At 62.0% G+C, this 55,076-nt stretch carries 61 protein-coding genes and 1 tRNA gene (2 of these 62 running past the window's edge); 35 read left to right on the top strand and 27 right to left on the bottom strand.

All coding sequences use genetic code 11. The features are described 5' to 3' along the window. The 5 genes from NKF26_RS08275 to NKF26_RS08255 form a co-directional block, all read left to right on the top strand. A protein-coding gene (locus tag NKF26_RS08275; protein WP_253226716.1) for a DNA-directed RNA polymerase subunit A' crosses the window boundary here: on the top strand, nt 1-2,781 show its 3' portion. 150 nt of this gene lie to the left of the window's left edge; the window shows 2,781 of its 2,931 coding nt (coding positions 151-2,931); the start codon falls outside the window, past its left edge; it ends in the stop codon at nt 2,779-2,781. Continuing rightward, nucleotides 2,774-3,955 (top strand): DNA-directed RNA polymerase subunit A'', encoded by a 1,182-nt coding sequence (rpoA2, locus tag NKF26_RS08270; protein WP_253226717.1) that lies wholly within the window; start codon nt 2,774-2,776, stop codon nt 3,953-3,955. The genes NKF26_RS08275 and rpoA2 overlap by 8 nt, the downstream gene beginning before the upstream one ends. Further along, nucleotides 3,955-4,398, top strand: a complete 444-nt coding sequence (locus NKF26_RS08265; RefSeq protein WP_253226718.1) for a NusA-like transcription termination signal-binding factor — start codon at nt 3,955-3,957, stop codon at nt 4,396-4,398. Before rpoA2 ends, NKF26_RS08265 begins: the two co-directional genes overlap by 1 nt. 310 nt (nt 4,399-4,708) lie before the next feature. Then, nucleotides 4,709-5,137: a 30S ribosomal protein S12 gene (locus tag NKF26_RS08260; protein WP_007979666.1), complete on the top strand. Its 429-nt coding sequence runs from the start codon at nt 4,709-4,711 to the stop codon at nt 5,135-5,137. Nucleotides 5,138-5,139: 2 nt separating this feature from the next. Beyond that, entirely contained in the window at nt 5,140-5,769 is a 630-nt protein-coding gene (locus tag NKF26_RS08255; protein ID WP_253234173.1) for a 30S ribosomal protein S7, read from the top strand. A gap of 198 nt (nt 5,770-5,967) precedes the next feature. Here NKF26_RS08255 and NKF26_RS08250 read toward each other — a convergent pair whose 3' ends face one another. Continuing rightward, complete coding sequence (locus NKF26_RS08250) at nt 5,968-6,729, bottom strand: DUF5781 family protein (protein WP_253226720.1); 762 nt, start codon at nt 6,727-6,729, stop codon at nt 5,968-5,970. 141 nt (nt 6,730-6,870) lie between these two features. On the opposite strand from NKF26_RS08250, the gene NKF26_RS08245 reads away from it, so the two are divergent. The 8 genes from NKF26_RS08245 (at nt 6,871) to NKF26_RS08210 (ending at nt 14,537) form a co-directional block, all read left to right on the top strand. Then, nucleotides 6,871-9,057 carry an elongation factor EF-2 gene (locus NKF26_RS08245; RefSeq protein WP_253226721.1) on the top strand — a complete coding sequence of 729 codons (2,187 nt, stop codon included), beginning with the start codon at nt 6,871-6,873 and terminating at the stop codon, nt 9,055-9,057. 534 nt (nt 9,058-9,591) lie between these two features. Continuing rightward, nucleotides 9,592-10,131, top strand: coding sequence for an amino acid-binding protein (locus tag NKF26_RS08240; protein ID WP_066144434.1), 540 nt, complete (start codon nt 9,592-9,594; stop codon nt 10,129-10,131). Then, the gene (locus NKF26_RS08235; RefSeq protein ID WP_253226722.1) at nt 10,128-11,078 is read left to right on the top strand and encodes a homoserine dehydrogenase; all 951 of its coding nucleotides are present in this window, start codon (nt 10,128-10,130) and stop codon (nt 11,076-11,078) included. The genes NKF26_RS08240 and NKF26_RS08235 overlap by 4 nt, the downstream gene beginning before the upstream one ends. Nucleotides 11,079-11,221: 143 nt before the next feature. Next, entirely contained in the window at nt 11,222-12,487 is a 1,266-nt protein-coding gene (gene tuf / locus NKF26_RS08230) for a translation elongation factor EF-1 subunit alpha (protein WP_253226723.1), read from the top strand. Nucleotides 12,488-12,490: 3 nt separating this feature from the next. Continuing rightward, the gene (gene rpsJ / locus NKF26_RS08225; protein WP_007979652.1) at nt 12,491-12,799 is read left to right on the top strand and encodes a 30S ribosomal protein S10; all 309 of its coding nucleotides are present in this window, start codon (nt 12,491-12,493) and stop codon (nt 12,797-12,799) included. Between the two features lie 155 nt (nt 12,800-12,954). Then, nucleotides 12,955-13,572, top strand: a complete 618-nt coding sequence (locus NKF26_RS08220) for a rhomboid family intramembrane serine protease (protein ID WP_253226724.1) — start codon at nt 12,955-12,957, stop codon at nt 13,570-13,572. Nucleotides 13,573-13,577: 5 nt separating this feature from the next. Further along, nucleotides 13,578-13,649: transfer RNA gene (locus NKF26_RS08215), tRNA-Ala, on the top strand. Nucleotides 13,650-14,132: 483 nt separating this feature from the next. Next, nucleotides 14,133-14,537, top strand: a complete 405-nt coding sequence (locus NKF26_RS08210; protein ID WP_253226725.1) for a hypothetical protein — start codon at nt 14,133-14,135, stop codon at nt 14,535-14,537. A gap of 114 nt (nt 14,538-14,651) precedes the next feature. Here NKF26_RS08210 and NKF26_RS08205 read toward each other — a convergent pair whose 3' ends face one another. Continuing rightward, nucleotides 14,652-15,233: a hypothetical protein gene (locus NKF26_RS08205; protein WP_253226726.1), complete on the bottom strand. Its 582-nt coding sequence runs from the start codon at nt 15,231-15,233 to the stop codon at nt 14,652-14,654. 601 nt (nt 15,234-15,834) lie between these two features. Between NKF26_RS08205 and NKF26_RS08200 the strand changes: the two genes are divergently transcribed. Both NKF26_RS08200 and NKF26_RS08195 read left to right on the top strand, forming a co-directional pair. Further along, nucleotides 15,835-16,311 (top strand): Lrp/AsnC family transcriptional regulator, encoded by a 477-nt coding sequence (locus NKF26_RS08200; RefSeq protein ID WP_253226727.1) that lies wholly within the window; start codon nt 15,835-15,837, stop codon nt 16,309-16,311. A gap of 105 nt (nt 16,312-16,416) precedes the next feature. Further along, the gene (locus NKF26_RS08195; RefSeq protein WP_253226728.1) at nt 16,417-16,722 is read left to right on the top strand and encodes a HalOD1 output domain-containing protein; all 306 of its coding nucleotides are present in this window, start codon (nt 16,417-16,419) and stop codon (nt 16,720-16,722) included. Here NKF26_RS08195 and NKF26_RS08190 read toward each other — a convergent pair whose 3' ends face one another. The 5 genes from NKF26_RS08190 to NKF26_RS08170 form a co-directional block, all read right to left on the bottom strand. Then, the gene (locus tag NKF26_RS08190) at nt 16,723-17,331 is read right to left on the bottom strand and encodes a uracil-DNA glycosylase family protein (protein ID WP_253234172.1); all 609 of its coding nucleotides are present in this window, start codon (nt 17,329-17,331) and stop codon (nt 16,723-16,725) included. Between the two features lie 9 nt (nt 17,332-17,340). Then, nucleotides 17,341-18,624 (bottom strand): ribonuclease catalytic domain-containing protein, encoded by a 1,284-nt coding sequence (locus NKF26_RS08185; protein ID WP_253226730.1) that lies wholly within the window; start codon nt 18,622-18,624, stop codon nt 17,341-17,343. 42 nt (nt 18,625-18,666) lie between these two features. After that, complete coding sequence (locus NKF26_RS08180) at nt 18,667-18,969, bottom strand: hypothetical protein (RefSeq protein WP_253234171.1); 303 nt, start codon at nt 18,967-18,969, stop codon at nt 18,667-18,669. Nucleotides 18,970-19,027: 58 nt separating this feature from the next. Then, the gene (locus NKF26_RS08175; protein ID WP_253226732.1) at nt 19,028-19,507 is read right to left on the bottom strand and encodes an RNA-binding protein; all 480 of its coding nucleotides are present in this window, start codon (nt 19,505-19,507) and stop codon (nt 19,028-19,030) included. 75 nt (nt 19,508-19,582) lie between these two features. Next, nucleotides 19,583-20,287, bottom strand: a complete 705-nt coding sequence (locus NKF26_RS08170; protein ID WP_253234170.1) for a DUF1028 domain-containing protein — start codon at nt 20,285-20,287, stop codon at nt 19,583-19,585. A 114-nt stretch (nt 20,288-20,401) separates the two neighbouring features. Between NKF26_RS08170 and sepF the strand changes: the two genes are divergently transcribed. Then, nucleotides 20,402-20,761 carry a cell division protein SepF gene (gene sepF, locus NKF26_RS08165; RefSeq protein WP_066144483.1) on the top strand — a complete coding sequence of 120 codons (360 nt, stop codon included), beginning with the start codon at nt 20,402-20,404 and terminating at the stop codon, nt 20,759-20,761. Here sepF and NKF26_RS08160 read toward each other — a convergent pair. The 3 genes from NKF26_RS08160 to NKF26_RS08150 are packed head-to-tail and all read right to left on the bottom strand — an operon-like array spanning nt 20,758 to nt 22,776. Continuing rightward, entirely contained in the window at nt 20,758-21,150 is a 393-nt protein-coding gene (locus tag NKF26_RS08160) for a DUF5611 family protein (protein WP_253226734.1), read from the bottom strand. The two genes, sepF and NKF26_RS08160, sit on opposite strands and share 4 nt — an antisense overlap. Before the next feature lie 50 nt (nt 21,151-21,200). After that, nucleotides 21,201-22,085: an oxidoreductase gene (locus NKF26_RS08155; RefSeq protein ID WP_253234169.1), complete on the bottom strand. Its 885-nt coding sequence runs from the start codon at nt 22,083-22,085 to the stop codon at nt 21,201-21,203. Nucleotides 22,086-22,137: 52 nt separating this feature from the next. Next, nucleotides 22,138-22,776, bottom strand: a complete 639-nt coding sequence (locus NKF26_RS08150) for an FAD-dependent oxidoreductase (protein ID WP_253226736.1) — start codon at nt 22,774-22,776, stop codon at nt 22,138-22,140. Between the two features lie 107 nt (nt 22,777-22,883). Here NKF26_RS08150 and NKF26_RS08145 point away from each other — a divergent pair, with 107 nt between their 5' ends. The 3 genes from NKF26_RS08145 to NKF26_RS08135 all read left to right on the top strand — a co-directional run bounded on the left by NKF26_RS08145 (nt 22,884) and on the right by NKF26_RS08135 (nt 27,079). Then, nucleotides 22,884-24,623, top strand: coding sequence for a 2-oxoacid:acceptor oxidoreductase subunit alpha (locus NKF26_RS08145; protein WP_369682134.1), 1,740 nt, complete (start codon nt 22,884-22,886; stop codon nt 24,621-24,623). Then, nucleotides 24,620-25,483, top strand: coding sequence for a 2-oxoacid:ferredoxin oxidoreductase subunit beta (locus NKF26_RS08140; RefSeq protein ID WP_253226737.1), 864 nt, complete (start codon nt 24,620-24,622; stop codon nt 25,481-25,483). The genes NKF26_RS08145 and NKF26_RS08140 overlap by 4 nt, the downstream gene beginning before the upstream one ends. 363 nt (nt 25,484-25,846) lie before the next feature. Continuing rightward, the gene (locus tag NKF26_RS08135) at nt 25,847-27,079 is read left to right on the top strand and encodes a digeranylgeranylglycerophospholipid reductase (RefSeq protein WP_253226800.1); all 1,233 of its coding nucleotides are present in this window, start codon (nt 25,847-25,849) and stop codon (nt 27,077-27,079) included. Between the two features lie 47 nt (nt 27,080-27,126). Here NKF26_RS08135 and NKF26_RS08130 read toward each other — a convergent pair whose 3' ends face one another. Beyond that, nucleotides 27,127-27,450, bottom strand: coding sequence for a MazG-like family protein (locus tag NKF26_RS08130; protein WP_253234168.1), 324 nt, complete (start codon nt 27,448-27,450; stop codon nt 27,127-27,129). A gap of 175 nt (nt 27,451-27,625) precedes the next feature. Here NKF26_RS08130 and NKF26_RS08125 point away from each other — a divergent pair, with 175 nt between their 5' ends. After that, nucleotides 27,626-28,927, top strand: a complete 1,302-nt coding sequence (locus NKF26_RS08125; RefSeq protein ID WP_253234167.1) for an NUDIX domain-containing protein — start codon at nt 27,626-27,628, stop codon at nt 28,925-28,927. A gap of 290 nt (nt 28,928-29,217) precedes the next feature. Then, nucleotides 29,218-30,153, top strand: a complete 936-nt coding sequence (gene ddh, locus NKF26_RS08120; RefSeq protein WP_253226740.1) for a D-2-hydroxyacid dehydrogenase — start codon at nt 29,218-29,220, stop codon at nt 30,151-30,153. Nucleotides 30,154-30,252: 99 nt separating this feature from the next. Here ddh and NKF26_RS08115 read toward each other — a convergent pair whose 3' ends face one another. The 3 genes from NKF26_RS08115 to NKF26_RS08105 all read right to left on the bottom strand — a co-directional run bounded on the left by NKF26_RS08115 (nt 30,253) and on the right by NKF26_RS08105 (nt 32,025). Then, complete coding sequence (locus tag NKF26_RS08115) at nt 30,253-31,380, bottom strand: M20 family metallopeptidase (protein WP_253234166.1); 1,128 nt, start codon at nt 31,378-31,380, stop codon at nt 30,253-30,255. A gap of 81 nt (nt 31,381-31,461) precedes the next feature. Next, complete coding sequence (locus NKF26_RS08110; RefSeq protein ID WP_253226742.1) at nt 31,462-31,764, bottom strand: hypothetical protein; 303 nt, start codon at nt 31,762-31,764, stop codon at nt 31,462-31,464. Nucleotides 31,765-31,863: 99 nt separating this feature from the next. Then, the gene (locus NKF26_RS08105; RefSeq protein WP_253226743.1) at nt 31,864-32,025 is read right to left on the bottom strand and encodes a hypothetical protein; all 162 of its coding nucleotides are present in this window, start codon (nt 32,023-32,025) and stop codon (nt 31,864-31,866) included. Nucleotides 32,026-32,106: 81 nt separating this feature from the next. Between NKF26_RS08105 and NKF26_RS08100 the strand changes: the two genes are divergently transcribed. Then, nucleotides 32,107-33,939 carry a PINc/VapC family ATPase gene (locus NKF26_RS08100; RefSeq protein ID WP_253226744.1) on the top strand — a complete coding sequence of 611 codons (1,833 nt, stop codon included), beginning with the start codon at nt 32,107-32,109 and terminating at the stop codon, nt 33,937-33,939. Between the two features lie 179 nt (nt 33,940-34,118). Then, the gene (locus tag NKF26_RS08095; protein ID WP_150123107.1) at nt 34,119-34,367 is read left to right on the top strand and encodes a DUF4242 domain-containing protein; all 249 of its coding nucleotides are present in this window, start codon (nt 34,119-34,121) and stop codon (nt 34,365-34,367) included. A 63-nt stretch (nt 34,368-34,430) separates the two neighbouring features. Here NKF26_RS08095 and NKF26_RS08090 read toward each other — a convergent pair whose 3' ends face one another. After that, nucleotides 34,431-35,450 carry an NAD-dependent epimerase/dehydratase family protein gene (locus tag NKF26_RS08090; protein WP_253234165.1) on the bottom strand — a complete coding sequence of 340 codons (1,020 nt, stop codon included), beginning with the start codon at nt 35,448-35,450 and terminating at the stop codon, nt 34,431-34,433. Nucleotides 35,451-35,556: 106 nt separating this feature from the next. Then, a complete protein-coding gene (locus tag NKF26_RS08085; protein ID WP_253226801.1) occupies nt 35,557-35,835 on the bottom strand; it encodes a helix-turn-helix domain-containing protein in 279 nt (92 codons plus the stop codon). A 335-nt stretch (nt 35,836-36,170) separates the two neighbouring features. On the opposite strand from NKF26_RS08085, the gene NKF26_RS08080 reads away from it, so the two are divergent. The 4 genes from NKF26_RS08080 to NKF26_RS08065 all read left to right on the top strand — a co-directional run bounded on the left by NKF26_RS08080 (nt 36,171) and on the right by NKF26_RS08065 (nt 40,440). Next, nucleotides 36,171-36,482 (top strand): hypothetical protein, encoded by a 312-nt coding sequence (locus NKF26_RS08080; RefSeq protein WP_253226746.1) that lies wholly within the window; start codon nt 36,171-36,173, stop codon nt 36,480-36,482. A 2-nt stretch (nt 36,483-36,484) separates the two neighbouring features. After that, nucleotides 36,485-38,296 carry a ribosome biogenesis/translation initiation ATPase RLI gene (locus tag NKF26_RS08075; protein ID WP_066144531.1) on the top strand — a complete coding sequence of 604 codons (1,812 nt, stop codon included), beginning with the start codon at nt 36,485-36,487 and terminating at the stop codon, nt 38,294-38,296. A gap of 152 nt (nt 38,297-38,448) precedes the next feature. Beyond that, nucleotides 38,449-39,135, top strand: a complete 687-nt coding sequence (locus tag NKF26_RS08070; protein ID WP_253226748.1) for a thioredoxin domain-containing protein — start codon at nt 38,449-38,451, stop codon at nt 39,133-39,135. A 45-nt stretch (nt 39,136-39,180) separates the two neighbouring features. After that, nucleotides 39,181-40,440, top strand: a complete 1,260-nt coding sequence (locus tag NKF26_RS08065; protein WP_253234164.1) for a hypothetical protein — start codon at nt 39,181-39,183, stop codon at nt 40,438-40,440. Nucleotides 40,441-40,493: 53 nt separating this feature from the next. Here the strand turns inward: NKF26_RS08065 and NKF26_RS08060 are convergent, their stop codons facing one another. Next, on the bottom strand, nt 40,494-41,030 hold the full coding sequence (locus NKF26_RS08060) for an archaemetzincin family Zn-dependent metalloprotease (RefSeq protein WP_066144548.1): 537 nt from the start codon (nt 41,028-41,030) through the stop codon (nt 40,494-40,496). A 21-nt stretch (nt 41,031-41,051) separates the two neighbouring features. On the opposite strand from NKF26_RS08060, the gene NKF26_RS08055 reads away from it, so the two are divergent. Next, complete coding sequence (locus NKF26_RS08055) at nt 41,052-41,459, top strand: UPF0146 family protein (RefSeq protein ID WP_253226750.1); 408 nt, start codon at nt 41,052-41,054, stop codon at nt 41,457-41,459. Nucleotides 41,460-41,825: 366 nt separating this feature from the next. Here the strand turns inward: NKF26_RS08055 and NKF26_RS08050 are convergent, their stop codons facing one another. Beyond that, a complete protein-coding gene (locus NKF26_RS08050; RefSeq protein ID WP_253226751.1) occupies nt 41,826-42,437 on the bottom strand; it encodes a methyltransferase domain-containing protein in 612 nt (203 codons plus the stop codon). A 124-nt stretch (nt 42,438-42,561) separates the two neighbouring features. Here NKF26_RS08050 and NKF26_RS08045 point away from each other — a divergent pair, with 124 nt between their 5' ends. The 5 genes from NKF26_RS08045 to NKF26_RS08025 all read left to right on the top strand — a co-directional run bounded on the left by NKF26_RS08045 (nt 42,562) and on the right by NKF26_RS08025 (nt 49,094). Further along, nucleotides 42,562-43,434 (top strand): TIGR01548 family HAD-type hydrolase, encoded by an 873-nt coding sequence (locus NKF26_RS08045; protein ID WP_253234271.1) that lies wholly within the window; start codon nt 42,562-42,564, stop codon nt 43,432-43,434. 240 nt (nt 43,435-43,674) lie between these two features. Further along, a complete protein-coding gene (locus tag NKF26_RS08040; RefSeq protein ID WP_253226752.1) occupies nt 43,675-45,123 on the top strand; it encodes a PKD domain-containing protein in 1,449 nt (482 codons plus the stop codon). Nucleotides 45,124-45,193: 70 nt separating this feature from the next. After that, complete coding sequence (locus tag NKF26_RS08035; protein WP_253234163.1) at nt 45,194-45,742, top strand: GMP synthase subunit A; 549 nt, start codon at nt 45,194-45,196, stop codon at nt 45,740-45,742. A gap of 35 nt (nt 45,743-45,777) precedes the next feature. Then, nucleotides 45,778-47,631: a DUF2070 family protein gene (locus NKF26_RS08030; RefSeq protein WP_253226754.1), complete on the top strand. Its 1,854-nt coding sequence runs from the start codon at nt 45,778-45,780 to the stop codon at nt 47,629-47,631. 65 nt (nt 47,632-47,696) lie between these two features. Then, nucleotides 47,697-49,094, top strand: a complete 1,398-nt coding sequence (locus tag NKF26_RS08025) for an FAD-binding oxidoreductase (protein ID WP_253234162.1) — start codon at nt 47,697-47,699, stop codon at nt 49,092-49,094. A 472-nt stretch (nt 49,095-49,566) separates the two neighbouring features. On the opposite strand, the gene NKF26_RS08020 is transcribed toward NKF26_RS08025, so the two are convergent. After that, nucleotides 49,567-49,824 carry a DUF3194 domain-containing protein gene (locus NKF26_RS08020; RefSeq protein WP_253226756.1) on the bottom strand — a complete coding sequence of 86 codons (258 nt, stop codon included), beginning with the start codon at nt 49,822-49,824 and terminating at the stop codon, nt 49,567-49,569. 3 nt (nt 49,825-49,827) lie between these two features. After that, complete coding sequence (locus NKF26_RS08015; protein ID WP_066144567.1) at nt 49,828-50,223, bottom strand: prefoldin subunit beta; 396 nt, start codon at nt 50,221-50,223, stop codon at nt 49,828-49,830. Between the two features lie 220 nt (nt 50,224-50,443). On the opposite strand from NKF26_RS08015, the gene NKF26_RS08010 reads away from it, so the two are divergent. Next, the gene (locus NKF26_RS08010) at nt 50,444-51,430 is read left to right on the top strand and encodes an NAD(P)-dependent oxidoreductase (protein WP_253234161.1); all 987 of its coding nucleotides are present in this window, start codon (nt 50,444-50,446) and stop codon (nt 51,428-51,430) included. Nucleotides 51,431-51,454: 24 nt separating this feature from the next. On the opposite strand, the gene NKF26_RS08005 is transcribed toward NKF26_RS08010, so the two are convergent. The 6 genes from NKF26_RS08005 to NKF26_RS07980 all read right to left on the bottom strand — a co-directional run bounded on the left by NKF26_RS08005 (nt 51,455) and on the right by NKF26_RS07980 (nt 53,892). After that, on the bottom strand, nt 51,455-51,646 hold the full coding sequence (locus NKF26_RS08005) for a hypothetical protein (RefSeq protein ID WP_253226758.1): 192 nt from the start codon (nt 51,644-51,646) through the stop codon (nt 51,455-51,457). A 251-nt stretch (nt 51,647-51,897) separates the two neighbouring features. Beyond that, nucleotides 51,898-52,176: a KEOPS complex subunit Pcc1 gene (locus NKF26_RS08000; RefSeq protein ID WP_253234160.1), complete on the bottom strand. Its 279-nt coding sequence runs from the start codon at nt 52,174-52,176 to the stop codon at nt 51,898-51,900. Between the two features lie 5 nt (nt 52,177-52,181). Further along, nucleotides 52,182-52,316: a DNA-directed RNA polymerase subunit P gene (locus tag NKF26_RS07995; RefSeq protein WP_066144577.1), complete on the bottom strand. Its 135-nt coding sequence runs from the start codon at nt 52,314-52,316 to the stop codon at nt 52,182-52,184. After that, nucleotides 52,316-52,594 (bottom strand): 50S ribosomal protein L37ae, encoded by a 279-nt coding sequence (locus NKF26_RS07990; RefSeq protein ID WP_253226760.1) that lies wholly within the window; start codon nt 52,592-52,594, stop codon nt 52,316-52,318. Before NKF26_RS07990 ends, NKF26_RS07995 begins: the two co-directional genes overlap by 1 nt. 43 nt (nt 52,595-52,637) lie before the next feature. Then, complete coding sequence (locus NKF26_RS07985; RefSeq protein ID WP_190303757.1) at nt 52,638-52,793, bottom strand: hypothetical protein; 156 nt, start codon at nt 52,791-52,793, stop codon at nt 52,638-52,640. Nucleotides 52,794-53,175: 382 nt separating this feature from the next. Further along, a complete protein-coding gene (locus NKF26_RS07980; protein ID WP_253226761.1) occupies nt 53,176-53,892 on the bottom strand; it encodes a DUF2103 domain-containing protein in 717 nt (238 codons plus the stop codon). 120 nt (nt 53,893-54,012) lie between these two features. Here NKF26_RS07980 and NKF26_RS07975 point away from each other — a divergent pair, with 120 nt between their 5' ends. Beyond that, nucleotides 54,013-54,219, top strand: coding sequence for a hypothetical protein (locus NKF26_RS07975; RefSeq protein ID WP_253234159.1), 207 nt, complete (start codon nt 54,013-54,015; stop codon nt 54,217-54,219). A 2-nt stretch (nt 54,220-54,221) separates the two neighbouring features. Here NKF26_RS07975 and NKF26_RS07970 read toward each other — a convergent pair whose 3' ends face one another. Continuing rightward, on the bottom strand, nt 54,222-55,076 hold the 3' portion of the coding sequence (locus NKF26_RS07970) for a sodium:calcium antiporter (RefSeq protein ID WP_369682133.1). The gene runs 204 nt beyond the window's last position; the window shows 855 of its 1,059 coding nt (coding positions 205-1,059); its start codon lies beyond the right edge, outside the window — the gene reads right to left on this strand; the stop codon is at nt 54,222-54,224.

The raw sequence follows: 55,076 nt of genomic DNA, 5'->3' as shown, positions 1-55,076 counted from the left end.
CCGCGATTGGGCGTCATCGACCCCGGTCTGGAATGCAAGACCTGCGGGCAACACTCCGGGTCGTGCAACGGCCACTTCGGTCACATCGAACTGGCCGCGCCGGTCATCCACGTCGGCTTCACGAAACTCATCCGCCGACTGCTTCGCGGGACGTGCCGTGACTGCTCCCGACTCCTGCTCACCGAGGAAGAACAGGAGAAGTACCACAGCATGCTCACGCGGACGAAGGAACTCGGCAACGACATCACCGACGTGACGAAGGCGGCCATCCGCGAGGCGCGGAAGAAGGACCGCTGTCCGCACTGTGGTGAGGTCCAGTACGACATCAACCACGAGAAGCCGACGACCTACTACGAGGTCCAACAGGTGCTCACGAGCGAGTACTCCGAGCGAATCGCCTCCCGGATGCAGGGCCGTGACGAGAACGGTGAGGAGGACGAGGACCTCGAACCCATGGCGCCACAGGAGTTGGCGGACAAAACGGGCATCGAGATATCGCGCATCAACCAGATCATTTCCGGCGAGTTCCGCCCGCGCGAGGCCGACCGGAAATCCATCGAGAAGGCGCTCGGTATCGACCTGACGACCGAGGACATGAACAAGCTGATGCCCTCGGACATCCGCGACTGGTTCGAGGACATCCCGGACTCGGACATCGAGGCGCTCGGTATCAACTCCGACCGCTCGCGTCCCGAGTGGATGATCCTGACCGTCCTGCCGGTCCCGCCGGTGACTGCTCGGCCGTCGATCACGCTGGACAACGGCCAGCGGTCCGAGGACGACTTGACCCACAAGCTGGTGGACATCATCCGCATCAACCAGCGGTTCATGGAGAACCGCGAGGCCGGTGCGCCACAGCTCATCATCGAGGACCTGTGGGAACTGCTGCAGTACCACGTCACGACGTTCATGGACAACGAGATTTCGGGCACGCCGCCCGCTCGTCACCGTTCCGGGCGTCCGCTGAAGACGCTGAGCCAGCGCCTGAAGGGCAAGGAAGGTCGCTTCCGTGGCTCGCTGTCCGGAAAGCGTGTGAACTTCTCGGCACGGACCGTCATCTCGCCGGACCCGACGCTCTCGCTGAACGAAGTCGGTGTCCCGCGAAGGGTCGCCCGCGAGATGACCCAGACGATGAACGTCACGCCGCGAACCATCGAGGACGCGCGACGCTACGTTCGAAACGGACCGGAGGGTCACCCCGGCGCGAACTACGTCAAGCGACCCGACGGCCGACGCCTGAAGGTCACCGAGAAGAACTGCGAGGAACTCGCGGAGAAGGTCGAGCCGGGATGGGAGGTCAACCGACACCTCATCGACGGGGACATCGTCATCTTCAACCGACAGCCGTCCCTGCACCGGATGTCCATCATGGCCCACGAAGTGGTCGTGATGCCGTACAAGACGTTCCGACTGAACACCGTCGTCTGTCCGCCGTACAACGCCGACTTCGACGGGGACGAGATGAACATGCACGCACTCCAGAACGAGGAGGCACGCGCGGAAGCGCGCGTGCTCATGCGTGTGCAGGAACAGATCCTCTCCCCGCGCTTCGGTGAGAACATCATCGGCGCGATTCAGGACCACATTTCCGGAACGTACCTGCTCACCCACCATAACCCGCACTTCAACGAGACGCAGGCACTCGACCTGCTCCGTGCGACGCGGATCGACGAACTGCCGGAGGAGGACGGCACGGAAGAGAACGGAACCCCATACTGGACGGGTCAGACGCTGTTCTCGGAACTCCTGCCCGACGAACTCGAACTGGAGTTCATGAGTTCGACCGGCGACACGGTCGTCATCGAGGAGGGTCAACTCATCGAAGGGACGATCGACGAGGACGCGGTCGGCGCGTTCGGCGGGGAGATCGTCGACACCATCTGTAAGGTGTACGGCGAGACCCGCGCCCGTCACTTCATCAACGAAGTCGCGACGTTGGCGATGCGCGCCATCATGCACTTCGGTTTCTCTATCGGTATCGACGACGAGACGATTCCGCTGGATGCACAGGACCAGATCGACGAGGCCATCGAGAACGCATACGACCGCGTGCAGGACCTCATCGGCACGTACGAGAACGGCGAACTGGAATCGCTTCCGGGTCGAACCGTGGACGAGACGTTGGAGATGAAGATCATGCAGACGCTCGGCAAGGCGCGTGACTCGGCCGGTGACATCGCGGAGGATCACTTCGCGAGCGACAACCCGGCAGTCATCATGGCCGACTCCGGTGCACGTGGGTCGCTGCTCAACCTGACCCAGATGGCCGGCTGTGTGGGACAGCAGGCAGTTCGGGGCGAGCGCATCAACCGCGGGTACGAGGACCGTACGCTCTCGCACTACCAAGCCGACGACCTGTCCGCGGACGCCCACGGCTTCGTGGAGCACTCCTACACCGGCGGTCTGACCCCGCTGGAGTTCTTCTTCCACGCGATGGGTGGACGCGAAGGGCTGGTGGACACGGCAGTTCGTACCTCCAAGTCCGGGTACCTCCAGCGCCGTCTCATCAACGCCCTGTCCGAACTCGAAACGCAGTACGACGGAACGGTGCGCGACACCAGCGACACCATCGTCCAGTTCGAGTTCGGTGAGGACGGTACCTCGCCGGTTCAGGTCTCCTCGTCCGAGGAGAACCCGATAGACGTGGACAGCATCGCAGACCAGATTCTCGACGAGGAGTTCGACAGCGAGACCCGCAAGCTCGAATTCCTCGGCGACCGACAGCCGCCGACGAATCTGTCCGAACACGCGGACGCACGGCAGGTGGAGTCAGATGACTAACGTAACAAACGATATGGAAGCCATCGTCGAGGACACGGAACTTCCGCGACGACTCAAGGACGAAGTGTACGAGACCATCGAATCCCGCGATGGCGTCTCGCTCGAACAGGTAACGGACATCGCCAAAGCGGTCGAACACCGCTACCTCGACACCCGTGTCGACCCGCTCGACCCCGTGGGGACGGTGAGTGCCCAATCCATCGGGGAACCGGGAACGCAGATGACGATGAACACGTTCCACTACGCGGGTGTGGCGGAGATGGACGTGACACAGGGGCTGCCGCGCCTCATCGAACTAGTGGACGCGCGGAAGACGCCCGACACGCCCATCATGACGGTGTACCTCGAAGACGAGTACGCCGAAAACCGCGAGAATGCTCACGAAGTCGTCTGGAACATCGAGGCGACGAAAATCCTCGCGCTCGGTGACATCTCGACGAACGTCGCCGACATGATCGTGTCCATCAACCTGAACGAGGACACGCTCGAAGAGCGGATGATCACCCCGGACGAGGTCGCATCCATCATCGAGGACAGCCTGGGCGTGCAGACGACCCAGCAGGGAACGGTCATCGAGTTCGGTCCCGACCAGCCGAGTTACCGCAAGCTACTCCAGTTGGTCGAAGAACTCCGTGAAATCGTGTTCAAGGGAATCGAGGAGATCACCCGCGTCGTCATCCGCCGCGAATCGCTCGACGACGGCGAGGAGTTCGTCCTCTACACGGAGGGGTCGGCGTTCGCCGACGCCCTCGAGATCGAGGGCGTCGATGCCTCCCGAACGACGTGTAACAACATCCACGAGATCTATCGGACGCTCGGCGTCGAGGCGGCCCGCGAGTCCATCATCGAGGAGACGATGGACACGCTGGAAGAACAGGGTCTCGACGACGTGAACGTTCGCCACCTGATGCTCGTGGCCGACATCATGACCAACCGTGGAACGATCGAATCCATCGGTCGCCACGGTATCTCCGGCAGCAAGGAGTCCGTCCTCGCGCGTGCAGCGTTCGAGGTGACGGTGAACCACCTGCTCGACGCCGCCATCCACGGCGAAATCGATGACTTGAACGGCGTCATCGAGAACGTCATCGTCGGCAAGCCGATCAAACTCGGAACCGGTGACGTGGACCTCCGGATGGGCTCGGTTAGTCGCGGCGCGGAACCCTCCGACTGATGACGGTCACACTCACCGATACGGCACGGCAGTACATCGCCCTCTTCGAGGACGAGACGGGTGCGACCGCCCGCGACTGTGTCGTACTCGGTGACGATGGAGACGACGACGAGGAGAAACGCGTCATCTTCGTCGTCAAACCGGGGGAGATGGGACAAGCCATCGGCCCGGGAGGCGCGAACGTCCGCACGGTCGAGGAGGAACTCGACGCGGACGTGGAACTCGTCGAGGACGCCGAGGACCCGGCGCGGTTCGTCATCAACGCGCTCGCCCCGGCGGAAGTTCACCACGTCACGATCAGCGAGAACAACGATACGGTCGCCTACGCCGAGGTGGCACAGCAGGACACCGGCGTCGCCATCGGAACGAACGGTCGCAACATCGAAGCCGCGAAACTGCTCGCGGCGCGCCACTTCGACGTGGACGACATCCAGCTGACCTAAACCACCTTTTACGACGGTCACAAGCAGGAGCGATGATTGTTGTCATCGCTCCTGCTCGCGGCGAGTGTTCGACTCCTGCGATGGGTGGACATCCTGTTTGGGTAGTTTGCGGACGCCATTTCACGCTCGTTACGGACGAATTCCTTGACCGGTCAATGACACAGTTCGGTTCGAACGAACCATTTGACTCGGCTTAGAATCATTGAAACGCGCTCAGATCGCTTTATCGACCCCTTTCGAGCGACCTGCGGGCGTCTCTTCGCTTCCAAAAGGGGACGCTTAAGTACCTTCGTCGGATAGTCCACAGCATATGGCGAACGGCAAGTACGCAGCTCGTAAGCTGAAGAAGGACCGCCAGAAGCATCGGTGGTCTGACTCCGATTACGCCCGACGTGAGCGTGGTCTCGGGGAGAAATCCGATCCCCTCGAAGGCGCGCCGCAGGGCCGAGGTATCGTGCTGGAGAAAGTGGGCATCGAAGCGAAGCAGCCCAACTCCGCGATCCGAAAGTGTGTTCGTGTCCAGCTCATCAAGAACGGAAAGCAAGTCTCCGCGTTCTGTCCCGGTGACGGCGCGATTTCGTTCATCGACGAGCACGACGAGGTCACCATCGCCGGTATCGGTGGTGCGAAAGGTCGTGCGATGGGTGACATCTCCGGTGTCAACTACAAGGTCGAGAAGGTCAACGGCGTGAGCCTGAAAGAACTGGTTCGCGGAAACGCGGAGAAACCGGTCCGATAACCATGAGTGCAGAAGAAGAAGAAGAACAACCGGAAGCGGAAGCGGAAGAGGAAGTCGACACCGAAGGCGACGAGATGGCGGCGAAGCTGTTCGGTACGTGGGACGTCTCGAACATCGAGTTCAACGACCCCAGCACCGAGCGCTACATCAACATCACGCCCGTCGCGCACACGATGGGCCGCCACGCATCGAAGCAGTTCCAGAAGAGCGAGGTCAGCATCGTCGAGCGCCTCATCAACCGTCTCATGCAGACGGAGGAGAACACGGGCAAGAAACAGCAGACGATGAAAATCGTCCGCTCCGCGTTCGACATCGTTCACGACCGTACCGAGGAGAACCCCGTTCAGGTTCTCGTCCGTGCAGTCGAGAACGCCGCCCCGCGTGAGGAGACCGTCCGCCTGAAGTACGGTGGTATCTCGGTCCCGAAGGCAGTCGACGTCGCGCCCCAGCGCCGTGTCGACCAGTCCCTGAAATTCATCGCGGAAGGCGCACTCGGCGCGTCCTTCAAGACGTCCACCGACGCTGAAGAGGCACTCGCCTCCCAGCTTATCGGCGCTGCGGACTACGACGTCCAGACCTACGCGGTCAACCAGAAAGAAGAGAAAGAGCGCGTCGCCGCCGCGGCCCGCTAAATTTCTCCCGGATATTCTCTCGTTTATCGCTCCTTGAGTGACGACTTCGGAGAGTTGGTCTTCGCCCTTGCAGTTGTAACTACCGAGAAGTAGATTTGGAAAGCCCTCGTCCGTTCCGAGAAAATGCCGGTTCCGTCGTGGCTGCAAGTATCGAGCGGCAATGAAACCGCTACGCAGAGCAACCGAGACCGGATCTGCTTAGTCCGCCGCTTGTTCGGAACCACCTTCTTCGCCACCGAGGACGTATTCACGGGCGGCGTCGACCAGCGCTTTTCGGTACTCGCTTTCGGTGGGGTCGTCGCCGAGTGAGAGGAAGCGGTATTTGAACCCCTGTACGTCAACGGACGGGGCGTCACGGGAGGCGGTGCGGGCGAGGTCGTAGAGGCGGTGGTCCCGCGCGACGAGGTCGTGGCGCTCGACCATGGCGAGCGCGAACGCGGCGTTGACGGCCGTCATCTCGGGGTCGGAGGTCGCGGTCAGTCGGCGGCCCGGAAGTCGTTGTGGGCGGTCGGCAACCGCGGCCGCGAGTTGCGATTCGAGGAAAGTGACGAGTTTGTCGCTCGGGCCGAGGTCGAGCGTGATGTCGTCGGCGTAGATGTCCTTCATGTGATTGGCGATCTGATAGCAGTGAGTGAGTTTCCGACGCTCGACTGACCGACCCGCGAACGCGAGGAACAGCGCCTCGGCGGTCGATTGGGTGTGCGAGGGGTGGGACTGCTCGTTGCGGGCCATGTGCGAGTACTCGTGGAGCGCGAGTTCACGGGCCATTACGCTGGTCGCGGCCTGCCGGGAGATGTTGAGGACGTGGTGGTCGTCGGGGTGTGCAGTCCACGTTCGTTCGTCCGGATCGTCACGCACACGTACGTGAACGGGTCGTTCGAGGTCGAGTTCGGTTTCGAAGAGGTCGGAAGCACTGAGGAATGGGTTGGGGGACGTAGAACCGTGTACTCGAATATCCATGCGTGTTGTTGTCACGCTCTGAATGGCCATTACTCTTGTGCCATATGTGACTGTTTGGCAGGGTAATGGGCCGTTTCCAGCCGTTTTGCGGGCGGGAAAACACTACGCTTTTCAACCTCGTACAGGTAGAGACACCCATATATGGGTAGACGAAAGAAGATCGTCGAACAGTGTGAGCGGCTCATGGACAAGCCGGAGCAGATTCGGAACATCGCCATCGCCGCCCACGTCGACCACGGTAAAACGACACTGACGGACAACCTTCTCGCTGGTGCGGGCATGATCGCCGACCAAGGCGAAGCCACCCAGTTGATGATGGACACGGAGGAGGACGAACAGGAACGCGGTATCACCATCGACGCGGCGAACGTCTCGATGACCCACGAGTACGAGGACAAAGACCACCTCATCAACCTCATCGACACGCCGGGCCACGTCGACTTCGGTGGCGACGTGACCCGTGCGATGCGTGCCGTCGACGGTGCGCTCGTCGTCGTGGACGCTGTCGAAGGCGCAATGCCGCAGACGGAGACCGTCGTCCGACAGGCGCTCCGTGAGGGCGTTAAGCCAGCCCTGTTCATCAACAAAGTGGACCGACTCATCTCGGAACTCCAAGAGGGTCCCGAGGAGATGCAACGCCGCCTGCTCAACGTCATCGACGACGTGAACGAGCTGATCCGCGGCATGACCGAGGACATGGACGACGTGGACGACTGGACCGTCTCCGTCGAAGAGGGAACCGTCGGATTCGGGTCGGCACTCTACAAGTGGGGTGTCTCCATGCCGTCGATGCAAGCGACGGGCATGGACTTCGGGGACATCATGGACCTCGAACGCAGCGACAAGCGTCAAGAACTCCACGAGCGAACGCCGCTGTCGGACGTCATCCTCGACATGGTCTGTGAACACTTCCCGGACCCCATCGAGGCGCAACCGCGACGTATCCCGCGCGTCTGGCGTGGTGACGACGAGTCGGAACTCGCCGAGCAGATGCGACTCGTGGACCCGGACGGCGAAGTCGTCCTGATGGCCACCGACATCGGTATCGACCCGCACGCTGGCGAAATCGCCGCCGGTCGTGTCTTCTCCGGAACACTGGAGAAAGGTCAAGACCTCTACGTCTCGGGAACCGCCGGAATGAACCGCGTCCAAAGCGTCGGTATCTACATGGGTGGCGAACGCGAGGAAGTGGAGCGCGTCCCTGCCGGGAACATCGCGGCCGTCACCGGTCTGAAAGACGCTATCGCCGGTTCGACGGTATCGAGCGTGGAGATGACGCCGTTCGAGTCCATCGAACACATCAGCGAACCCGTCATCACGAAGTCCGTCGAGGCAAAGAGCATGGACGACCTGCCGAAACTCATCGAGACGCTTCGACAGGTCTCCAAAGAGGACCCGACCATCCAGATCGACATCAACGAGGACACGGGTGAACACCTCATCAGCGGACAGGGTGAACTCCACCTCGAAGTCATCACCCAGCGTATCGAGCGCAACCAGGGAATTCCGGTGACGACTGGTGAGCCTATCGTCGTCTTCCGCGAGAAGGTCCAGGGAGCGACCACCGAAGTCGAAGGTATCTCCCCGAACCGCCACAACCGGTTCTACCTCACGGTTGAACCGCTGTCGGACGATATCGTCGAGAAGCTGAAACTCGGGGAGGTCTCGATGGACATGCCCGAACAGGAGCGCCGTGAAGCGCTCCAAGAGGCTGGCATGGACAAGGATAGCAGCCAGAATGTCGAGGAGATTCACGGGTCGAACATCCTCATCGACAACACGAAAGGTATCCAGCACCTGAACGAGACGATGGAACTCGTCATCGAAGGACTGGAAGAGGCGCTCGACAACGGTCCGCTCGCTGGCGAACCCGTCGAAGGAACGCTCATCAAACTCAACGACGCACGTCTCCACGAGGACACCATCCACCGTGGTCCGGCACAGGTCATCCCTGCGGTCCGGCAAGCAGTGCACAATGCACTCATCCACGGTCACGTCAAACTCCTCGAACCGATTCAGAACGTCCGTATCGACGTTCCGAACGACCACATGGGTGCCGCGTCCGGCGAGATTCAGGGTCGCCGTGGCCGCGTGGACGACATGTACCAAGAGGGTGACCTCATGGTCGTCGAGGGTATCGCGCCCGTCGACGAGATGATCGGGTTCTCCTCGGACATCCGCAGTGCGACGGAAGGTCGTGCGTCGTGGAACACGGAGAACGCCGGGTTCCGCTTTATGGCGGACAACCTCCAGCGAGAGACCATCATGGAGATCCGAGAGCGCAAAGGCATGAAGTTGGAACTCCCGCAGGCCGTCGATTACTTCTAATCGAGGAATCCCCTCGAACGTCCTTTCTTTCGTGCAGTCACGAACCGAGGAGCCGACGCTCTGCTCTGTTGTTCGATGGATATCGCGCCACGTAGAATCACTGTCGTCTCACTGCACTGGCTTAGAATCGCTAGCATCGCTCGCCGAGCGTTTTCAGGTCGGTGAGAAGGTGTCGTCAGTTACAGTCGCGAACAGCTATCGGTCCCCCCGGAAAACGATCTCCGCGTCGCACATGGGGCACACCCGGTTCTGGCTGTCGAACGCCGTCTGGCAGAATGCACAAACGTGATCCTGCTTCCGACTCGTACCGGAACTACTCGCACGGACCGCATCAGTAAATCTCATTTCCTATCACCGATTCATCGGTTCACGCTCCATCGATATTACTACGACCCCGTTAACGTGTAGCATAGGCAATGACTAACTGCGGTTTCGCACCGTTTTTCTCCGTTGCATCCCGTTCCCCGCTTGCGATTGGATAATTTTGCGACCGTCTGAAGGCTTATACTCCTCCATCACCCCACTCCAGTCATCATGGCGGATCACGACGAGGGGCGCGTCCAAGCATACACGGTTCGACTGGAACTATCGGACGAACCGGGTCAACTGCTCCGTGCCCTGAAACCTATCGCCGACCACGGTGGCAACTTGCTCAGTGTCTTTCACGAACGCGGGTCGCTCACACCACGCGGCAACATTCCGGTCGAAGTGGATTTCGAATGTCATCCGAACCGATTCGAGACCATCGTTGCGGCGCTTCGAACCGCGAGTATCAACGTCATTCGCGCGGGTGCGGAACGATACGACGAGGAGATCACCGTCATCCTCACGGGGCATATCATCGACACCGACGTTTCGGACACGCTCTCCAGAATCACGACGGAATCGAACGCTTCCGTCGTCGATATCTCGCTGTCCGCCCCCGAGGGGACGAGCGACGTGTCGAGCGCTCGGCTACGCCTCGCCACGGATTCCACCGAGACGAACGACGTTCTCGACACGGTGGCCACTATCGCCGGTGAGAAGGAATTACGCGTCATCCAACCGCTGACGGACGGGGAGGCGGTAGCATGAAACTCGCGGTGTTCGGAGCCGGTGCCGTCGGTCGGTCCGTAGCCGAACTGGCGGCCGAGTACGGCCACACGGTGACGGCGCTCGCGGATTCGTCGGGTGCCGTCGTGGATGCGGACGGTATCGACGTGGAGTCGGTGCTCGCGCGCAAGCAGAGCGACGGAACCGTCGGGGACGCCGACCCGGAAACGGCGCTCGAAAGCGAGTACGACGTGCTCGTCGAGGCGACGCCGACCACGCTCGGCGATGCACAGCCCGGTTTCGGTCACGCACGCGAAGCGTTCGCCAGGGACCGTCATGTCGTGCTGGCGAACAAGGGACCGGTGGCTGAACGATACGACGAACTGCGCGCACTCTCCCGCGACAGCGAAGGAAGTCTCCTGTTCGAGGCGACCGTCGGCGGCGCGATTCCCGTGCTCTCGACCATCGAGGACGTTGGCGCGGACAACGTCACTGCCGTTCGCGGCGTACTCAACGGGACGGCCAACTTCGTGCTCTCGCGGATGGCCACCGAGCGACTGAGCTACGAACACGTCCTCGCCGAAGCACAGGATTTGGGAGTGGCGGAAGCCGACCCATCGTTCGACGTGGACGGGACGGACGCCGCACTGAAATGCGCCATCCTCGCCAACGTACTGTTCGACGGTGGACACACGCTTTCGGACGCGGACGTCGATGGAATCCGCGATTTGCCGGGGAGTGCGCTCGAACTGGCGGCCGAGGACGGGTGGACCATTCGGCTGGTCGGCGAAGTCGCCCGGGACGGTGTCAGCGTCGGCCCGCGTCTCGTCCCCGAAAACGGGACGCTCGCGGTGTCCGGAACCCGGAATATCGTCCAATTCGAGACGAGATACGCCGGACGACTCAACATCAGTGGACGCGGTGCGGGCGGTCCCGAAACGGCGACGGCAGTGCTGGCCGACGTGACGCGGCTCGAACGCGAATCATAAACCCCCCGTGTTCATTTTCACCATGACATCTGTTGCCATTAACCGCCAGACGGCGGCGAGATGGCTCGCATAGCGTATCGAAATGGTTTTAACCGCTTCTGCCAAATAATTCCTCCAGAGCGCATCTGCGCGTGAGATATACAATGAGCGACAAACCACACCAGAACTTGGCCGTCATCGGCCACGTCGACCACGGTAAAAGCACGATGGTCGGGCGACTCCTCTTCGAGACAGGGAGCGTCCCGGAGCACGTTATCGAACAGCACCGCGAAGAAGCGGAAGAGAAGGGTAAAGGCGGCTTCGAGTTCGCCTACGTGATGGACAACCTCGCAGAGGAGCGAGAGCGTGGTGTCACGATCGACATCGCCCACCAAGAGTTCGACACCGACGAGTACTACTTCACCATCGTCGACTGTCCGGGCCACCGTGACTTCGTGAAGAACATGATCACGGGCGCATCGCAGGCAGACAACGCTGTCCTCGTCGTCGCCGCAGACGACGGTGTCGCGCCCCAGACCCAGGAGCACGTCTTCCTCTCGAAGACGCTCGGTATCAACGAGCTCATCATCGCGGTCAACAAGATGGACGTCGTCGACTACAAGGAAGACACCTACGACGACGTCAAAGAGCAGGTTTCGAAGCTCCTGAAGCAGGTCAACTTCAAGTCCGACGACGCGACGTTCGTCCCGACCTCCGCGTTCGAGGGTGACAACGTCTCCGAATCCTCGGACAATACGCCTTGGTACGACGGCCCGACCCTGCTCGAGGCCCTCAACAACCTCGACGCACCCGAGCCGCCAACGGACGCAGACCTCCGTCTGCCCATCCAGGACGTGTACACGATTTCCGGTATCGGTACGGTGCCGGTCGGACGTGTCGAGACGGGTACGCTCAACGTGGGCGACAACGTCTCGTTCCAGCCGAGCGACGTCGGTGGCGAAGTGAAGACCGTCGAGATGCACCACGAGGAAGTTCCGAAAGCGGAACCCGGCGACAACGTCGGTTTCAACGTGCGTGGCATCGGCAAGGACGACATCCGTCGCGGTGACGTGTGTGGCCCAGCCGACAACCCGCCGAAAGTGGCCGACACGTTCCAGGCTCGCATCGTCGTGATGCAGCACCCGAGCGTCATCACGGCCGGTTACACGCCGGTCTTCCACGCCCACACGGCGCAGGTCGCGTGTACCATCGAGTCCATCGACGCGAAGATCAACCCGTCCACCGGTGAAATCGCGGAGGAGAACCCCGACTTCATCAAGTCCGGTGACGCAGCAACCGTCACGGTCCGACCGCAAAAGCCACTCAGCATCGAGCCTGCGGGCGAGATTCCGGAACTCGGTTCGTTCGCAATCCGTGACATGGGTCAGACCGTGGCAGCAGGTCAGGTCCTCGAAGTCAACGAGAAGTAAACGATGCAGCAAGCACGTGTCCGACTCGCAGGAGCCAACCCCTCGGACCTCGACGACATCTGCGACGATGTCCGTGAGATCGCTGAGAAGACCGGCGTCTCCCTGAGCGGTCCGATTCCGCTCCCGACGAAGACGCTGGAGATCCCGACGCGCAAGTCGCCCGACGGAGAGGGCACTGCGACGTGGGAACACTGGGAGATGCGCGTCCACAAGCGCCTCATCGACCTCGACGCCGATGAACGCGCGCTTCGACAGTTGATGCGCATTCAGGTTCCGAACGACGTCAGCATCGAGATCGTCCTCGAAGACTGAACCGAGGAACTCACCGGTTGCGCGGATACCCGCGCGACGGAAATCTTTGCAAATCTTCTTTCGTTTTTCACCTATCGACCAGCGGTTGCGCCGTCACGACGACGAGCAGCCGTCCCGTGGTGTCATTTTTTGTGGTCTCGGTGACGAGTAGTAGTATGCGTCTTTCCCGCTCGCCGACGATTCAGACGCTCGCCGTCTGTCTCGTCGTCTTCGTCGTCCAATCCGCGGTTCGGTTCGTCAGCCCCGCGTTAGCGCTGGGGCTGTTCGCGCTCTCGCCGCCCGTGGCGGGCCACGTGTGGACGCTGCCGCTGAGCGTGTACTCACACGCCGGGTTCGCCCACCTCTTCTCCAACGCCGTCGCGCTGGTGCTCGTCGGGTTCATCGTCGAGCGCGGGACAACGACGGCCCGCTATCACGCCTTCTTTCTCACGGTGGGGATGGCGGCCGGACTGGTGCAGGTGTGGGTGACGGAGCTGTTCAGCAGTCAGGCCCCCGCCGTCCTTGGAGCCAGCGGCGCAATCCTCGGCCTGTACGGCTACCTCATCGCCAGCAACGACATCTCGGAGGCCGTGTTCGGCCGCCTGCGACTCTCGCGCCGCGTGCAGGTCCTCATCGTCGTCGTCTTCACGACCCTCGTCACGCTGATGACAGCGGCTCCTGGCGTCGCCCTTCTCGCCCACTTTACCGGCTTCGCACTGGGGCTAATCGCGGGACGCCTTCACATCCTCCGCACCGAAACACAAGCTACAAGTAACGCACGGATGGTACAATAATTCGAGGGCTCGTAGATCAGTGGCAGATCGCTTCCTTCGCAAGGAAGAGGCCCCGGGTTCAAATCCCGGCGAGTCCATCCGAGCGTAGCGAGGATGGATGAGCGGATTTTAATTAGACAAGTCGCATGCCCGCGAGCGTAGCGAGCCGGAACGTCTTGGCGTAGTTCAAACCCCGGCGAGTCCACTTCTCTCACTCCACTCCGGAAGAGCTTCGCTCTTCCGTGCTCCCGTTCGCTTCGATCACGGGAACTCCGTTCAGTCAGTCAGTGGACTCGCCGTAGTCCCCCTCGCTCACTTCGTTCGCTTGGTGGCGAGGCGATTGGTGAGTGTTCCGCAGGAACTCCACCGGACCGCCGCCCGTTCGGAAAAGCCGAAGCGAGTATCGACAAGGAGTCGGTAACAGCCAGTAGTTTCACGGAATCGAATACGTAGTAGTTCCCTGATTCATCTGGACAGCGCCTGGGGACGATGGTTGAAAAGGCCTGACTCGAAAACGATGGGTATAGTAAATATATGCCTCGGTCGTACTCGTTCTCCGCCACCTCCGACGGCGAAGAACGATGACGTTTCCAGCCCAGCGCCTTCCGGACGGGAACATTCTGGCTCCGCACCACCTCTACATCGGTGTGTTAGCGGCGTACATCGTCTGCTGGGTGGCCTCGAACCGCATGCCCAAACGAGAGGCATGGATCACCGTGACAGCGCTGACGGTGGCGCTGTTCGGCTTCCTCTTCGTGTGGCCGGATTACCCCGCCACAGGAGCGTTGCTGACACTATCGGGTATCGTAGGTTCGTTACTGGCGGTGGTGTTCCGTTCGTTCTGGTCGGACAGCGCGTCCGATCTCCGGTTGGCGGCGCTGTTTTGCGTGCTCATCGCGCTCGATGACGCCGTGTCCCACTCCTTCGGCGTTTGGACGCCGCTCGATTGGTTCTGGCACGTCTATCTGATTCATCTCGTTACTTGACGGCTTCTCGATTCATTTCGACGATATAGTGGGTTCAGGAACCGCAAGGACCCATCTCCGCGAGTCCACTTCCACCGTTTACGACGAGTAAAAACAGGAGTGACGAGTGGGGGGTTATCCCCGAACGACGTGATAAACCAAGCCGCCGAGTGAACCGACGACGAGGGGGAGCAGGAGGCCCATGAACAGGAGCGTGTCGAGATACCTCGGACCGACGCGCGCGGTCACGCCGATGGCGGAGACGTGTTTCGAGGCGATGTACGCACCGACGAGACTGATCGGCAGGTAACCGACGACGACGTGTGCACCGTTCAGCGCCGCGTGCGGGACCGTCCGGGCGCGACCCAGGTGAGAAGCGAGGAGAACGCCACCGATGAAGATGGCGACGAGCGGCAGGAGATGGAGGAACTGGATATACGGATCCGAGGAGTTAGTGATCAGATCGACGCTGTTCCGAAGATAGTTGGAGTCATCGGAACCGGAGATGGTTTGGGAGATTTCGACGAACTGCGCGTTGTAGAAGTACCACGTGACGACTTGCCACTTCTCGGCGGCGAACGAAAAGGTCGGTAGCTCGTCGAGCGTGACGAAAGCCCACGTCAAGCCATAGCCGCCAAGAAACGCCCCCACACCGGCTAAAAGCCCGGAAAATAGCCGATTTCGGTAGGTATGGTTTATCCGCCTCGTTGCTTGCATGGTGAGTGGAGTATTCTATCAACCCATAAGCCTTGTCGAGTCGTGGGAAATTCCAAATCAATAAGTGTGACATTTTATTCCACCAAGTCGAGAGCGATACGTACGACAGTTCTCTCGAAACAACCCGTAGCACTCGATTCGGCGCTCGATTCTCGCCGACTTACTCGTGCCTCCGAGGAGTCCAGCGGGTGGAGAGGTTCGAACATCCGACGATCCTCTCAACACGACAGACAAGAGGATTGTTCAGCAAAATCCGTCATTTCTCGGACCGTTTCATGGCCCAAACCCCGCGAAAACCGGCTGCAAACCGGAATTTGACCGAACCGAGAAATTCGGTTCGACCACCGTTTCACCGAGTTTTTTCCGAGGACGCCTCGCTTATTCGGAATATAATAAAGGGGGTAGCGGTATTCGTATGAAATACGCCCGAAGCCCGGGTGTACTACCAGGCAAGTGTTCGACGGTGCCGGAGGCTCTGGTGGCGAGTTGGCTTCTCGCCATGTTTCGGCCATGCCTCCCACGAAAGTTTGTCATCTCGAACGCGTGCCGACTTTTTAGGAACAGGGTATGAATAGTGAGTAGCGGTTTCGATAACAGACCAATGAGCCACGACACACTTGACGACGTAGACCGGGGCATCCTTCACTTGCTCCAAGAGGACGCACGCAATATGACGACGACGGAAATCGGGGATGCTGTGGGTGTCTCCGCCAGTACCGTCGGAAATCGACTCCAACGTCTCGAAGAGGCGGGAGTCATCAGAGGCTATCACCCACAGATCGACTACCACGAAGCGGGATTCCCGCTCCGCGTTCTCTTCATCTGTACCGCTCCGATCCCCGAGCGCGAGGAACTGGCGGCGGAGGCACTCGACGCGTCGGGCGTCGTCAACGTCAAGGAGATCATGGTCGGCGTGCAGAACCTCCACGTCGAGGCGGTCGCGACGACCCGCGAGGACGCGACCGAGGTCAGCAAACAACTCGACGACATGGGTCTAGATGTCGTCGATCAACTGCTGGTGAAAGACGAACACATGCAACCGTACGACCACTTCGGTCAGAAGGACGTCTCCGATTGAAGTCGTGATTATTTCGAAATTGGGGAAATACTATCTTTAGGATGGTATTTACACAGATTTATCCGACATACTTAACCATTGACGAATCTTAAGAGAAGTACTGGAATGGAACATACTTCCTACCATTTGCAGGACGGCGAGCGGCCCAGTACCGCCGTCGTCAACGCGATCGCGGATCACGAGGACGCGTCACCCGACGAGATCGGTCCACGTCTATACGACGCGGTGGACCCCGATGCATTGGACTCGTTGTTTCGGCCGCGAGTCGATGGGCAGGATCGGATCGGCGGCAAAGCGGTATTTAGCTACCGCGGTTACGAGATCACGTACGAAAGCGACGGGATGATACACATCACGGACGACACGGACACACCGTCCGGTGCATCCGAAACCGCACCTGCTGACGAGTGATCAAACCAACGCCGAGAGTTCGGAACCGATAGCCGCAATGTATTCCGGTCGGTCGTAGCCGAGTCGCTTCCGCCAGACGTTCTCGTACGATGGATGAAGCAGTGGCAAAGCCGTCACGCCGAGTCGCTCGCATTCGACCGGCGAGAGCACGCGTTCGAGAAAGCCGTTCATTCGAATCGACTCGAAGTCGAACAGGAGTTTCGTGGCGTGTTTTCCCGTCGTGACGATGACGGATGGGCCGACCTGTTCGATTTCCGTTTGCAAGTGCTCGAAGCAGTTCGCCAACTCCTCGGCACGCGGCTCGCGGTTCGAGCCGTCGTCCCCCTCGGGAAAGCACTTCACGGCGTTGGTGAAGTACGCGTCGTAGCCGAGTTCGTCGAACACCCTGCGAATCTTCCGTCCCGAGTGTCGCGTGGTGTACGCCATTCCCGTCCAGTTGCCGCCCTGCCACAGGTCCGCGTCCGGCGCGCCAGCACCGGGTGCTTCGCCGACGACCATCACGTCGGCATCCAACGGACCGGTCCCCCACGAGATGCGGTTTCGACACGCGGCGAGTTCGGGACAGCGCGAGCAGTTCGGTTCGAGAACGTTGCGGGAGTCGGGGAACATCGATCGCGTCTACTCGTCGTCCTCGACGACCTCGATGCCGCGGTTGTTGACCGCGTTGGGGTCGAGTCCGACCTCTTCGAGGAACTGTTTGTACTCGCGCTCACAGGCTTCCGCGTCGGCCTGTTTGTCGCTGGCGCGATCACACAGCGCTACGAGGTCCTCCGGGACATCGTTGGTGTAGACGATCCAGTGGTTGATGAGGTCCGAGAGCCGCCGGATCGGGCTGGTGAAGTGGCCGTAAATCTCGAAGTTCAGCGCGTGGTGGCCGCCGAACGGGTCGCTCATGTAGCGAGCGCGGGGCATCACCTTCATGACGGCCCACTGGATCTTGTCGAGCTGTCGGCCCGGCGCTTCCTCCAGCGTGGCGTTGACGGCCATCCGCGGGTCGTCCCACGTACTACCCGGAATCGAAACGCCGTTCAAGTCCTGTATCTCCTGGAGCGCCTTACCCCACTCGTCGGGCGTCGGCTGTGGGTGGACGCGGTACATCGCCTCGACGCCACGGCCCCACATCAGTTCGTGCGTGACGGCCTTGTTCGCCTTCAGCATCGACTCCTCGATGATGGTGTGGGCGCGGTCACGTCGCGGGTTCAGGACGAGACTGCCGTCCTCCTTTCGCTGCTCGTGCATCCGGTCGGCGAGTTCGAAGGAGAGTTTGCACTCCTCGTGGAGCGGGGCGTCCTCGTCGTCCAGTCGCTCCTCGGCCTGCGAGTAGGTGAGTCGCTCGTCGCTCCGGATGACGGATTTGTAGATGTCGATGGTCTCGTACGAGAGGTTCTCCTTGTCGAGGTGCATCTCGACGGTGTGGGCGAGGCGGTCCTCGTTGGGGACCAGCGAACAGACCGTCTCGGCCAGCATCGGCGGGAGCATGTGGATCGTGTAGGCGGGGAGATACACCGTGTTACCGCGTTTGACCGCTTCCTCCCACATGTTCGATTCGGGGTGGACGTAGTGGGTCACGTCGGCGATGTGAACCCAGAGAACGTACTCGTCCTCGTGCTCCTCGACGGAGATGGCGTCGTCGAAGTCCTGTGCGTCGACGGGGTCGGTCGTCCACGTCGTCATCTCGCGCAGGTCTTTTCGTTCCTCGACTTCGTCCTGAATCTCCTGTTGGATGTTCTCGGTTCGTTTCTCGGCCTCCGTCATCACGGGGCCGGGAAACCCGTCCCTGATTTCGAACTTCTCGAACAGCTGTTCGCGCTTGCTGTCGAGTCGCTCGGCGAGATCTTCGGAGATTTCGACCGGGCCTTGGCCTTCGGCGGTGCCCGCCTCAGCCTGTGCGTCGCTCGTCATGCCCGCTGATAAGGGAGTTGGGAAGTTAGGCGTATCGACTGACTATCCTTCCCGTTCTTCCAGCGGGCCGTATCGGTCTCGGATGGCGGTTTCGTACCGGGCTAAAAACTCGTCCTGTTCGACGTGGTCGGCGTCCATCTCCACGAGAAGCCCCTCCAACTCGTCGCGGGGCTGATGACACAACTCGCGGTGACACGCCTTGCAGAGGTGCTCGAAGGTCTTTCCGTTGCGCTCCCAGCGATTCCCCTCCTTGTCGTACTCGCGCGCCGCGGAGCGCCGAACGGCATCGCCACACGCGATACAGTCGACCGACTTTTTCTCCCGGGTCCACCGGGAACCCCACATATCACGCCCTTCGACGCCCTCACACTTCGCCTTTTTGCCGGGAACGTTTCGGGTCCGATCAGACCACGAATTCGTAGAGGTCGTCCCCGACGAAGTGAACGGATTCGACCACCTTGCCGGAGTCGCCGACCATCTCGTCGCCGTCCGTCTTCGCACGGCCGATGGCGAGCACCTTGCCGTGGGTCTCCTCGGCGATAGCCACGAGGTCGCCCGATTCGATGTCGTCGCTCGCTTCCACGATTCCGGGCCGCATCACGTCGGCACCGTCGCTGACGAACGAGACGGCACCCGCGTCCACGGTGACGACGCGCTTCGTCGGCGGGTAGGCGTTCGCACCCTGAACGGTGAGGAACGGTTCGCCGTCGGTGTAGAAGACCGTCGGTTCCCCGTCCACGAGGACGATGTCGAAGGCCGAATCCTCCAGTTCCACGAGTTCGTAGGTGTCGGCATCGAGTTCGACGCCGAGGGTGTCTTCGAGCGCCGCGTCGATCTCCCGAACCTCGTCGCTCCGGAGATGATGGCGAGATTTGACTTCCATAATCCGTCGTGCGTTCGTCTCGTCTATAAACCCACCCGTTTCGACCGGCATCGTCCGCATCGAGGGTCGTACGTGCTACGTGTCGTCGTTCCCGTCATCGTTGGCCGCTTCGTAGCGCTCGACGGCGGCGGTGAACCCGTCACCGGCGAGTTCGTAGGCCTCCCGCAGGTCCCTGATCGGCGTTTCGGTCGCGTCCACGCGCAGATCGTTGTAGTACGGATCCGTCTCCTTGGGTTCGGTCGTCTCGATCAACAGCGCGGCGCTCTGGACGGTCAGTTCCTCGCGCTTGTCCCCGCCTTCGGCGTAGCCCGCGGCCAACGCGTCGATGAGCCGTTGGGCGAGCGGCCGGTCCTCGTACGCGCTTTCGCGGTACGCGCGTGCCGTCTCGGCGACGACGGATTCGCCGGTCAGCAAGTTCCCGGCGACGGTGTAGTTCTCGCCGCTATCGTGGCCGTACCAGCCGTGACACTCCTCCCCGGAAAAGGTGAACGTCCCCTCCGCGTCCACGCCGTGCAGTTGTCGGTTCTCCGCCCCTTCGTCGGCGTTGAGCAGCGCCGTGAGCGCATCGTCGATCGCGAGGCCGTCGTCCACGTACTCGATTCCCTTCCGTCCGAGTTCGACGTTGACGAGGCTCTGGGTGGCGATCGCCCCGTTTTCGCTGGCGAACGGACAGAGCGTTCCGACCCCCGGAAGGCGTGTCGTCACCGCGACGCCGAACCGCGTCTGGTCGTCCCCGCTTTCGTCCGTGTACTCCTCTCGGACACAGATGCTGAACGTCATGGAGAGGGGAACAAAGCGTGCGAGCAAAAAAGCGCGTTATTTACCTGCTCTACGTGCTCGCTCGTCGCTCCGTCTGACGTAAGAACTATACTCGTTCGATTGCCCCGTAGTTCTATGGGATTCATGAATAAGATTCTCGGCGAAACGCAATCGGGAAGCGCCGGGGATTATGTCGAGCTGGATTTGGACGATTTCGAGACCACACCCAGCGAGTCAGGATTGAACGTTCACATCGCCGAGATCCAAGGACAGCAGGACGTTATCGCCATCAAAGACGCCGTCTACGACGGCGACATCGTTATCGCTGATATCACTCGGCTTCGAACGCAGGACACCACCGTCGAGCGCATCACTGACGAACTCCAGCAGGTCGCCCGCGAAGTCAACGGCGACATCGTTCAGAAAGGTGATGACCAACTTATCGTGACGCCGACCGGTGTCAACGTCAGTCGAACAAAACTCGGTCGGAATTAGACGTCGTCCGGCGTGTCCGCGTCGTCTTCGACGGTTCGTTTCAGCGAGTCACGGCGTGCCTTCGCGTCGCGGCCGGTCGCTTCGAGAAGGAACTCGTTTTTCTTGCTCACCGCGTCGGCAGCAGCGTCGGCGTTCCCCTCCGCGATGACGTCCTCGGCGGGACGCTCCTCGAAGTCAACGGCGAGTTTGTCCTTCTTTCCGCTGTACGATGCGGCACCGGCCACGATTCGCTTGAAAACGGGGTTGTCCGGTTCTTCGACCACGTAGAGTTCGTGTCCGTTGAAATCCTCGGTGGCCGTTATGGGACCGAAGTAGTCCTCGATGCTCGCTTTCAGGTCGGGCATTCGGTCTTCGAGATGCTCACCGCGTCGCATTTTGTATTCTTTCATGAGTTGGACCCAGATTAGAGGGGTGGATGTTTACCCTTTTCGCGTCGTGTCTACTCGTGTTCGCTTAGGTATCCTTTCCGACACTCCGGGCAGATGTCCCCTGCGCGGAGTGACGAACCCGAGGCAGCACCGCCGAACTGCCCGCATTCGGGACAGATGAGTTCTGCGCTCGGACTCGATTCCGAAGCTTGGTCCGGTTTCGGTGCCTCCCGTGCGCGTGTGAATCCCGTTTCCCGCTGTGGTTCGGGCCGCGTGGTCCGCACGAACCCCGTTTCTTCACTGGGCTCGGCCTCCACGAACTCGGCATCGTCCTCCGCGTGAGGCGCGCTTTCCGGCGTCAATCCGCCACCGAAGCTCACCTCGACGTCGCTTCCGTCATCGACTTGCGCGTCGAATCCCTCGTCATCGAGTCCGGTATCGGGCCAGTCCGTCGACCCGCGGGCCGACTCGTCCACGTTCGTGTCCTCGGGGTCAGGCCACTCACCGTGACCACGGCTCCGTTCTTCGACCTCGTCGTCCTCGTCGTCGAGGATGACGCCGTCGTCCTCGTCCGCGCTCTCCGGCGGATGGAAGTCATCGTCGTTGAAACCGACTGGTTCCGGGTCCGACTCGACCGTCTCGTCGATGATTTCCGTCTCGGATTCCGGTCCGGTCGTCATCGGTTCGACCGATTCCTGTTCGGCCGGTGTCGGTTCTACCGATGCCGATCCCGCTAGCCCGTCTTCCGTCCTGCTTTCCATCGGCTCCGGTGTCGGTTCCGGTTCCTCGATCGTCGTGACTTCCTTGTTCTCGCTGATGATGCTTTCGGCACCACAGCGTTGGCATTTCTCGAACTCCCGAACCGTGACCACCACTTCGTTACCTTGCTCTTCGCGCTCGCGCTCGATTTCGGACTCGCCGTAGTCGTGGCCTAACAGCGAACATCTGAGACCCATTAAGTGTGGGTTATTTTCACGGTGTGATAAAAGGGTATTGTTTTTTCCAATATCAACCGAAGTTTTCGGACTTCGCCTCGTCCGGGTCGTGTCCGACCGTCGCCAGAACGTCCCGTGCCTCCGTCAGGAACGGCGTGAATCCGTAGATGAACACCTGTCCGTCCGCGCGCGCGAGAACTGTCCGCGCGTTCTCGCTCTCGGGAAGCGGTTCGTCGGTGATGACGACCGTCGCACCGCCCGCTTCCAGTTCCCGCAGTCGTCCCTCGTGGACGGGAGCGTCGTCCTGATAGACGATGGTCACGTCGCCGCCCTCCGCGAGCGCGCGCTCCCCGATTCCGACTGCCGGGCCGACACCCGGTCCGCCCGCGAGAACGACGACGCTCGGTTCGCCCTCGTAGTACGACCGCCCGAACGGACCGGCAATCTCCACCGTCTCGCCCGCACTGCGCGCCGCGAGCCACGGGCCGAGTTCGCCGTCCGGGTCGACGGCGACCGTGATCTCGAACGTCCCCTCAGCGTCGGGCGACGAAAGGGTGTAGTGGCGCGTGATCTCCTCGTCATCGACGGTTCCCGCGACTTGCAGGAACTGTCCCGGCCGAGCCGAAAAGTCCGAAGGGGCCTCGATCTCCAACGCGATTGTATTTCCGCCGACATTACTCACCGACTTCACTTCGACCTCAGTTCCATCCATATCGGACCTTTGGCCGTAAGTACCAAATTCCTTGCCGCTTCACCGAGTCCGCTTCAGAAGGCTTTTGATTTGCCACCGGGTAGCCTAGCAACGATGCAAGACCTGAACTGGGCCTCGGCGGCGAAGCCGGCGATGGAATCGATTCGACCGGGAAAATCTTTGCGCAAGCACTCTCCCGGGCGGGCCGACATGTCTTCACGTCGAAGGATTTCGCGTCCCGTATCCGAGGTGGGTACACCGCGTACAAGATTCGGTCGTCTACCGACCGAATCGAGAGCGTCGTGGACCGATTGGACATTCTCGTAGCACTGACCCAGCGGACGATCGACGAGAACCTCGATGAGCTTCACGAGGACAGCGTCATCATCTACGACGGGGAACGAACGGAGATGGAGGACGTCGACATCCCCGAGGAGATGATCGGGCTGGCCGTTCCGCTCCGCAGCCTCGCGAAGGACGCTGGCGGAACCATCATGCAGAACGTCGTCGCGCTCGGCGCGGCCTGCGAAGTAACGAACTTCCCCATCGAGAACCTCGACAGCGCACTCGAGAAGAAGTTCGGTTCCAAAGGTGAGGCCATCGTCGAGAACAACAAGAAAGCCGCCCTTCTCGGGCAGGAGTACGTCCAGGAGGAGTACGACCACGACTTCGCCTACGACATCGAGACGACGGACAACGACTACGTCCTACTCAACGGTGACGAGGCCATCGGCATGGGCGCACTCGCCGCAGGATGTCGGTTCTACTCCGGCTATCCGATCACGCCAGCGACGAACGTCATGGAGTATCTCACGGGCCGAATCGAGCACTTCGGCGGCACCGTGATGCAGGCCGAGGACGAACTGTCGGCCATCAACATGGCGCTCGGCGCGGCACGCGCAGGCGCACGTTCGATGACGGCGACGTCCGGTCCGGGTATCGACCTGATGACCGAGACGTTCGGCCTCATCGCACAGAGCGAGACGCCGCTCGTCATCTGTGACGTGATGCGCTCCGGTCCATCGACCGGGATGCCGACCAAGCAGGAACAGGGCGATTTGAACATGACGCTGTACGGTGGCCACGGCGAGATTCCGCGGTTCGTCGTCGCACCGACGAACATCGCCGAGTGTTTCCACAAGACCATCGAGGCGTTCAACTTCGCCGAGAAGTACCAGACGCCGGTCTTCCTGCTCGCCGACCTCGCGATGGCGGTCACCGAGCAGACGTTCGCGCCCGAGGAATTCGACATGGACGCGGTCGAAATCGACCGCGGAAACGTCGTGGACGAGGACGACATCGACGCGTGGACGGACGAACAGGACAGGTTCCAACCCCACTTCCCGACCGCGGACGGCATCAGCCCCCGCGCGTTCCCCGGAACGAAGGGCGGTGCCCACATGTCCACCGGTCTCGAACACAACGCGCTCGGTCGCCGGACGGAGGACACCGAGATTCGTGTCGAACAGGTCGACAAGCGCAACCGCAAGGTCGAGACGGCCAAGGAAGAGGAGGACTTGACGCCGCGCGAGTTCGGTGACGCCGACTCGGACACGCTCGTCATCTCGTGGGGGTCGAACGAAGGGCCGATGCGCGAAGCCCTCGACTTCCTCGAAGAGGACGACGTGAGCGTTCGGTTCCTCTCGGTTCCGTACATCTTCCCGCGTCCCGACCTCACCGAGGACATCGAGTCCGCGGACACGGTCATCGTGGTCGAGTGTAACGCCACCGGGCAGTTTGCCGACGTTCTCGAACACGACGCGCTTACCCGTGTCGAGCGGATAAACAAGTACAACGGTATCCGATTCAAGGCCGACGAATTGGCTGACGATATCAAGGCGAAACTCGGACAGGAGATAGAAGCATGAGTTCAGAGGTTCGATTCACCGACTTCAAGTCGGACAAGCAACCGACGTGGTGTCCCGGATGCGGTGACTTCGGGACGATGAACGGGATGATGAAAGCACTCGCCGAAACCGGCAACACGCCGGACGACACGTTCGTCGTCGCCGGTATCGGCTGCTCCGGTAAGATCGGGACGTTCATGCACTCCTACGCCATCCACGGCGTTCACGGACGTGCGCTCCCGGTCGGCACGGGTGTCAAACTCGCCAACCCCGACCTCGAAGTGATGGTCGCGGGTGGTGACGGTGACGGTTACTCCATCGGTGTGGGTCACTTCATCCACGCAGTTCGACGCAACGTGGACATGTCCTACATCGTCATGGACAACCGCATCTACGGACTGACGAAGGGACAGGCCTCGCCGACCAGCCGCGAGGACTTCGAGACGAGCACGACGCCGGAAGGCCCCAAACAGCCGCCGGTCAACCCGCTCGCGCTCGCCCTCTCGGCGGGCGCGACGTTCATTGCACAGTCCTTCTCGACGGACGCACAGCGTCACGCGGAAATCGTCCAGAAGGCCATCGAGCACGACGGCTTCGGCTTCGTGAACGTCTTCTCGCCGTGTGTCACGTTCAACGACGTGGACACGTACGACTACTACCGCGACGCCATCGTCGACCTCGCGGACGAGGGTCACGACCCGCACGACTACGACGCGGCAAAGGAGAAAATCCTCGACGCCAGCAAGGAGTATCAGGGCGTCATCTACCAGGACGAGGACAGCGTCCCGTACGGCGAACTCCACGGTCTCGGGAAGAACATGACCGAGATTCCGGACGGCGCACCCGAGGACGCGATGGACCTCGTGCGCGAGTTCTACTGAAGCAGTTCGGGTTCGATTTCTATTTCGTTTTTTCCGCGACGGCCGGGTAGTCTACCGGCTGTCGGCCGTCCATGGTAGTATGAGACACAGACACATCTGACCATCCGCTCACGACGAAAACCCGGTTCATCAAGCCGTTTGCGCCTGTTTTTTATGAGATGAACGGTAAGAAGGTATAGAGATGACTGCGGACATGTGTACTGTCGTTAGCGGCACCGGGTGTTCCCCCGCCGCGACGACATTCGACTCTTATGACACTGGCCGACGCTGCGACGGAACCGACGGCCGTTCGACCGCCGATTCCCCCTCATTGCAAGCGTTCGAAACGGAGGAACCCTCCTCATGCGCGACGAAGGTGACGGCATGAGCGAGCACTACGATGTGATCATCGCAGGTGCGGGTCCCGCCGGTGCACAGTGTGCGCGGGACTTGGCCCAGCGTGGCTACGAGGTCGTCGTTCTCGAAGCCGAGAAGGAAGACGGCTTCCCACAACAGAGCAACAAATCGACCGCCGGGACGTTCTCGTCGATGATGGCGGCGTTCGGCATCCCGGACGAAGTCGTGATGAACTACACCGACAACGTCGTCCTGGAATCCCCGAACGAGTACTTCGCCAAGTCCCAACCGGGTGCAGTTCTCGAATTCGCTGATTTCAAGCGCTTCTTGGTGGAGGATAGCCGGGAGGAAGGTGCTGAATACTGGTTCGGCTCCCGCGTCGCGAAACCCATCATGGAGCACAACGATATCGTCGGGGTTCGCTACTCCGGCAACCAGGAAGTGTACGGCGACATCATCATCGACGCGACCGGTCCGAGCGCCCCGCTCGCAAAGCATCTCGGCGTGAGCGACCTCAAGCGCGAGAATCAGGCCATCGGCGTCGAGTTCGAGATGGAAGGCATCGATATCGACCCCGAGGGATATGCCGACCTCACCGACGCGATGATGCTTCGACTCGACCACGACCTCGCGCCCGGCGGCTACTCGTGGATCTTCCACACGGGCGAGGACACGGCAAAGGTCGGACTCTGTTACATCCAGAACGAGAGTCACAGCGACTACGCCAAGGAGGGCATGGGCATCGACGACTACCTCCAGTACTGGCTCGACAACGACCCACGGTTCGAGAACGCGGAACGAATCGAAGGCAAGCAACACCGTGGCTCCGCCCACATCCAGACGCCGGGCGCGCTCTCCACGGACAACTTCATGGCCATCGGCGACACCGTTCCGACCATCGACCCGCTCTGGGGCGAGGGTATCCACGTCGGCATGAAGTCCGCACGCGCGGCGGCGATAACCGCCGACCGCTGTTTCATGACGACCACCCCCGATACGTCGGCGGACAACATGTCCATCTACGACAATCTTTGGCACAGCAACGTCGCACCTAACGCCCGGATGCGCTTGCTGATGACGCAACTGCTCTACCTCGCCAAAAACGAGCGCTACGACACGCTGATTCGTGACCTCAAACAGCTCAGTCACAGCACGCTGGCGAACGCGAACAACGGGCAGATTCGCGGCATGCTCAAACTGATCCACAAGGAAGATATCCCGCTCCTCAAGCGGTTCATCAAAGAACGGCTCCCGATGTAACGGTCGGTTCCCGAATTACTCTCTGTTTTACTCGATTCTCGAAGTGCTCACGTATCGAAATCCGTCTCCGTTTTCGACGATGCGCTCCCGCTCTGGTGAATTCTCGCCCGATACTTTTCGAGCGCCTCGTCCAAGGCGTCGTCCGCGTCCACGTCGAGGGCGTTCGCCACCGCGAGCAGCGAGAACAGCGCATCGCCGATTTCGTCCGACTTCACGTCGAGCGCTTCCGGGTCAGCACCCCATTTCGATGATTTCGTCGCGTCGGCCGCGATTTCGCCAACTTCGGCCGCCAAATCGAGGATTCGATACGCCGGGTCGCACGTCAGTTCGTGTTCCTCCACGAACGCGGCGACGACCTGCTGTTCGTCCATGTTCGTAGTCAACGACAGTTCGAGGTGAATTTTCGGGACGGTGCTTCGATGACAGGCGTGACGCGGTGGGCATCGTTTCGGAGAACCGACCTCGTCGGTTCCGCCAAGACAATTACTCTACTCGTCGAGGGCGTTCGCCCACAGGTTGAACTCCCGCGCTCTCGTCGCTTCGCTCATGGACGAAACCCACGTCGTGACCTGTATGCTGCGCAACCGTGGGGAGGTGTTGCTCCTCCGGCGAAGCGAGGAGGTGGGGTCGTACTCCGGGCAGTGGGGAGGGGTGGCCGGACACGCGGAGGGGGACCCCGACGCCCTCGCGCGCGAGGAAATCGAGGAGGAGACCGGACTGCTGGACGACTGCACGTTCGTCCGATCGGGCGACCCGTTCGAGGTGGACGACGAATCGCTGGACAAACGCTGGGTCGTGCATCCATACCTGTTCGACTGTGCGAGCCGGGACGTTCGAATCGACTGGGAGACGACCGAGGCGGAGTGGGTCCCACCGACGGAAATTCTCCGTCGCGAGACGGTTCCGGACCTCTGGACCTCCTACGACCGCGTCGCGCCGACGGTCGAATCGGTCGTCGAGGACGCCGAACACGGGTCAGCATATATCTCCGTCCGGGCGCTCGAAGTCCTTCGGGACCGAGCGGGAACGTGTGCGGTTCGCGGTGGCGGTGGTAGTGGTGACGGCGGCAGTGGCGATGGTGATGGCGGGAGCAGTGACTGGAACGAACTCGCCGCCCTCGCCCGCGACTTGCTCGACGCCCGTCCGAGCATGGCCGCGCTGGGAAACCGCGTGAATCGCGCCATGGCCGACGCGAGGGGTTCGGGAGCGGACCCCGAGACGGTCGAACGCGCCGCTATCGAGGGCATCGAACGAGCCTACCGAGTGGACGAGGACGCGACGGAAAACGCCCGCGAGGAAATCGCCGACGCCGCGGTGCTCACGCTCTCGCGCTCGGGGACCGTGCTCGATGCGCTCCGGAACGCGGCGCGCGTGTTCGTCGCCGAATCGCGTCCCGCGAACGAGGGAGTTGGCGTGGCGGAGGCGCTGGCCGAGGGAACCGACGTGACCCTGCACACCGACGCCGCGACGGCGCACGTGCTGGCGACCGAAGAAATCGACTACGTCGTCGGCGGCGCGGATTCGGTGCTCCCGAGCGGCGACGTGGTGAACAAGACCGGAACGCGGGGCACGGCGCTCGCGGCGAACCGGGAGGACGTTCCCGTTCTCGTCGTCACCGCGACTGACAAGGTTCGGACGACGGACGAACCCGTGTTGGAGGACGGCTCACCGAATGCGGTGTACGACGGCGATGCGGACCTGTCGGTGGTGAATCCGACCTTCGACGTGACGCCCGCCGAACTCGTTTCCGGCTACGTGACCGAGCGCGGTATCCTGGACCGCGGAGGAATCGGTTCGGTGGCCGAGGAACTGGAAGGTCTCACCGGATGGCAGAACGAGAGTCGTTGAGTCAGCTTGCTGAACATCGTTCGGAGTCGTCGCTCGCAAGAGTCAAACCGTTCGAGCGGATACTCCCGCCCGGGCGGCGGTGACGAAAGTTACCCCCTCCGAGCCCCTTGTGACGAGGATTTCTCCCGAGCCGCCCTTCGAAATTTCGTCGAGTCGAATCTTCACACGCCTTCGAGCACCGCGACAGCCACCGCGCCCGATTTGGTACCGGGGTGACAGGAAACTATCGGTGAACCCGATCCGACTGCCGCCGTCCGAAGATTCATCCTGTCGCCGTGGGTACCCCCTCCATGGAGATTTCTCACCTCGGTGTCCACGAGTCCGTACGCGCCATCTTCCCTCCCGCGCAGTTGCGTGACGCGCTTTCGTCCGTCGACCCGACGGTCGTCGTCGTGGGCGACGACCCGGACGAGTTGGCGGACTGCGACGCGCTCGTCACCTTCGCGTACCGTGATTCGTTTCTCGATGCCGACCTCGAATGGATCCACTCGGTTCAGGCCGGATACGACCGCTTCCCGCTGGACGAGTTCGAGGACGCGGGGATCATTCTGACGAACAGCACGGGGATTCACGGCACCAGCGTCGGCGAGACCGTGTTGGGGACGATGCTCCAACTCGCCCGCCGTCTACACGTCTATACCCGCCAGCAGGGTGACCACGAGTGGAGTCGCCCGGACTGGGACGTGCCGTTCACGCTACAGGGCGAATCGCTCTGCGTCGTCGGTCTCGGCACGCTCGGACAGGGAATCGCCAAACGGGCCGACGCCATCGGTATGCACGTCACCGGCGTCCGCCGCTCGGCCGAGTCGGTTCCCCACGTCCGGACCGTCTACGCGGACGACCACCTCCACGAGGCCATCTCGAACGCCCGCTTCGTCGCGCTGGCCACCCCGCTCACCGCCGAGACGGAAGGGTTGATGGGAGAAGCGGAGTTCGACGCCATGCGTGACGACGCCTACTTCATCAACGTCGCCCGTGGCCCCTGCGCGGATCAGGATGCCTTGGTTGCCGCCCTGCAAGACGGGAGTATCGCCGGTGGCGTACTCGACGTGTTCGAGGAGGAGCCGTTACCCGAGAACTCGCCGCTCTGGGACATGGACGACGTCATCATCACGCCGCACGCCTCCGCCATGGAGGTGGATTACTACGATCACATCGCGGAACTGGTCCGGGAGAACGTCCAGCACATCGACGCCGACGAACAGCTTACGAACCGCGTCGTCTGAGTCGTGACTGGGCAGTCGATGCCCATCTCTCGGGAACTGCAATCACGGAAAGTACGACGGACAGAAAAGTCCCAACTCCGTACCCCACTCGCCACTGCCCTACAGTCGCTCGGCGGTGTTCAGGTAGGTCCGGTAACAGCGCTCCAGCACGTCGATGCCGACGCTCTCGTTCTTCGTGTGTGCTTCGCCGGGTTCTGAGGCACCGCAGACCACGCACGTCACGCCCGCTTGTGCCAGCCAGCCCGCGTCCGTGGCGTGGGGTTTCGTCACCTGTTTGGGGTCGTTGTCCTGTGCATCTTCCGCCGCCGCGAGCACGGTGTCGGCGAAGTCGGCGTCATCGCACTCCATCGGTGGCAAGTCCTGTTCGACGGACCACTCGACGCCGTCGATTTCCTCGACCGCTTCGAGGGCGGCGCGTTCGCCGGGGACGGTGCGCTCGTCGATGGTGACGTCACAGGTCGCGGGAATGACGTTCCACGCGCTACCGCCCTCGATTTCGGTGGCGACGACGCTCCCCGAGAGTTCGTTCCCGAGGACGGAGACGGTGGGGACCGAACAGTCGCGCACGATGTCCACGGCGTCGGTGGCGCGATAGATCGCGTTCTCGCCCGCTTCGGGTTCACTGGCGTGGGCGGCCGTTCCGTGTGCCGTGATGGTGCTCGCCCGTCGGCCCCGGTGGGCGACGACGACGTCCGTGACGTCCCCTTTCGAGTAGTTCGTGGAGCCTTCGGCGATGATAGCACAGTCCGGAGCGAAGTCGTGGTCGATGGCGTAGCGTGCACCGGTCCCGCCGATCTCCTCGCCGACGAAACTGGCGAAGACGAGGTCGCAAGTCGGGTCGGCGTCGCGGAACGCGAGCATCGAGGCGGCGACGGAGCCTTTCATGTCCGCCGCGCCTCGCCCGTACAGCCGTCCGCCGCGTTCTTCGACCACGTAGTCGTCGCCGTCGGTCTGGGAGTCGTCCGGCGGAACGACGTCGTGGTGGCCGACGAACGCGAGGGACGTATCGGTCGTTCCATCGTCCGTCGTTCCGCGAGCGACGACGTTCCCGGACTGCGTCTGGGAGCCAGTCGCTCTTCGAGCGATGACGTTTCCTTTTCCGTCGCGGGTGACGTCGGCGTCCGTCTCCGATCGGAGCCATTCCTCGATACGGTCCCCCGCTGCCGTCTCGTCCTCGTGACTCGGAATCGAGACGAGGTCGCGGGTCAACTCGACCAGTTCGTCCATACACCCATCTGTTCGGCGGGGGGCTTAGTATCCAGCAACTCGGCAAGAACGGATCCGGAACTCACGTCCGGAGCGGTAGTTTCACGAGGTGAACTCGTCGGGACAGCAGTCGATTATTCGTTCCAAAAACGGGGTTTCCCGATATCGAACCGTCTCAGTCCGATCGTCGTAATCGACCATCGCGGTGTCCCGGAGATACGGAATGTGAACGTGTCGAAGACGTATTTCGGTTTGCTGTGCATTCCCCCCGAGTAGTTCGATCAGTTCTTCGACCGTCGCGGTGCCATCCGATGATTCGGAGAGGTAGTACAACAGTTGTCGCCGTTGTTCGTCCGAAAGCGTCTCGAACGTTTCATCGAGGCTCGCGGACGTGAGTGCTACCATCCTGCGCATTTTGTTCTGTCAGCCTTCTAATCTTGGCGCTTGCGATAGCAAGTGGCTTCGGCAGCAAGTGACGAAATTCGGAAGCGAACGGCGAAACCGTCAGATGCCACAGTCATCGACGTATTCGTACTCCGCGTAGCGGTCGAGTTTCCGTTCGACGGCGTCGAGAAGCCACTCTTCGACGGTTTCGTCCGCGAGGTCGGCTTCGATTCGGTCGCGTGTCTCGGCGTCGACGGTGAGAACGAGGTGGGCGTGACGCATCGACCCACATACGTTACCGACTACCAAAAGCATGACTCACACGCTGAAACCCTTATCAGGCTACCGCACGAACCGAGAGACATGAACGTAGTGCCGGATACGAGCGCCGTCGTCGATGGCCGGATTTCCCAGAAAGTCGGTGACGGTGACTTTGCCGGGGCGACGGTTCTCATCCCCGAAGCCGTCGTTAGCGAACTCGAATCGCAGGCGAACAAAGGAGAGGAGAGCGGTTGGGACGGTCTGTCGGAACTGCAGCGACTCGCGGACTTCGCGGACGCGGGCGACATCGATCTCGATTTCGTCGGGGTGCGCCCCGGACCCGAAGAGCAGGGGTACGCCCACCGCGGCGAGATAGACGCGCTCATCCGCGAACTGGCCGAGGAACACGACGCCACCTTCGTCACGAGCGACCTCGTGCAGAGCGAGGTGGCGAAAGCCAAGGGGTTGGACGTGGAGTACATCGCGCCGAAGACCGAGGACGTCGGCCGACTCAGTATCGAGGATTTCTTCGACGAGCAGACGATGAGCGTCCACCTCCGGTCGCGGGTGCCGCCGATGGCCAAACGCGGCGAGATCGGCGATATGCACTATCAGAAAATCCGTGACGACCCCTCGACCGACGAGGATCTCAAGGAGTACGCACAGGAGATCATCCAGAGCGCGAAACAGAGCAACGAGGGCTTCATCGAGATCGACGAACCGGGTATGACCATCGTCCAGTTCCGCGACTACCGTATCGCCATCGCGGAACCGCCGTTCGCGGATGCGTGGGAGATCACGGCGGTTCGACCCATCGTCAAGACCTCGCTGGACGACTACGAGCACGCGGACGAACTCCGCGGGCGACTCCTCGAACGCCAGCGCGGCGTTCTCATCTCCGGTGCACCCGGTGCCGGGAAATCCACCTTCGCACAAGCCGTCGCGGAATTCCTCGCGGACAACGACTTCGCCGTGAAGACGATGGAGAAACCTCGCGACTTGCAGGTCGGCCCGGAAGTCACCCAGTACACCGAGTTGGCTGGCGAGATGGAGAAGACCGCCGACTCCCTGCTGATGGTGCGGCCGGACTACACCATCTACGACGAGGTGCGGAAGACGAACGACTTCGAGGTGTTCGCCGACATGCGCCTCGCGGGCGTCGGCATGGTCGGCGTCGTCCACGCCACGCGACCGATCGACGCGCTGCAGCGGCTCATCGGCCGGGTCGAACTCGGCATGATTCCGCAGATCGTGGACACCGTCGTCTACATCGAAGCCGGGCAGATCGAGAAGGTGTACGACGTACGGACGAAGGTCAAGGTGCCCGCAGGCATGACCGAGGAGGACCTCGCCCGCCCCGTCATCCTCGTGGAGGAGTTCGAGACCGGAACGCCGGAATACGAGATCTACACCTTCAACCGGCAGGTCGTCACGGTCCCTTTGGAAGACGGTGACGAGAAGGAAACCGGCGTCTCGCGCCTCGCCCGACAGGAGATCGAGCGCGAAATCCAATCCGTCTCGCGCGGGCACGTCGACGTCGACCTGCAGGGGCAGAACAAGGCCGTCGTCTACGTGGACGAAAACGACATCTCCTACGTCATCGGCAAGGGCGGCGGTCGCATCGACGACATCGAGAACCGCCTCGGCATCGACATCGACGTGCGGACCCACGACGAGAAACCGTCCTCGGTCGGGACGACGGCGGTGGCTCCGAAGGGGAACGTCGTTACCCCCGAAATCACGTCGCGTCACGTCATCATCCCGCTCGACGGCCACGCCGGGGAGACCGTCGAGGTGCAGGCCGACGGCGAGTACCTGTTCACCGCGACGGTCGGCCGCGGCGGCGACATCCAGGTTTCCCGCGGCAGCGCCATCGCGGAGGAACTGGAGTACGCCATCGACAGGGAACGCCAGATCACGGTCGTTTCGGCGTAATTGGACAGCGTTCAGTCACTATTTGCTCGTGGGAAATCAGCCATCCGCGTCGATTTACGCAATCTTCACGAGCCGTCGTGGTGCTATCTCAAGAATACCCGTTCGAGTAGCTATCGTCCATCAGTAAACGTATCAATCAAAAATATTTATTCTGGTGTGTGTGCTAGATACAAGCTGCCATGCCACTATACATGGACGTACACCGGGGGGTAGAAGGGACCGCCGAAGACGTGGCGAGGGCACACGAGCAGGACATCGAGACCCAGGAAGAACACGGCGTGGAGTACAAGACCTATTGGGCAGGCGAGGACGAGGGAGTGGTCTTCTGCCTCTTCGAGGCACCGAACAAAGAAGCGGGCGAGAAGGTTCACCGGGAGGCACACGGACTCGTCGCCGACGAAATCTTCGAAGTCGAAGAAGGCGAGTGATCGTTCGTCTGTGCACCTCTGTTTTTAGTCGTGATCGATTCAGGGACCCGGATTTTATCCGTTTTACCGATACTCCGCTAGCTCTGCGACCACGTCCGAGGTCGCCACGCGCCACTCCTCGATGAGCGCGTCCTCGAACGGTTCTTCGTCCCAGTCGTCTATCTCGTCGTTCTCCTCCAACCACTCGACGGTCCGGGCGACGCCGGTCTCGAAGTCGACCGTGTACTCGTGGTCCAGATCGCGTTTCGCCTTGCTGTTGTCGAACGTCGTGGCGAACTGGAAGTGGTCGCGGAGCATGCCGGTCCGCTCCGGGACGACCGACGTGAGCACGTCGGTCGGGATGTGGACGAGTTCCGGTTCGGGCGCGCCGATGGCGCTGGCGACGCGGCGGTGGTACTGGTTCCACGTGATGAACTCCTCGCTGGTGACGTGGTAGGCCTCGCCGTACGCGGCCTCGTTGCCGATGGCGTTCACGAACGCGCGGGCCACGTCGTCGCGGTGGCACGGCCCCCAAATCGAGGTGCCGTCGCCGTGGACGATGATGGGTTTCCCCGCCCGAAGGCGGTCGAGGTAGTACGTGTCGTCGCCGAACGAATGGAGGACGCCGCCGCCCTCGCCGTAGGTGCTCCACGGGCGGATGACGGTCGTTTCGAACTTCCCGTCCTCGTGAGCGCCCATGAACACGTCCTCGGCGTCGGCCTTGTTGCGGCCGTAGTCGCTCACGTTCGGGTGTCTGGCGGCATCCTCGGTGATCGGGTTGCGCTCCGGCGGGCGGTGGTAGACATCGACGGTGCTACAGAAGACGTACTGGTCGACGTGGGGCGCGACCGCATCGACGGTCTCCCGCGCCGTCTCGGGCGAGAAACAGACCATGTCGACCAGCGCGTCCGGGTCGGCGTCCGCGACCGCCGCTTCGAGGGCGTCCGTGTCGTGTCGGTCCCCCTGTACGTGCGTCACGGTCCCCGGCAGTTCGCCGTCGTGGTTCCCGCGCGTGAAGACCGTCACGGACCGGTCGTCCGCGACGAGTTGCGTGACGATGCCGGTGCTGATGAGTCCGGTACCGCCGATAACGAACACGTTCATACCGTGTCGTTCGTGCGTGAGAACTAATGGATGCGGGTAGCGGCGAGCGAATCGAAGCATCGCCGTCGGCAAAAGGAAAGACGAAAATTGGGAGAGATGAGCGGAGTTATTCGGCACACTGGGCGTCGACGGACTGGTCCGTCTCCGCCTCGGTCGGGACGTTAATCTCGTAGAGGTTCTGTCGGGCGTCGGCGAAGTAGATGTCTTCGTCCACGACGCCAATGTCTTCGAGTCGTTCGAGCGCGTAGCGAACCGTCCGTGCGGACAGCATCGATTCGTCCACGATCTGTTTCTGCGTCAGCGACCCGTTGTATTCGAGAACTTTGAAAACTAATTTCGCACTGGGTGGTAGGTCGTCGATTTCCTCCCGTTCAGTTTGGCTCATCATCGTTACGAATCGAAACACCCCATCGCCATAAAACTATTGAGACGGAGTGACACGGAAAGGACACGCGTAGCCACTACGACAGTCGTTTTCGGGGGACGAAACGGGTCTCGAAGCGTTTTCGCCGACAGCGCAGCGTCGGCATTGATACTGATTCACATACACATCCTAAAAGTCATCCACCGTCTGTATTCGGGTCGTTTCCCTGAGGACTTCGTCCCATTTCGACATCCCGACGAAACGACGTTTTCCCGCGCGACGGAACCGTCTCGGGGAAGCGGCGGAGGGTATGGACAAGCGAACATCTTTTGAGGTAGGATACCCGATTGCCACGCATGGCGACTGAAAAGGCATCTGAGCAACGGGCGTCCCATCTCCGTAGTATTACTATTACGTCGCTCGCGTCGATTGCAGGAATCATCGCCGGAGTGGCCTCCGCCATGGTGGCGGGGACCACCCCCCCAGCGGCGAAGGATCAGATGGGATTGGTCATTATGCTCGCGTTCGTGGTGGTGCAACTGCCACTGCTGTATCTCATCGGTTACGAACTGGATGGTGTGAAAGACGCGCTCTTCGTGGCGTTCATGACGTTCTCGCTCTGGTTCATTACGTGGGGAATTCTCCTGATTAACCAAGTGAGGATCTGAGAATGGCAGACGACAGTATCGCGGTCGTGGACCTTGAGCGGTGCTCACCCGACCGTTGCAACTACGAGTGTAAGAACTTCTGCCCGCCGAACCGGACGGGAAAGGAGTGCATCACGCTCCGCGGCGAGGACACGACCGAAGGACAGCCCGACCAGGTCCACATCAGCGAGGAGATCTGTCTCGGCGAGACGTGCGGTATCTGTGTCGAGAAGTGTCCGTTCGACGCCATCGAGATCATCAACCTGCCGAGCGAACTGCAGGAGGACCCCGTCCACCGCTACGGGGAAAACGCCTTTTCGCTCTACGGACTGCCGGTTCCACAGGAAGGGCAGGTCACGGGTATTCTCGGTCCGAACGGGAGCGGGAAAACGACCGCAGTGAAGATTCTGGCGGGCGAACTCGCGCCGAACCTCGGCCAGTTCGACGACCCACCGGGATGGGACACCATCCTCGAACGCTATCGCGGGACGGAACTACAGGACTACCTCGGCGATGTGCGAGACGGCGACGTGACCGTCGCCCGCAAACCGCAGTACGTCGATAAGATCCCGGACCGATTCGACGGGAGCACCGCCGAGTTGCTCACCCGAACCGACGAGCGCGGCGTGCTGGACGACCTCCTTTCCCGCCTCGAAATCGAGCACGTCATGGAACAGGACATCGACAGCCTGTCCGGCGGTGAACTCCAGCGCGTCGCCCTGACGGCGGCACTCGCTCGGGACGCGGACTTCTACTTCCTCGACGAAATCACGCCGTATCTCGACATCAGCCAGCGCGTCACGGTCGCCCGCCTGCTCCAGGAGATGGCGAACGAGCAGGGTCGCTCCATGCTCGTGGTCGAACACGACCTCGCCATCCTCGACTTGGTGGCCGACAACCTCCACGTCGCGTACGGCGAACCCGGCGCGTACGGTGTCATCACGACGCCGAAATCGGTCCGCAACGGCATCAACGAGTACCTCAAGGGCTATCTCAACAACGAGAACATGCGGATCCGCCCGAACGCCATCGAGTTCGACGCACACGCCCCGCGCGAGACGGTCACCGCCGACCCGCTCGTGGAGTACCCGGACCTCAGAAAATCGTACGGCGAGGGCGAGTTCTCGCTCGACGTGGAGGGCGGAACGATCTACGAGAACGAAGTGTTGGGCATCGTCGGTCCGAACGGCATCGGGAAATCGACGTTCGCGCGACTGCTCGCCGGACGGCTCGAACCGGACGAGGGCGACGTTGACTTCGCGCTGGACATCTCGTACAAACCCCAGTACATCGAGATCGACCAACCGATGCGCGTGGACGTCTTCCTGTCGTCGCTGACCGACGACATGGGGACCTCCTACTGGGACACGGAAATCTCCCAACCGCTCCAACTCGAACGCATCATGGAGCAGGACCTGACCGACCTCTCCGGCGGCGAGCGTCAGCGAGTCGCCATCGCGGCCTGTCTGTCGAAACCCGCCGATCTCTACCTGCTGGACGAGCCGTCGGCGTACCTCGACGTCGAACAGCGCGTCCGCGCGACGCGCGCCATCCGCCGCTACGCCGAGATTCAGGACGCCACCGTGCTGGTCATCGACCACGACACGTATATGATCGACCTGCTCTCGGACCGCCTGATGGTGTTCGACGGCGAACCCGCCGAACACGGTCACGCCGGACGCCCGAAGGGAATGCGCGACGGCATGAACGACTTCCTCGCCAACCTCGACATCACGTTCCGCCGCGACGAGAACGTGGGTCGCCCGCGCATCAACAAACCCGGCAGCCAGCTCGACCGCCAACAGAAGAACGAGGGCGAGTACTACTACAGCTAGAGTCGCGTTTTTCTCATCTCACGCGTTTTCGATCCGCATCAGCGGCGGTCGCTCCGTGCGACTGGTGACAAACGACCCGACGCAGAGCGACGGGACCCATCCCCCGAGAACAGACGAAAGGTACTCAATCCAGAAGTCCGAAGGGTACGAAAATGGGTCTCTCACGGCGACGACTTCTCCAGGCAACCGGCGTAACCGGCGTAGCCGCCCTCGGCGGGTGTCTCGGTCTCGGTAAGAGCGGCGATTCGAATAGCGACTACAACATCGCGGACGCCCCGATTCCCGATAATCCGGGCAAACACACGTACGCGATCGCGGGAACGGGCAACGCCGATACGACGGTGCAGTACTTCAGCAACTGGAAGTGTCCGTACTGCGCGCAGTTCAGCACGGGCTTTCTGCATACGGTGATGTCCGACTACGTCGAACCGGGGAAGATCGACCTCGAATTTCGGTCGCTCGCGTACTACAACGGCCAACCGTTCCTGGGGGCGGACGCGCCACGCGCCTCCGAAGCGGGACTCGCGGTGTGGAACGTCGATCCGCAGTCGTTCTGGAAGTACTACGAGCAGGTGTTCTCCAACCAGCCTTCCGAACAGAAGCAGTGGGCGACGACGGACAAACTGCTCTCGTTCATGAAGAAAGCGGGCGTGAAACACCGGGACGAGATCAAATCGCAGATAGAGTCGAACAAGTACAAATCGGAGCTACAGAAGACCGATACGGCGGCCCAGAAAGCGGGCGTCAACAGCACGCCGATGTTGATCATCGACGGCCAAACGGTCGCCGCTCTCAAGACGGACAAGGTAACCAAACTGTTGGATTCCGCGACGAACTGACCCGAAACCGAATCCCTTTTTCCCCCGTCTGCGTAGGGAGGAGTAGTGATTTCCACGCTCTCCTCGTGGCTTTCTCTCTCGGACAACCGCGCAAAGTTGTTCGCCGCCCTCACGGTCGTTCTGTTCGCCACCGCAGGAGTCGGGGCGCTCACCGCACCCGACGGCCCCCACCTGACCGTCGATCAGCAGCGCCCGGCCAACAACACCTACATCGCGTTGCAGGGCTACCAACACGAAGGACGCGCCATCGAGGTCAACCCCGCAGGAAAGATCGTCTGGCAGTACACGAAAGCGGACGACGTGTTCGACATCGAAGCGCTCGGACCGAACCGAGTGCAAATCGCGACCGCCGAAGAGATTCCCGACGAAAGCTGTCCCGCGAAGTACCGGAACGACGGGTACGAAAACTGCGTTCGTGATTCCCTCCGAATCGTGGAGAAGAGCACGAAAAAGACCCTGTGGAACTATTCGTGGTACGACGCCAAACTCCAACACCACGAACTCCACGACGCCGACCACTACGTCGTCGACGGCGAGGACCGCTGGGTGATGGTCGATATGGGCAACAACCGCGTGTTCGCCGTGAACCGCGACAAACAGATCGTCTGGCAGTGGAACGCCACCGACACCTACGAATTCCCGAAGGGGATGGACAAGGAGGGCGACTGGACGCACGTCAACGACGTGGACCGAATCCGACCGGGCGTCTTCCGAATCAGCCTCCGCAACTTCGATACGGTCGCGGACCTGCACGTGCAGGAGAACGGATCGGTCACTGTCACCCCCGTGGTTGGGCCGAATTCGTACTCGAAATCCGGGAAAATCCTCTACGAACAGCACAACCCCGACACGCTGGCCAACGACACCCTGCTCGTAGCCGACAGCGAACACGACCGCGTGGTCGAGATTCGAAACAACACGACCACTTGGACGTACGGAGGGAGCGGCATGTTCGACTGGCCCCGTGACGCCGACCGCCTGTCGAACGGCCACACGCTCATCACCGACTCGTACAACGACCGCGTCGTGGAAATCGACCAAAACGGGAAGGTCGTCTGGGCCATCAAAACCGGGTCGCTTCCCTACGAGGCGGATCGAGTGCCGGGCGAGGGAAGCAACGGCCCGACGGCCAGTCAACTCGGGATTCCGAATCGCACCGAGGGAGCGTCCGTGGTGAACGAACGGGTCGATTGGGGCGTCGCGATGGCGAAGTACGTCCTGCCGAACGACCTCGCACAGCAGTTGGTCACGATGCTCTTCGGCCTGTTGGCGCTCGTCGGGGCCGTCATCGAACGCTTACGCTAGCGGATCGAGATCAAGATCGTTTACCGGACCCAAAAACGGGATCGAGAGTTCCTTCAGAGCACTTGACGCTGACAGGTACCGCAGAGGTTCTCCTCTTTGACGTCCACTTCGCGGACGGTCGGGGAGAAGTTCATCACACAGCGGTTGTTGTCGCAGTGTTCGAGACCGAGGGTGTGGCCGATCTCGTGGACGACTTCCTTTCGAACACGGTCGGAGAACACCTCCTCGGTCGGTTTGGTCGTGATGCCGCCGTCGGAGGAGAGACCGTCCTTCGTGGGTTCCAGTCGATAGGTGGAGATGACGCTGCCGCGTCCGTCGAGATACGCGAGGCCGAATACGTAGTTCCGGCGACGATAGAAGAGATCCTCCGGCGTGATGGCGATGTTTTTCTCACCAGTCCCGATACGACTGGCTAGCTCGATGAACCCCTCGGCGCGATACTGGTCGCGGTTCGGGTCGTGGGTCCCGGAGGGTATTTCCTGTCGCTCGTGCACCATCACGTCGCAATCGTAAATCGTCCGAAGGGCCGCTGAAGCCTCGCGTTTGACCCGCCCCGTGACGTCCCCCACGGGGACGATGTCAATCAACATGGCAACTTCTATGGGCGGACGATGCATAAACATCCCGCCGTGGACCCGAAACCCCGTGACGAAATCGTTATGCGGCTCGCCAACTATCAGCGCGCCGTCGAGATCGGAATCGGCAATCGACCGGACGTCGCGGGCGAACTCGCGGCGGCCGGTGTCGCCGTCACCGCGACCGATATCGTCCCACGGAGAGTACCCGACGGCGTCGGATTTCATCTGGACGACGTGACGAAGCCGAAACTGGAAGTGTATTCGGGGGCCGACCTGCTGTACGCCCGGAACTTGCCGCCGGAACTCCACCGACCCGCGCTCGCCGTCGCGAAGGAGTGTGACGCCGATTTCGTCTTCACGACCCTCGGCGGCGACGGGCCGTCCGTGCCGGTTCGACGGGAGACGATTCCGGGCGAGACGCTGTTCTGGGCGCGCGAGTGAAGGATGAAAATTTCCGTTCTTCGTTCCTGGCGCTTACTCCGCCACGTCGTAGCCGATTTCGGTGATGGCCTGTCGAACGCGGGATTCCGTCGCGGGTTCACCCTGAATGACGACTTCGTTGGCTTGTGCGTCCGGATCGACGCTGCTCACGCCACGTGGTCCCGTCACCTCGCTTCGGACGATGTTTTCACAGCTTCTTGCAACTCATGCCGATGGCTCGGAGGGTGTATCGTTCCATCTGCACTCGGAGAGAGGGCGGGAATTTAGTCGATTCCTTGACACCGTGCAGACATATTGACCAGTCGGCTGAAACGCATTCGAAGAGCCTTCGTCTAAAAGACGTTCGAAGGGACGAACGACGACCGTCTACGCTTCGGGTTTCGCCACGACGATAGTCTCGGCGGCGTGCTGGTGGGGTTCCCCGCCGGACTCGTCGTCGAAGACGAACTCGTCTTCCGCCAACAGGTCCCAGTCGTCGTAGTAGCTCCCGAGTTCGCCCTGTTCGTAAAAGAACTCGTTGTCACCCCAGTCGGGTGCGGTCGGAATCTCGGGGTGGTCCACGAACGCGAACAGGACGTGTATCCCGCCGTCCGTGGTCGCGGTTTTGAACCGCTCGAACTGCGATTCGCGGTTGTCCGGGCGAAGATACTGGAGCGCACCGCAGGAGTAGACGACGTCCATCGCGGGGAAATCGAGGTCGTTGATGTCGGCCGTGCGGGTCTGAATGTGGACGTCGCGCTCCTCGGCGAGTCGTTCGGCCTTTCGTAGCCCGTTCGGTACGGGATCGACCGCGAGAACGCCGTATCCCTGTTCGGCGAGATACACCGCGTCCCGACCCTCGCCGCTTCCGATATCGACCGCTGCGGGTGCCTTTCGTTCGGGTGCGAACTCCAGTACCGTCTCCGCCAACCCGTTGGGATCGGTCCCCCAATAAAATTCGTCGCTCCCGTAAAGTCGCTGGAGTTCGTCGTGATCCATGCACGGACCATGAGAGCGAACGACCATAGTCGGTTCGGCAGACACGTGTTACCGCGGGTGATGACCGACGATGGGTTCTCCCTCGATTCGGCACATCCTTATCGCCGCGGACGAACGCGATGGTATGAACGCCGACGCTGTCGTGCTGGATATCGACGGGGTGCTCGTGGACGTGGCGAACTCCTACCGGCGGGCGATACTCGAATCCGTCGAGCGGGTCTACGACGAAACGGTTCCCAAGGACGCCATCCAGTCGTTCAAGGACGCATCGGGATTCAACAACGACTGGGAACTCACCTACGCGGTGGCGCTGTACGTCCTCGCATCCCGTGAGAGCCTCGATGACTCCATCGAGGAGTTCACCGACCGAATCGCCGCGAACGGGGGCGGACTCGACGCCGCAGAACGGGTGGTCGAGGAGGAACTGCCCGAGGACGCCCACGACCGAGTGCGCACCGAATGGGACCCCGAAACGCTCCGCGAGGTGTTCCAGCAACTGTACCTCGGCGCGGACCTGTACGCCGACTTCGAAGGGGACGACCCGACGCTGGACACGCGAGGGTACATCAACGACGAACCCGTCCTCATCTCGGCCGAGACGGTCGAGACGCTCACCGAGAACTATCCCGTCGGCGTCGTGACGGGCAGGCCGAGTGCCGAGGCGGACATCGCCCTCGAACGCGTCGGGCTGGACGTTTCGGACGACCGCCGGTTCACGATGGACGACTGGGAGCAGGGCAAACCGCACCCGCACGCGCTGGTGACCCTCGCCGAGCGATTCGACGCCGAGCGGGTCGCCTTCGTCGGCGATACCCTGGACGACATCCAGACAGCCGTGAACGCCGCGGAAGCCGACCACGACCGCGAGTACTTCGGCGTCGGCGTGCTGACCGGCGGATTGACCGGCGAGTCCGGGCGTCGAAAGTACGAATCGGCGGGAGCGGCGGCGGTCATCGACTCCGTCGATGACCTGCCCGCGCTGTTGGCGGAACGATAGTACTACACGGTGTGGCTCGCCGTCGCGATTCCCTTCGCGAGACGGGTCACCGGCCTCGATCCCAAAACGCGGGTTTCGCCGAAGGAACGGCCTAAGCGGCCCGCAGGTGGCCCATAACAAAGGCAATCACGACTGTCTCGGAAACCGGTAGAGCACGTACAACGCGTGCTATCGGAGAATCGTGATTATGACGTATCCAGCCACACAGACGCAGTATCGCATTCGGAGGCGACCGGTGCAATGAAGCTTCGCCCCGTGCTTATCGCCCTCCTCGTCCTCTGCTCGGTCGGGACCGCCGTCGCGCTCCCCCCACCGGGAATTCCCAACGGCCCCCTCCCCGACGCCCCGACGAATCATCACAGCACCTACGCCGTCGAGCAGGGCGGATCGTGTACGCAGGTGTCGCCGATTCACGGCAGCAAGAACGTCGTCGACTTCTACGATTACGAGTCCCCGTACACGAACAAGAGCAGTTGGGCCTACGGCTCCTTCGGGACGAAATCCGTCACGCACGAGAACGGGAGCACGATGTTCCTCTATCAGGCCCCGAGCGGCGTGATGAGTCTCGTGATGATTCACGATCGGATGAACAAAAGCCGGACCGGCGGCAGCCTCCCGATCAGCACGGTGACGTTCAAATTCAGCGGCCTGCCGAGTTCGGGCAAGTGGGTGCTGATGGACGATACGTACCCGCACCGGGACGACAAGTGGTCCCGCAACGAGTTGGACTGGATGTGGGCCGGGTCGCGCACCGACGGCGGCGTCTTCCGCGGTCTGCCGGGTGACTCGAACATCACCGTCACGCCCTCGTGGAACCGGGACGCGGCACTGTACAACCCCTCGGAAGCGCACGAGAACGTCACGTCGTGGTCCTTCCTCACGGGCAGCGTTTCGAACCCCGATTCGAAACAACTCGATATGGACGAACCCGTGAGCATCCACGCCGGAACATGTGGTGAGTCGCTCAACCCCGTCGTGGGCGTCAGCGGAACGGCCGGTGCCGGAAATCCCGTCTCCTTCGACGCGAGTCAAACGAGCGATTCGGGTGGCTCGCCGACGAAGTACCACTGGGACTTCGACAACGACGGAACGGTCGATCAGACGACGACCCGTCCCACGACCACACACGTCTACGAAACCCCCGGAAACTACATCGCTCACGTGACGGTCGAGGATAACAACGGCCGCCACGCCGGTACGACGGTTCCCGTGACCGTGAAGAAAACGAAGTCGAACATCCGGGTCACGGGCGCGTCGCTCGACAAACAACAGGTCTCGAAGGGGGACACCGTGACGGTCACCGCGACGCTCAAAAACACGGGCGACGGTGCCGGAGAGATCCCGACCGTCCTCGCGGTCGGTGACTCCGTCGGTGACAGAAAACGGGTGCAGGTCGGAGCAGGGGCGACGAAGAAAGTCACCTACAGCTACAAAGCGACCTCGTCCGGGAAACAGGAGGTTGCCGTCAACGGCGTGAAGGCGGGAACGCTCGTCGTGCAAACCCCGACGACGCAGCAGCAGACGACGACGCAGCAGACGACCACACACTCGAAGCCGAGCGGGACGACACACAGCGCGACCGACGACAACACGTTGCCGGGACCGAACATCGTGTTCAAACATCCCGGTGTGAGCGGTCTCATCGCCGCACTCGTCCTCCTCGGTGCGGCGATCGTGATCCGTCGCTAACAGGAATCGATGCCGTCGCGTCGCGACGGTGACGAGGCGTTTTTATTCGCGCCCTCCATATCGCCCGCCAATGACGAAAATCCTCGTCGTGGACAACCACGGACAGTTCACCCACCTCGAACACCGGGCGCTCCGTGACATGGGAATCGACACCGAACTCATCGACAACGATACGCCGCCGGAGGAGATCGACGCGGACGGCCTCGTCCTCTCGGGCGGCCCGTCGATGGACGACATCGGAAACTGCGCGGAATACCTCGAACTAGATATTCCGGTGCTCGGCATCTGCTTGGGCATGCAAGTGATTGCACACGTTCTCGACGGCGAAGTAGGCGAGGGCGAGTACGGTGGCTACGCCGACGTGACCGTCGAAATCGACGACGAGGACGACCCGCTCGTCGGATCGCTCGCGCCGGAAACCCGCGTGTGGGCCAGCCACGCCGACGAAGTGAAGCGGGTTCCAACCGGCTTCGAGCGCACCGGCACCAGCGACGTGTGCGGTATCGAGTCGATGAGCGACACCGACCGCGACCTGTACGGCGTGCAGTGGCATCCCGAGGTCGCACACACCGAAGAGGGCGAGGAAGTGTTCGAAAACTTCCAGGATCTCTGCGAGTAGCATCCTTTAACTCTTCGCGGCGTAGCTTTTCGCCAATGACAGCGACCCAGAGCGACCTGGCGAGTCTGTCCCGGTACATCTTCCGTGCCCCGCGGTGGTACGCGAGCATCGCGTTTGCGCTCCTCATCGCCGCGATTGCGGGTGTCGGGGCATTCGATTCCCAGTATATCCTGCAGGACGCGTGGGAAGGCATCTTCTTCATCGGGGTGCCGACGGTCATCGCGAGCGTCTTCACGACGCCGGTGGACCGCCGCCTGAGCGGTCAGTTGACCTACAATCGGTCGTCGCTGCTCGCGCTGACGTGTGAGATCATCGTCGTCGCCGTCCTGTCGATAGCGGGTATCATCGCCGCGCTCACGAAACTGGATCAGCAGTTCGTCTTCGACGTGCTCCTCTTCAGCCTCGCGTCCGTCTTCGCGTTTCGGTTGCTCATCGTGATGGCCGTCTCACGCACGTCGTTTCTGGTCTCCCTGATTCCCGCCGGGATCCAGACCGGCACCGCCGCAGTCCTCTTTTTCATCTACAGCGAGACGATTCGCGTCTTCGAAGTCGGCGGACCGCTGGTGCAGAAATTCCTCGCACGGGGGGACAAGGCACCGGCCGCACTCGGTATCATCACGCCGCGTGATTTCATCGTGCTCGGGATCATCAGCGGGATGTACGCCCTCGCGGTGTACGGCTTTCTCGTCGTCATCGACCGCCCGTGGCGGCGCAGTCTCGGGGTCAGCGCGCTCGACTTCCTTCGGGGATTCATCGGTCACATCGCGGAGGGGACCCGCGAACTGGAGGACTTCTTCGAGCAGATGGGACAACAAGCCGTCGTCCCCGTCACCGTCCTCTCCTTTCGTCGGGAAGGCGGCAGCGAGAAGGCACGGTTCGTCCTCCCGATGATTCACCCGGGTCCGATGGGCGAAATCGGCGGCGGCAACCTCCCCCGCCGCGTCGCCGCCCAGTCGGAGGGACTCGCGTTCCCGCCGCACGCCACCGCCGGACACGATTTCAACCTCGTCACCGAGCGCGAGGTCGATACCCTCCTCGAAACGGCTCAGGAAGCCTACGAACGGATCGAGTACAGCGACGACGCCAGTCGGAGCGTTCGAACGCAGGAAGGTGACGCCAAACTCCTCGGACAGGCGTTCGGCGACGACGCGCTCCTCGTGGCTACCTACTCCCCGGAGTACGCCGACGACGTGGAGTACGCGGTCGGTCTCGCCGCCGCCGCCGAAGCCCGGTCGAGCGGGTTGGACGACGTGATGCTGGTGGACGCCCACAACTGCAACAACGGGCTCCAAGGTGAGGACATCGGCCACATCTACCCCGGCAGCGAGCGCTCGTTCCACATGATTCAGGCCGCGAAAGGAACGGCGAAGGAACTCGGGATGACGAAACGTGGCCGTCCAAAACTCGGAGTCGCATGGGACGAAACGGAGTGGCTGCCCGCGGACGGTATCGGCCCGCTCGGCGTCCGCGTCGCCGTACTCGACGTTGCGGACCAGCGGACGGCCTACGTCCTCGTGGACGGCAACAACATGGAACCCGGCCTCCGTGACAGAATCGTGAAAACCGTGGAGGCGGACGAGGTGGAAGTAATGACCACGGACACGCACATCGTGAACATGGTCGAGTCCTCGAATCAGGTCGGCGGCGCAATCGACCACGACGAACTCATCTCGCTTATCACGCGATTGGTCGATGACGCCACTGCCGACCTCGAACCCGTCGAGGCCGGAATGGAGAGCGAGTACGCGGAGGTCACCGTCTTTGGCAACGACCGCACCGAGACGCTGGCCAGCCACGCCAACGCCGTCATCGCCATGGGTGCGGCGCTGGCCGGGGCGGTCATCCTCGCCGTGACGGCCATCGCCGTTCTCGTCTTCTTCCTCGCCTGAGAATCGCGAACGATTGCAGTCGCATTTATCGACGCCGCTCGCCTACTCGGATTGGGGGAGGAAAAATGGCGACCGAAACAGCCGAAATCGAAGTGGAAACGCTTCGAGCGGAGTTCAAAGGCGACATCGTCACGCCGGACGACGAACCGGTGTACGACGACGCTCGCCGGGTCTGGAACGGGATGATAAACAAGCGTCCGGCGATGGTGGCTCGCTGTGAGGGCGTCGCGGACGTTCGGGCAGCCGTGAACTTCGCCCGCGACCACGACTATCCGATTGCGGTACGCGGCGGCGGTCACGGCGTCGCCGGACGGGCGGTGGTCGACGACGGCCTCGTCATCGACCTCGAACCGATGAATTGGGTGCACGTCACGCCCGAAGCGGGACGCGTTCGCGTCGGTGCCGGGGCGACGTGGGGGGACGTCGACCGCGAGACGCAAGCGTTCGGGCTGGCGGTTCCGGGCGGCGTCGTCTCGGACACCGGAATCGCGGGATTGACCCTCGGCGGCGGGATGGGACACCTCCGGCGGAAGTACGGCCTCTCGTGTGACAACCTCGTTTCCGCCGACGTGGTGACCGCAGACGGGGAGTTCCTCACGGCGAGCGAGGACTCCCACGAGGAACTGTTCTGGGCGCTCCGCGGCGGCGGGGGCAATTTCGGCGTCGTCACGGCGTTCGAGTACGACTGCCATCCGGTGGGTCCGGACGTCGCCATGTGCTTCGTCTGGTTCGACGGTGCGGAGGCACCCGACGTCCTCCGTTCGTTCCGCGAATACGCGCCGGACGCTCCCGACGAGGTGAGCCTGCTCCCGTTCTACGCGTGGGTTCCGGAACTGCCCGAGTTCCCCGAAGCGTCGTGGGGCGACCCGGCCATCGCCGTCCTCGGATGCTACGCGGGAACCCCGGAGAAGGGCGAGGAGGAACTGCGAACGGTTCGTGCGTTCGCGGAACCGGTCGCGGATTTCAGCGGGACGATTCCCTACGTCGAACTCCAGACGATGCTGGACGAGGACTATCCGAGCGGGCGCTACTACTACTGGAAGTCGCTGTATCTGGACGCGTTGAACGACGACGTGATCGACGCCGTCGTCGACTGCGCCGAGCGGTGTCCGGTGTCGCTCTCGACCGTGGACATCTGGCAGGGCGGCGGCGCGGTCTCCCGCGTCGGCGAGACGGAAACGGCCTTCGCCCACCGCGACGCGCCGTACGGACTCAACTTCGAGGCGAACTGGGACGACCCCAGACAGACCGAGGCGGTCATCGAATGGGTGCGCGACTCGGTCGCCGAGATGGAGGAGTTCCCCGAGGCCCGGGGCCAGTACGTCAACTTCCCCGGCCTCGAAGAGGAGTCCTCGGAAGTGCCGTTCGGGGAGAACGCAACGCGACTGGCGAAAGTCAAAGCCGACTACGATCCGGACGACGTCTTTCACGCCCACGGCAACCTCAAGCCAGGGCCAGAGTAGTCACTTTTTGTACTCCCGTCGTGCAGAAAACGGTCCAAAAGCCGAAACAGCAGTGAATCTATCCTCGTTAACTCCCCGAAAACCGTACCATCCCCGTATCGCGTCCGAACGCGAGCCTACTCCCCCCCCAGCGTCTCCGCCGAGGGTTTTCGGGTCACCATGTTCGGCGTGTCCCGGCGTGCAGTCGGTCGTGTCGGTCCTCGCTGTCTCCCGGATGGGAGGGCGTTTGCCACTCGATTGCTGCCGGTTCGCCCGAGGGAAATGTGTCCCGGTCATCGGTTGTCCCGATGGGTGGCGGGTGGGCGGGTCAGCCCCGAGGGCGCTGTCTCACGGCGCGAGGAAAGCGCGCCGGTTCCGCCGTTTTCGGCGGTCGCCCTCCGGGCAGGCCAGTGACTGGCGACTCGTCACAGTGTCCCTTTTGCATTATCTATTATAATATTTCGGCTTGAATAAGCAAGTCAAGAGAGTGACGTTATGCCGATTCCTCGGCTTCCGCCTCGGCGAACAGTTCGTCAACCGCCGCGCGGGCGGCCAGTGCGGCATCGTTCGCCACCTTCTCCTCGTCCCGATTCGCGTTCGGGGCGTTGACGTACACGTCCACTTCGAGGATACCCTCCTCGAACGTGACCGTCACGTCGAAATCCTTGACGTTCGACTGCTTGATTCGTTCGAATATGAGGTCCTCGGCCGCTTCCGAGGCAGTCTGGACGACCGCTTCGTCGCTGGGCATCGCTTACGCGCCGCCAGCGCCGCCGGGACCGGTCGGGCCGGACGGGCCGCCCGCGCCGCCGCCGAGCATCTCTTGGAGTTCGCCCTGCAGTTTCTCGAACTGGGTTCGGACACGCTCTTCCTGCTTGTTCAGCGTCTCGACGCGGATTTCGAGGCTGTCGACCTTGTCTTCGAGGTCCTCCTGAGCCTCGTCGTAGCCGGTCTTGACGAACAGTTCGCCGACTTCGCGGAACATCGTCGCGTCCTCGTCGATGTCTTCGAGTTCTTCGAGCGCGTTCTCCGATTCGGTGAGCTGTGTTTCGGCCTGATTCTTCTGCACGGCGACCTGCTGTGCCGTATCCTGAAGGTCCTGCAGCTGTTCGAGCTTCTCCTGTGCTTCCGGTGGAAGATTACCCTGCATACCCGTCCCTTGTCGTCTGGACTGAAAAAGCCCCGCTTTTACTCGCGCGGAGAGAGCCAGAAGGACTTTGCACGGGTTACGCCCGGCACGCTCCGCCGTGGTTTCGCCCGGTTCGAGTACCGGTCGAAGATATTTCGTAGTACGATCGTGTCCGGAAACGGGAGAGCCATCCGACACACGCGGCAAAATTCGTATTGTCGCGGCGGTCGTGACATCGAGTATGAACGTCTTCGTCGCCGGTGCGACCGGTGTCCTCGGCCGTCGTCTCGTCGCGGAACTCTCGGCACGGAACCATCACGTCGTCGGCCTCACGCGGGACGAGCGCGGCGACGAACTCGTTGCGGAGAACGGTGGAGAGCCCCGACGTGGGGACGTTCTCGACCGGGAATCGCTAGTGGAGGCGGCCGACGGCTGTGACGTGCTGATTCACGTCGCGACTGCTATTCCGACGAGTCTGAAACCGGCCGACGAGGAGTGGACGCGAAACGATCTGGTGCGCGTCGAAGGGGCGCGAAATCTCGTGGCGGTCGCCGACGAAATCGATGCGAAGCGCCTGCTGCTTCAGAGTATCGTCTGGGTCGCCCGCCAACCCGACGGCGGTCGATTCGACGAGGACTCGCCGCCGCATCCCGACCGCGTCACGCGCTCCGCGCTCGAAGCGGAGCGCGTCGTTCGCCGAGGTGGAGAGGTGTACGGATTCGAGGTCGGAATCCTCCGCTGTGGCTGGTTCTACTCGGCCGACTCGGCGCACACTCGGCAGATGGGAGCGGGACTGCTGAACGGGGAGTTCCCGATTCTCGGCGGTGGACTCCTCGGTAGACGGGACGCGACGCTCTCGATACTCCACGTCGAAGACGCGGCGCGGGCGTTCGCCACGGCGGCCGACTCGGACGTGAGCGGCCTGTGGCACGTCACCGACGACGAACCGGTGACGGTCGCCACGCTGTTCACCGCGTTCGCAGAACGACTCGGAGCACCGACACCGCGACGGATACCGGGCTGGCTCGCTCGCCCGCTCGTCGGGACGAATTCGGTTCAGTTGCTGACGATTTCGATGCCGACCACCAACGAGCGATTTCGGGAGACGTTCGACTGGCGACCGCGGTATCGGAGCTATCGGGAAGGTCTCGACGAGGTGATCGAGACGTGGGAAAAAGACCGAACGCTCACGCGAACGCCGAAGGGTGGTGTGTGGAACGAAAACTGAAACGCGACGTTCTCGAACCGTCGTCTACTCGCCCTCGAACAGGACGAGTTCGTCGTCGTCGTTCTCGTCGTCCAAACAGAGCGGGACCGGCGGCCCCCAGAGATACCGGTGCTGACCGCCACACGCGGGGCAGTCGTAGGTTGCAACTCCCTCTCCCTCCGGAACGTTCGAATCCCAGTCGTCGGGGTCGGTGTGTTCCGTGGCGATCGGCGTCATCGTCTCGGGACATCGGATCTCGATGCGGTGGCCTCGTTTGAAATCCGTTCCACCCGTGGAATCCTTTTTACTCCCGAATGGGTTGAGTCGGTCGAACACGACTATCGCCCCCCGGTAGGGGTGGTTCGACGCCACGATACACCGCACTTCGTTCCCGGACTACTTCGGAACACGGTGCTATCGTAAGGAACCCGATGAATACAAATGCGTCGATACAGCAAAAAACATATCCGAAAAAGCTAGACTGACAATCAGCTGATCTGACGATCGGATTCGGTACCCGTTCCGTCCGCGGTTCCGGCGACTGCTTCGGCGACCCCGATCAGCGTCTGCCACGTGTTCAGGGCCGCGCGGAGGGCGACGAGGTCCGTCGCTTCGACGGTAACCAGCATCGTTTTCCCGTCCCGTTCGACGGTCGTCCGCGAGCGCTCGTCGTCGATCTCGCCGATCTCCTGCTCGACGCTTCGGAACACCGTGACGGCACGCTCCTCGGAGTCGTAATCGAATTCGAGAAACGCGTCGTGAGACACGGGCGTTACCGGACGTGAACTTCCTTGACGTCGCGGCTCCGTTCCTTCAGCAGAACGCGGTGGCCACAGTACGGACAGCGGACGCCGCCGTACTCGTCCAGTTCGACATCCCGCTTGCAGCGCGAACACTTGTAACTCATTATTCGTCGTCAGCCAATGCGGCGCGGATGGAGCGCTTGACGGTCTGTCCGGCGGGCGTCTGCGGGCGGTAGGTACCACCGGCGAACGTGTAGCCGCACCGACCGCACTCCCAGATGCCCGTCCCCTGTCGGTCCACGGTGTCGTTACCGCAGTCCGGGCAGGTGTGGTTTTCGTTCATGTCCGCTTCGATTTCGGAGATGCGCTTGCGCGCGACGCGACCGTATCGCGCCCCGAACCGACCGGCACTGCCGGTTCGTGATCGAGAGTCTTCGGCCATAGTACCGGGAAATAACCCGAGAGGACTGATAAACCCTTTGAGTTCAGACCGGCGGGCGAGCCAACGCGTACCCGACGACCAACAGCGCCCCGAGCAGGCCGAGGATGGCCATCGGGAACGACGTGAACTGCCCAGCCACGTATCCACCGCCCGATAGCGTCGGAATAGCCGTGAGTATCGCGTCGTAGCGTGAGGCCATGTAATTACATATAATTACGCAGGCCCAAAAGGGCTGGGGCTTCGTCAGAAACGGGCGTGATTGAGTGTAATCGGGGGATTCGACTACAAAAGTTACGGCTACACGCTCGCGACGAGCCGCTTCTTGTCTTGCCGTGACAGCAAGTACAGACGTCAATGAGACCGCACCGCATCGCAACCGCACAGCACCACCCGCCTCCCCAGCCGATTCACTCCGACGCGCCTGTCGGGCGCGTCCTCGTTCATCCCTCGCGCAGTATCCCGGTACCACCCAACCGACCGTTGGTTGCGCGGTCCCGCCAGCACGCGCCGTCCGGTTGGACAAGGTTGTACGAGACCGACCAACGGACGCGTCGAACGAAAACCGAAATCCGATTCGCGGGCTACTGAAACCCGCTCTCCTGTAGCGCCTCGTTCAGATCCTCCCGAATCCGCTCGCCGAGTTCGCGGTCCATCGCGGTAGTGACGACGCGGTTCTCCTGCACGCTGGAGCCATCGCGGAGGAGGATGCGGACGTTGCCGTTCTCGTCGGCGCGGGTCGCCTTGGCGCGGACGCCGGAGTCCGAACTCGACCCTCCGGCGCTGATGGGACCGGGGATGACCTTCTTGACGTGCGGGTGGCAAGCGACTTCCCGGATCACCCGCATACCGTCGCGGTTGCCGATGAGCGTGGTGTGTGAGCCGCCGAGTTTCTCGCTCGGGTCGAGGTCCACGACTTCGAGCGAGCGCTCCCCTCGGCGAGCGAGCACCTCCTCGACCGGGTCCTCGTCGCCGACGCGGTAGAAGTCGTGGTGGAGTTTCGCCCGGATCGCCCGAATCACGTCGCGGTCGCCCGCCGCGTACACCTCCTCGGGGTGTTTCCGGCGGACTTCGTCGGCGATGCGCCCCGCGAAGTTGCGGAGTTCGACGACCTCGTTTTCGCCGTCCTCTGGCGTGGTCCGGACGCCGGTCTTCCCCACGACGGTTTCGTCTCGGAGCATCGTGAGTTCGGCGTGGTCGCGGGCGACGGTGAGGACGACGGAGTCGGCGTTCTGCGTCCGGCAGACCAGGCAGTAGTCGCCCGGTCGTTCGAGCGAGGACGCACACTGCCGACAGTTCATGCGCGTTCATTGCCAATCGCGGCGTTTAACGTCGGCGTTTCGGAATCGAGTTCGATGAGAGAAAGATAAATATCGGATAGAAGACAACTTCGGGTATGCGCTTCCGGATAGTCACCTCCCGTGGTTCCTTCCTCTCGCTGCTCGCCCTCCTATCGCGTCGGCTACGCCGCTGCGGTTCGTCGACACCGGCGGTTGGCCCTCGGCGCTCCGCCCGTCGCGTTCGCCATCGTACTCGCACTCACACTATCGGTTACCCGCGTCAGGGGACCGAACGACTTCCTGATCCCCGCGTTCCTGCTCGGACGGACGATTCCGAAAGGAAACTGAGTCTACATTTCTATCGGCGCGCCCCCGAAGACGACGAAGCTGACGACCCAGTAGGCGACGTACAGGCCGAGCAGGACGTACCCCTGCCACGGTCGGAGACGACCGGTGTGGATGAAGTACGCCGCGAGCACGGTCCCGACGATGAACACGGGCAGGTGCCAGACGAGGACGGACGACCCGATGCCGATGCTCCCCGCCAACGCGATGACCCCGATTTTCCCCGTCACCGAAAAGAGGACGCTCCCGACGACGTTGCCGACGCCGATCTCTGGCGCGCCGCGCCGGACGGGTTCGATGGTCAAAAAGAGGTCCTCGACGGTCAACACGGCCGTCGCGACGGTCGCACCGAACACGGTGTCCTCGATGCCGTAGGTCGTGACGATTCCCTCCGTCCCCATCGACATGGCCGAGGCACCGATGACGAGACCGACGAGCGCCACGACCGAGAGACCCAACCACGCGATTCCCGGAAGTTCGCGGTCGGGGACGAACGGAATATCGTCGGCGGCGGGGCGGACGACACCACCGTCCAGCATCTCCCGTACCTCCGTATCCCGGAAGACGGGAGTGTTGCGACTCGATTCCCGGTACACGATGTAGCCGAAGACGAGGACGAACAGGGCGATGAGGACGACGCCATCGGAGGGCGTCACGCTCCCGGACAGCACAAACGGCACCATCACGAACGGCGACAGCGCGAACAGGACGAGGTAGTCGCGGGGAACGTCCACCTCGAAGGGAGTGAGGATGGCGGCCAGCGCGAGCGTGATTCCGGTCAGCGACAGCGCGGTGCCGAACACGACGCCGAGCGCGACGCCGTCCAAGTTCTCGACGTTGGTCGCGACCCCGAAAACCAC

The organism is Haladaptatus sp. AB618 (assembly GCF_024136965.1).
Lineage (GTDB): Archaea > Halobacteriota > Halobacteria > Halobacteriales > Haladaptataceae > Haladaptatus.
Note: the sequence above shows the minus strand (reverse complement) of the source record. Positions and strands in the feature narration are given on the sequence as shown.

Bases quoted from the DNA above. Each gene is read 5' to 3' on its own strand.
- rpoA2 (WP_253226717.1), top strand. From the start codon at position 2,774: ATGACTAACGTAACAAACGATATGGAAGCCATCGTCGAGGACACGGAA.
- NKF26_RS08265 (WP_253226718.1), top strand. From the start codon at position 3,955: ATGACGGTCACACTCACCGATACGGCACGGCAGTACATCGCCCTCTTC.
- NKF26_RS08260 (WP_007979666.1), top strand. From the start codon at position 4,709: ATGGCGAACGGCAAGTACGCAGCTCGTAAGCTGAAGAAGGACCGCCAG.
- NKF26_RS08255 (WP_253234173.1), top strand. From the start codon at position 5,140: ATGAGTGCAGAAGAAGAAGAAGAACAACCGGAAGCGGAAGCGGAAGAG.
- NKF26_RS08250 (WP_253226720.1), bottom strand. From the start codon at position 6,729: ATGGATATTCGAGTACACGGTTCTACGTCCCCCAACCCATTCCTCAGT.
- NKF26_RS08245 (WP_253226721.1), top strand. From the start codon at position 6,871: ATGGGTAGACGAAAGAAGATCGTCGAACAGTGTGAGCGGCTCATGGAC.
- NKF26_RS08240 (WP_066144434.1), top strand. From the start codon at position 9,592: ATGGCGGATCACGACGAGGGGCGCGTCCAAGCATACACGGTTCGACTG.
- NKF26_RS08235 (WP_253226722.1), top strand. From the start codon at position 10,128: ATGAAACTCGCGGTGTTCGGAGCCGGTGCCGTCGGTCGGTCCGTAGCC.
- tuf (WP_253226723.1), top strand. From the start codon at position 11,222: ATGAGCGACAAACCACACCAGAACTTGGCCGTCATCGGCCACGTCGAC.
- rpsJ (WP_007979652.1), top strand. From the start codon at position 12,491: ATGCAGCAAGCACGTGTCCGACTCGCAGGAGCCAACCCCTCGGACCTC.
- NKF26_RS08220 (WP_253226724.1), top strand. From the start codon at position 12,955: ATGCGTCTTTCCCGCTCGCCGACGATTCAGACGCTCGCCGTCTGTCTC.
- NKF26_RS08210 (WP_253226725.1), top strand. From the start codon at position 14,133: ATGACGTTTCCAGCCCAGCGCCTTCCGGACGGGAACATTCTGGCTCCG.
- NKF26_RS08205 (WP_253226726.1), bottom strand. From the start codon at position 15,233: ATGCAAGCAACGAGGCGGATAAACCATACCTACCGAAATCGGCTATTT.
- NKF26_RS08200 (WP_253226727.1), top strand. From the start codon at position 15,835: ATGAGCCACGACACACTTGACGACGTAGACCGGGGCATCCTTCACTTG.
- NKF26_RS08195 (WP_253226728.1), top strand. From the start codon at position 16,417: ATGGAACATACTTCCTACCATTTGCAGGACGGCGAGCGGCCCAGTACC.
- NKF26_RS08190 (WP_253234172.1), bottom strand. From the start codon at position 17,331: ATGTTCCCCGACTCCCGCAACGTTCTCGAACCGAACTGCTCGCGCTGT.
- NKF26_RS08185 (WP_253226730.1), bottom strand. From the start codon at position 18,624: ATGACGAGCGACGCACAGGCTGAGGCGGGCACCGCCGAAGGCCAAGGC.
- NKF26_RS08180 (WP_253234171.1), bottom strand. From the start codon at position 18,969: ATGTGGGGTTCCCGGTGGACCCGGGAGAAAAAGTCGGTCGACTGTATC.
- NKF26_RS08175 (WP_253226732.1), bottom strand. From the start codon at position 19,507: ATGGAAGTCAAATCTCGCCATCATCTCCGGAGCGACGAGGTTCGGGAG.
- NKF26_RS08170 (WP_253234170.1), bottom strand. From the start codon at position 20,287: ATGACGTTCAGCATCTGTGTCCGAGAGGAGTACACGGACGAAAGCGGG.
- sepF (WP_066144483.1), top strand. From the start codon at position 20,402: ATGGGATTCATGAATAAGATTCTCGGCGAAACGCAATCGGGAAGCGCC.
- NKF26_RS08160 (WP_253226734.1), bottom strand. From the start codon at position 21,150: ATGAAAGAATACAAAATGCGACGCGGTGAGCATCTCGAAGACCGAATG.
- NKF26_RS08155 (WP_253234169.1), bottom strand. From the start codon at position 22,085: ATGGGTCTCAGATGTTCGCTGTTAGGCCACGACTACGGCGAGTCCGAA.
- NKF26_RS08150 (WP_253226736.1), bottom strand. From the start codon at position 22,776: ATGGATGGAACTGAGGTCGAAGTGAAGTCGGTGAGTAATGTCGGCGGA.
- NKF26_RS08140 (WP_253226737.1), top strand. From the start codon at position 24,620: ATGAGTTCAGAGGTTCGATTCACCGACTTCAAGTCGGACAAGCAACCG.
- NKF26_RS08135 (WP_253226800.1), top strand. From the start codon at position 25,847: ATGAGCGAGCACTACGATGTGATCATCGCAGGTGCGGGTCCCGCCGGT.
- NKF26_RS08130 (WP_253234168.1), bottom strand. From the start codon at position 27,450: ATGGACGAACAGCAGGTCGTCGCCGCGTTCGTGGAGGAACACGAACTG.
- NKF26_RS08125 (WP_253234167.1), top strand. From the start codon at position 27,626: ATGGACGAAACCCACGTCGTGACCTGTATGCTGCGCAACCGTGGGGAG.
- ddh (WP_253226740.1), top strand. From the start codon at position 29,218: ATGGAGATTTCTCACCTCGGTGTCCACGAGTCCGTACGCGCCATCTTC.
- NKF26_RS08115 (WP_253234166.1), bottom strand. From the start codon at position 31,380: ATGGACGAACTGGTCGAGTTGACCCGCGACCTCGTCTCGATTCCGAGT.
- NKF26_RS08110 (WP_253226742.1), bottom strand. From the start codon at position 31,764: ATGGTAGCACTCACGTCCGCGAGCCTCGATGAAACGTTCGAGACGCTT.
- NKF26_RS08105 (WP_253226743.1), bottom strand. From the start codon at position 32,025: ATGCGTCACGCCCACCTCGTTCTCACCGTCGACGCCGAGACACGCGAC.
- NKF26_RS08100 (WP_253226744.1), top strand. From the start codon at position 32,107: ATGAACGTAGTGCCGGATACGAGCGCCGTCGTCGATGGCCGGATTTCC.
- NKF26_RS08095 (WP_150123107.1), top strand. From the start codon at position 34,119: ATGCCACTATACATGGACGTACACCGGGGGGTAGAAGGGACCGCCGAA.
- NKF26_RS08090 (WP_253234165.1), bottom strand. From the start codon at position 35,450: ATGAACGTGTTCGTTATCGGCGGTACCGGACTCATCAGCACCGGCATC.
- NKF26_RS08085 (WP_253226801.1), bottom strand. From the start codon at position 35,835: ATGAGCCAAACTGAACGGGAGGAAATCGACGACCTACCACCCAGTGCG.
- NKF26_RS08080 (WP_253226746.1), top strand. From the start codon at position 36,171: ATGGCGACTGAAAAGGCATCTGAGCAACGGGCGTCCCATCTCCGTAGT.
- NKF26_RS08075 (WP_066144531.1), top strand. From the start codon at position 36,485: ATGGCAGACGACAGTATCGCGGTCGTGGACCTTGAGCGGTGCTCACCC.
- NKF26_RS08070 (WP_253226748.1), top strand. From the start codon at position 38,449: ATGGGTCTCTCACGGCGACGACTTCTCCAGGCAACCGGCGTAACCGGC.
- NKF26_RS08060 (WP_066144548.1), bottom strand. From the start codon at position 41,030: ATGTTGATTGACATCGTCCCCGTGGGGGACGTCACGGGGCGGGTCAAA.
- NKF26_RS08055 (WP_253226750.1), top strand. From the start codon at position 41,052: ATGCATAAACATCCCGCCGTGGACCCGAAACCCCGTGACGAAATCGTT.
- NKF26_RS08050 (WP_253226751.1), bottom strand. From the start codon at position 42,437: ATGGATCACGACGAACTCCAGCGACTTTACGGGAGCGACGAATTTTAT.
- NKF26_RS08045 (WP_253234271.1), top strand. From the start codon at position 42,562: ATGAACGCCGACGCTGTCGTGCTGGATATCGACGGGGTGCTCGTGGAC.
- NKF26_RS08040 (WP_253226752.1), top strand. From the start codon at position 43,675: ATGAAGCTTCGCCCCGTGCTTATCGCCCTCCTCGTCCTCTGCTCGGTC.
- NKF26_RS08035 (WP_253234163.1), top strand. From the start codon at position 45,194: ATGACGAAAATCCTCGTCGTGGACAACCACGGACAGTTCACCCACCTC.
- NKF26_RS08030 (WP_253226754.1), top strand. From the start codon at position 45,778: ATGACAGCGACCCAGAGCGACCTGGCGAGTCTGTCCCGGTACATCTTC.
- NKF26_RS08025 (WP_253234162.1), top strand. From the start codon at position 47,697: ATGGCGACCGAAACAGCCGAAATCGAAGTGGAAACGCTTCGAGCGGAG.
- NKF26_RS08020 (WP_253226756.1), bottom strand. From the start codon at position 49,824: ATGCCCAGCGACGAAGCGGTCGTCCAGACTGCCTCGGAAGCGGCCGAG.
- NKF26_RS08015 (WP_066144567.1), bottom strand. From the start codon at position 50,223: ATGCAGGGTAATCTTCCACCGGAAGCACAGGAGAAGCTCGAACAGCTG.
- NKF26_RS08010 (WP_253234161.1), top strand. From the start codon at position 50,444: ATGAACGTCTTCGTCGCCGGTGCGACCGGTGTCCTCGGCCGTCGTCTC.
- NKF26_RS08005 (WP_253226758.1), bottom strand. From the start codon at position 51,646: ATGACGCCGATCGCCACGGAACACACCGACCCCGACGACTGGGATTCG.
- NKF26_RS07995 (WP_066144577.1), bottom strand. From the start codon at position 52,316: ATGAGTTACAAGTGTTCGCGCTGCAAGCGGGATGTCGAACTGGACGAG.
- NKF26_RS07990 (WP_253226760.1), bottom strand. From the start codon at position 52,594: ATGGCCGAAGACTCTCGATCACGAACCGGCAGTGCCGGTCGGTTCGGG.
- NKF26_RS07985 (WP_190303757.1), bottom strand. From the start codon at position 52,793: ATGGCCTCACGCTACGACGCGATACTCACGGCTATTCCGACGCTATCG.
- NKF26_RS07980 (WP_253226761.1), bottom strand. From the start codon at position 53,892: ATGAACTGTCGGCAGTGTGCGTCCTCGCTCGAACGACCGGGCGACTAC.